41 protein-coding genes, 1 pseudogene and 1 other annotated feature are annotated in these 45,436 nt (G+C 37.3%); of the genes and pseudogenes, 32 read left to right on the forward strand and 10 right to left on the reverse strand.

The window, feature by feature from the left end; genetic code table 11:
• Positions 1-1,016 (reverse strand): transporter substrate-binding domain-containing protein (locus MRZ08_RS05455; protein WP_297380246.1); only part of this gene is annotated, 1,016 nt, incomplete at its 3' end.
• Between the two features lie 63 nt (positions 1,017-1,079).
• Positions 1,080-1,310 (reverse strand) — a binding site (T-box leader).
• 68 nt (positions 1,311-1,378) lie between these two features.
• Here MRZ08_RS05455 and MRZ08_RS05460 point away from each other — a divergent pair.
• The 7 genes and pseudogenes from MRZ08_RS05460 to MRZ08_RS05490 all read left to right on the forward strand — a co-directional run bounded on the left by MRZ08_RS05460 (position 1,379) and on the right by MRZ08_RS05490 (position 8,551).
• A complete protein-coding gene (locus MRZ08_RS05460) occupies positions 1,379-1,879 on the forward strand; it encodes a transcription repressor NadR (RefSeq protein ID WP_297380248.1) in 501 nt (166 codons plus the stop codon).
• Between the two features lie 151 nt (positions 1,880-2,030).
• Positions 2,031-2,567: pseudogene (locus MRZ08_RS05465) on the forward strand (transposase); the annotation flags it as partial.
• Between the two features lie 154 nt (positions 2,568-2,721).
• Positions 2,722-4,914 carry a hypothetical protein gene (locus tag MRZ08_RS05470; protein WP_297380251.1) on the forward strand — a complete coding sequence of 731 codons (2,193 nt, stop codon included), beginning with the start codon at positions 2,722-2,724 and terminating at the stop codon, positions 4,912-4,914.
• 324 nt (positions 4,915-5,238) lie between these two features.
• Positions 5,239-6,240: a PTS sugar transporter subunit IIC gene (locus MRZ08_RS05475; protein WP_297380254.1), complete on the forward strand. Its 1,002-nt coding sequence runs from the start codon at positions 5,239-5,241 to the stop codon at positions 6,238-6,240.
• A 140-nt stretch (positions 6,241-6,380) separates the two neighbouring features.
• Positions 6,381-7,169 (forward strand): Mrp/NBP35 family ATP-binding protein, encoded by a 789-nt coding sequence (locus MRZ08_RS05480; RefSeq protein ID WP_297380257.1) that lies wholly within the window; start codon positions 6,381-6,383, stop codon positions 7,167-7,169.
• 8 nt (positions 7,170-7,177) lie between these two features.
• Complete coding sequence (locus tag MRZ08_RS05485; RefSeq protein WP_297380259.1) at positions 7,178-8,155, forward strand: DUF1002 domain-containing protein; 978 nt, start codon at positions 7,178-7,180, stop codon at positions 8,153-8,155.
• 108 nt (positions 8,156-8,263) lie between these two features.
• On the forward strand, positions 8,264-8,551 hold the full coding sequence (locus MRZ08_RS05490) for a hypothetical protein (protein WP_297380262.1): 288 nt from the start codon (positions 8,264-8,266) through the stop codon (positions 8,549-8,551).
• Positions 8,552-8,942: 391 nt separating this feature from the next.
• Here the strand turns inward: MRZ08_RS05490 and MRZ08_RS05495 are convergent, their stop codons facing one another.
• From MRZ08_RS05495 to MRZ08_RS05520, 6 genes are all read right to left on the reverse strand, one after another.
• Positions 8,943-10,709 carry an ABC transporter ATP-binding protein gene (locus MRZ08_RS05495; protein ID WP_297380265.1) on the reverse strand — a complete coding sequence of 589 codons (1,767 nt, stop codon included), beginning with the start codon at positions 10,707-10,709 and terminating at the stop codon, positions 8,943-8,945.
• Positions 10,699-12,567, reverse strand: a complete 1,869-nt coding sequence (locus MRZ08_RS05500) for an ABC transporter ATP-binding protein (protein WP_297380268.1) — start codon at positions 12,565-12,567, stop codon at positions 10,699-10,701. The genes MRZ08_RS05495 and MRZ08_RS05500 overlap by 11 nt, the downstream gene beginning before the upstream one ends.
• On the reverse strand, positions 12,551-13,750 hold the full coding sequence (locus tag MRZ08_RS05505) for a metalloregulator ArsR/SmtB family transcription factor (RefSeq protein WP_297380271.1): 1,200 nt from the start codon (positions 13,748-13,750) through the stop codon (positions 12,551-12,553). The genes MRZ08_RS05500 and MRZ08_RS05505 overlap by 17 nt, the downstream gene beginning before the upstream one ends.
• A gap of 204 nt (positions 13,751-13,954) precedes the next feature.
• A complete protein-coding gene (locus MRZ08_RS05510; RefSeq protein ID WP_297380274.1) occupies positions 13,955-14,566 on the reverse strand; it encodes a sugar O-acetyltransferase in 612 nt (203 codons plus the stop codon).
• Between the two features lie 71 nt (positions 14,567-14,637).
• Positions 14,638-15,888, reverse strand: coding sequence for a tyrosine--tRNA ligase (tyrS, locus tag MRZ08_RS05515; RefSeq protein ID WP_297380276.1), 1,251 nt, complete (start codon positions 15,886-15,888; stop codon positions 14,638-14,640).
• Positions 15,889-16,131: 243 nt separating this feature from the next.
• Positions 16,132-17,511: a sodium:alanine symporter family protein gene (locus tag MRZ08_RS05520; protein ID WP_297380279.1), complete on the reverse strand. Its 1,380-nt coding sequence runs from the start codon at positions 17,509-17,511 to the stop codon at positions 16,132-16,134.
• Between the two features lie 182 nt (positions 17,512-17,693).
• On the opposite strand from MRZ08_RS05520, the gene metG reads away from it, so the two are divergent.
• The 5 genes from metG to MRZ08_RS05545 are packed head-to-tail and all read left to right on the forward strand — an operon-like array spanning position 17,694 to position 22,041.
• Complete coding sequence (metG, locus tag MRZ08_RS05525; RefSeq protein ID WP_297380281.1) at positions 17,694-19,649, forward strand: methionine--tRNA ligase; 1,956 nt, start codon at positions 17,694-17,696, stop codon at positions 19,647-19,649.
• The gene (locus tag MRZ08_RS05530) at positions 19,649-20,410 is read left to right on the forward strand and encodes a TatD family hydrolase (protein ID WP_297380282.1); all 762 of its coding nucleotides are present in this window, start codon (positions 19,649-19,651) and stop codon (positions 20,408-20,410) included. Before metG ends, MRZ08_RS05530 begins: the two co-directional genes overlap by 1 nt.
• Positions 20,407-20,937: a ribonuclease M5 gene (gene rnmV, locus MRZ08_RS05535; protein ID WP_297380284.1), complete on the forward strand. Its 531-nt coding sequence runs from the start codon at positions 20,407-20,409 to the stop codon at positions 20,935-20,937. The genes MRZ08_RS05530 and rnmV overlap by 4 nt, the downstream gene beginning before the upstream one ends.
• Positions 20,934-21,776 carry a 16S rRNA (adenine(1518)-N(6)/adenine(1519)-N(6))-dimethyltransferase RsmA gene (gene rsmA, locus MRZ08_RS05540; protein ID WP_297380285.1) on the forward strand — a complete coding sequence of 281 codons (843 nt, stop codon included), beginning with the start codon at positions 20,934-20,936 and terminating at the stop codon, positions 21,774-21,776. The genes rnmV and rsmA overlap by 4 nt, the downstream gene beginning before the upstream one ends.
• 34 nt (positions 21,777-21,810) lie before the next feature.
• Positions 21,811-22,041: a glutaredoxin family protein gene (locus tag MRZ08_RS05545; protein WP_297380287.1), complete on the forward strand. Its 231-nt coding sequence runs from the start codon at positions 21,811-21,813 to the stop codon at positions 22,039-22,041.
• Positions 22,042-22,084: 43 nt separating this feature from the next.
• On the opposite strand, the gene MRZ08_RS05550 is transcribed toward MRZ08_RS05545, so the two are convergent.
• Positions 22,085-22,924 carry a hypothetical protein gene (locus MRZ08_RS05550; protein WP_297380289.1) on the reverse strand — a complete coding sequence of 280 codons (840 nt, stop codon included), beginning with the start codon at positions 22,922-22,924 and terminating at the stop codon, positions 22,085-22,087.
• A 123-nt stretch (positions 22,925-23,047) separates the two neighbouring features.
• Between MRZ08_RS05550 and MRZ08_RS05555 the strand changes: the two genes are divergently transcribed.
• The 3 genes from MRZ08_RS05555 to MRZ08_RS05565 are packed head-to-tail and all read left to right on the forward strand — an operon-like array spanning position 23,048 to position 26,989.
• Entirely contained in the window at positions 23,048-24,499 is a 1,452-nt protein-coding gene (locus MRZ08_RS05555; RefSeq protein WP_297380290.1) for a UDP-N-acetylmuramoyl-L-alanyl-D-glutamate--2,6-diaminopimelate ligase, read from the forward strand.
• On the forward strand, positions 24,496-25,704 hold the full coding sequence (locus tag MRZ08_RS05560; RefSeq protein ID WP_297380292.1) for an aminoacetone oxidase family FAD-binding enzyme: 1,209 nt from the start codon (positions 24,496-24,498) through the stop codon (positions 25,702-25,704). Before MRZ08_RS05555 ends, MRZ08_RS05560 begins: the two co-directional genes overlap by 4 nt.
• On the forward strand, positions 25,697-26,989 hold the full coding sequence (locus tag MRZ08_RS05565; RefSeq protein WP_297380294.1) for an NAD(P)-binding domain-containing protein: 1,293 nt from the start codon (positions 25,697-25,699) through the stop codon (positions 26,987-26,989). Before MRZ08_RS05560 ends, MRZ08_RS05565 begins: the two co-directional genes overlap by 8 nt.
• Before the next feature lie 245 nt (positions 26,990-27,234).
• Here MRZ08_RS05565 and msrB read toward each other — a convergent pair whose 3' ends face one another.
• Positions 27,235-27,669 carry a peptide-methionine (R)-S-oxide reductase MsrB gene (msrB, locus tag MRZ08_RS05570; RefSeq protein WP_297380296.1) on the reverse strand — a complete coding sequence of 145 codons (435 nt, stop codon included), beginning with the start codon at positions 27,667-27,669 and terminating at the stop codon, positions 27,235-27,237.
• 69 nt (positions 27,670-27,738) lie between these two features.
• On the opposite strand from msrB, the gene MRZ08_RS05575 reads away from it, so the two are divergent.
• From MRZ08_RS05575 to MRZ08_RS08085, 7 genes are all read left to right on the forward strand, one after another.
• Positions 27,739-28,971, forward strand: a complete 1,233-nt coding sequence (locus MRZ08_RS05575; RefSeq protein ID WP_297380298.1) for an aminotransferase class I/II-fold pyridoxal phosphate-dependent enzyme — start codon at positions 27,739-27,741, stop codon at positions 28,969-28,971.
• A gap of 92 nt (positions 28,972-29,063) precedes the next feature.
• Positions 29,064-29,345, forward strand: coding sequence for a co-chaperone GroES (locus tag MRZ08_RS05580; RefSeq protein ID WP_297380299.1), 282 nt, complete (start codon positions 29,064-29,066; stop codon positions 29,343-29,345).
• A gap of 39 nt (positions 29,346-29,384) precedes the next feature.
• Entirely contained in the window at positions 29,385-31,007 is a 1,623-nt protein-coding gene (groL, locus tag MRZ08_RS05585; RefSeq protein WP_297380301.1) for a chaperonin GroEL, read from the forward strand.
• 174 nt (positions 31,008-31,181) lie between these two features.
• Positions 31,182-31,544, forward strand: coding sequence for a type II toxin-antitoxin system RelE/ParE family toxin (locus MRZ08_RS05590; protein ID WP_297380303.1), 363 nt, complete (start codon positions 31,182-31,184; stop codon positions 31,542-31,544).
• Positions 31,531-31,812: a helix-turn-helix transcriptional regulator gene (locus tag MRZ08_RS05595; protein WP_060928814.1), complete on the forward strand. Its 282-nt coding sequence runs from the start codon at positions 31,531-31,533 to the stop codon at positions 31,810-31,812. The genes MRZ08_RS05590 and MRZ08_RS05595 overlap by 14 nt, the downstream gene beginning before the upstream one ends.
• A 187-nt stretch (positions 31,813-31,999) precedes the next feature.
• On the forward strand, positions 32,000-32,476 hold the full coding sequence (locus tag MRZ08_RS05600; protein ID WP_297380307.1) for a hypothetical protein: 477 nt from the start codon (positions 32,000-32,002) through the stop codon (positions 32,474-32,476).
• Between the two features lie 725 nt (positions 32,477-33,201).
• Positions 33,202-33,627 (forward strand): DUF5301 domain-containing protein, encoded by a 426-nt coding sequence (locus MRZ08_RS08085; protein ID WP_366111200.1) that lies wholly within the window; start codon positions 33,202-33,204, stop codon positions 33,625-33,627.
• Between the two features lie 76 nt (positions 33,628-33,703).
• Here the strand turns inward: MRZ08_RS08085 and MRZ08_RS05605 are convergent, their stop codons facing one another.
• Positions 33,704-34,885 carry an FAD-dependent oxidoreductase gene (locus tag MRZ08_RS05605; RefSeq protein WP_297380309.1) on the reverse strand — a complete coding sequence of 394 codons (1,182 nt, stop codon included), beginning with the start codon at positions 34,883-34,885 and terminating at the stop codon, positions 33,704-33,706.
• A gap of 117 nt (positions 34,886-35,002) precedes the next feature.
• On the opposite strand from MRZ08_RS05605, the gene MRZ08_RS05610 reads away from it, so the two are divergent.
• The 10 genes from MRZ08_RS05610 to MRZ08_RS05655 all read left to right on the forward strand — a co-directional run bounded on the left by MRZ08_RS05610 (position 35,003) and on the right by MRZ08_RS05655 (position 45,216).
• On the forward strand, positions 35,003-35,509 hold the full coding sequence (locus MRZ08_RS05610) for a GNAT family N-acetyltransferase (RefSeq protein WP_297380311.1): 507 nt from the start codon (positions 35,003-35,005) through the stop codon (positions 35,507-35,509).
• Positions 35,506-38,061: an ATP-dependent DNA helicase gene (locus MRZ08_RS05615; RefSeq protein ID WP_297380313.1), complete on the forward strand. Its 2,556-nt coding sequence runs from the start codon at positions 35,506-35,508 to the stop codon at positions 38,059-38,061. The genes MRZ08_RS05610 and MRZ08_RS05615 overlap by 4 nt, the downstream gene beginning before the upstream one ends.
• Positions 38,062-38,101: 40 nt before the next feature.
• Positions 38,102-38,428 (forward strand): PadR family transcriptional regulator, encoded by a 327-nt coding sequence (locus tag MRZ08_RS05620; protein ID WP_205408062.1) that lies wholly within the window; start codon positions 38,102-38,104, stop codon positions 38,426-38,428.
• Positions 38,425-39,123 (forward strand): 16S rRNA pseudouridine(516) synthase, encoded by a 699-nt coding sequence (locus MRZ08_RS05625; RefSeq protein WP_297380315.1) that lies wholly within the window; start codon positions 38,425-38,427, stop codon positions 39,121-39,123. The genes MRZ08_RS05620 and MRZ08_RS05625 overlap by 4 nt, the downstream gene beginning before the upstream one ends.
• 39 nt (positions 39,124-39,162) lie before the next feature.
• Positions 39,163-39,765, forward strand: coding sequence for a sugar transferase (locus tag MRZ08_RS05630; protein ID WP_297380316.1), 603 nt, complete (start codon positions 39,163-39,165; stop codon positions 39,763-39,765).
• A gap of 202 nt (positions 39,766-39,967) precedes the next feature.
• Entirely contained in the window at positions 39,968-40,537 is a 570-nt protein-coding gene (locus tag MRZ08_RS05635; RefSeq protein WP_297380318.1) for a glycerol-3-phosphate responsive antiterminator, read from the forward strand.
• 11 nt (positions 40,538-40,548) lie between these two features.
• Positions 40,549-42,054, forward strand: coding sequence for a glycerol kinase GlpK (gene glpK / locus MRZ08_RS05640; protein ID WP_297380320.1), 1,506 nt, complete (start codon positions 40,549-40,551; stop codon positions 42,052-42,054).
• Positions 42,055-42,171: 117 nt separating this feature from the next.
• Positions 42,172-43,593: an NAD(P)/FAD-dependent oxidoreductase gene (locus tag MRZ08_RS05645; RefSeq protein WP_297380322.1), complete on the forward strand. Its 1,422-nt coding sequence runs from the start codon at positions 42,172-42,174 to the stop codon at positions 43,591-43,593.
• A gap of 10 nt (positions 43,594-43,603) precedes the next feature.
• Positions 43,604-44,863: an FAD-dependent oxidoreductase gene (locus tag MRZ08_RS05650; RefSeq protein ID WP_297380323.1), complete on the forward strand. Its 1,260-nt coding sequence runs from the start codon at positions 43,604-43,606 to the stop codon at positions 44,861-44,863.
• The gene (locus MRZ08_RS05655) at positions 44,860-45,216 is read left to right on the forward strand and encodes a DUF1667 domain-containing protein (protein WP_297380325.1); all 357 of its coding nucleotides are present in this window, start codon (positions 44,860-44,862) and stop codon (positions 45,214-45,216) included. The genes MRZ08_RS05650 and MRZ08_RS05655 overlap by 4 nt, the downstream gene beginning before the upstream one ends.
• Positions 45,217-45,436 lie beyond the last annotated feature (220 nt).

Here is a 45,436-nt window from a genome sequence, read left to right on the forward strand (position 1 = left end):
TTGTGGAGATAGTAGGTAAAGGCATTGTCTGTCTTTTTGACTTCCATTCCCCTAATAACTGCAACCAAAAGTCCTAAGAGGAAACCTAGGATTGTAGAAACTATGGCTATGATTAGAGTATTTACCACACCCTTTAGGAAAAGAGTAGAGTAGGTTGCCCAAATCGATTTAACTTCATCGACAAAGCCTGCACTTTCTTCCTCATCTGCAGTAAGCTTGGTCATTACTCCCATAATCTCCGCTTGTTCCTTTTCTATATCCATAGATGAAAGAACCTTGTTCACTTCTTCTGTTAGAGGAGAGTTTTTAGCAATCCCCACTCCTACTGTCGTATCCTCATCATTAGTCTCAAAGCCATTTGCTTCGTCGAATGTTACATAAGTAAGCTTTGGGTTGGCGGCTACAGCAGATTCAGCACCTGCTTCTTCTGAGATATAGCCGTCAATTGTTCCAGCATTTGCTGCAGCAATCATAGTAGGGAAGGAGTCCATGGACTCTTGCTTATTAACGCCTGCCATCTGATCGATCATAGCTACGTGGAAGGTCCCTAGTTGGGCGGTAATCTTTGCTCCTTCAAAGTCATTAATGGACTTAGCATCCTTGTACTTTGAATCCTTTTGGGTAACTACAACCATCTTGGCGTGGTAGTAAGGAACAGAGAAGTCGATTTGCTCGAGCCTTTCAGCAGTTGGGCTCATACCAGCAACTATTGCATCGATCTTGCCACTGGTTAGGGCAGGTATTAGCCCGTCCCATTCTATCTTGTAGATTTCAAGTTTCTTGCCTAGACCATCGGCGATCTTCTTGGCAAATTGGACGTCATAACCGTTGGCATATTCGCCCGGGGAGTTGGCTACAGGATAGCCTCCATTTTCATCACTTACTTCAGAGAAGTTAAAGGGAGCGTAGTTTACTTCCATGCCTACTCTGAATGTGTCTTCTTCGCTTGCATTAACCTGGCCTAGGGGCGTAATGATTAGGATAAGTGCAAGGATAATCTTTACTAGCTTTTTCATAATAATTCCTTTCTTAATAAATTTGATTGTAAAATAAAAGTCCTTACTGCTCCAAATGGAAGCAATAAGGACGAAAATTCGCGTTACCACCTTAATTTTAGCTCATCTCACGATAAGCTACTCAATAAGTACAATCATACTCTCTTGCTATAACGGGCAAGTCCCGCTGTCAGATCAAATATCCCCAACAAAACTCAAAGGCTTTTTTCACCAAAACTTAAAATCTCCATTCACACCAGCTAGGATTCTCTTTATTCTAAAATCTTTGGCTACTCCTCTTATCACTGTTGTTGCTTATATATTACACTCAAAAAAATATAATGTCAAATTTATTTTTGGGGTAAAGTGTTATAGAGGTTAATATGAATATCAAAGACAGACAATTAGAAATTATAAGAATCTTACAAGATAGGACCAGCCCCATATCTGGAGGAAGCTTAGCAGAGAAATTCGGCCTAAGTCGTCAGGTTATAGTCAAGGATATCTCTATCCTTAAGGCGAGTGGATATCAGATAAAATCAAACAACAAGGGCTACTGGCTAAGTCAGTCTTCGAAGATACAATTCATCATAAAATGCTCCCACAGGGACGAGGAAATAGGAGATGAGCTAAATATTATAGTAGATAGGGGAGGAGAGATCCTAGATGTTTTCATCAACCACAAGACCTATGGACTTATCAAGAAAGAATTAAATATCAAATCAAGGAAGGGCGTAGATGTCTTTATCAAATCAATAGACGAATCAACTCCTCTAAAAAATCTAACAGAAAATATCCACTATCACACCATAAGGGTGGATAATGACTTCGCCAAAGAAAGTATAGAGGCTAAGCTTAGGGAAAAAGGGATACTAATAGACTAGGACCTATAAGAAAATCTTATTAGTAAAAAGCCTAAGCCCTATTTATCTTCTTTAAATACCTATGTAAAATAACTATTATTTAAAAATATATTAAATTGAATTTAATTTAGATAGTGTTCGTATAATTGTGTAAAAAGAAAAAGGAAATAGAGAAATCATAGGCTTAGATTTAAGTGCTAGTGAAAGTGAGTACTCATGGTCAAATTTCTTTGAATATCTAAAAGCTAGAGGACCATCTGGACTTAAAATGATAATATCAAATTCCCACAAAGGTCTAGTAAAAGCAATAAAAGAAACATTCGTAAATGTAATATGGCAAATATGCCAGGTTCATTTCTTAAGAAATATCCTATCAAAAACACCAAAGAAAAACACCGAAGAATTTAGAAAAGACATCAAAGCACTATTTAAAATCTAAGACATAAACATAGCAAGAAAAATGAAAGATGAGATATTCTTAAAATTCGAAAGCGAAAAGAAATTTCAAAACTTGTTAAATACCTTAAATTAAGGATTTGAAGATACTTTTGTCTATTTAGATAATGATGTAATTCAGGGCAGATTAAGATCAACTAATTGCTCAGAAAGACTAAATGAGGAAGTTAGAAGGTGTGAAGAAGTAATCAGGATATTTCCCAATGAAGATTCAGCTATAAGATTAATATCTAGCCCGTCGGTTTTTGGATAACATCTTCTAAATTATATATTAGAATGAAATTTGTGAATATTGTGCTAGTAAATTTACACAATATTATGGATTTGAGTGTTTAGGTGGAGTAATTATTGAAAAAACAATATTTACATATATAGTTTTAATAATTAAGTGAGGAATTTAATACGATATGGATAATAATTTAGATATAGAATATAAACTCATACCTTATGATGAGAAGGACAAAATAGAAGAGTTTGACCTTGATGAGATTATTTTTGACTTAGATAGTGAACTTGATTTATTAGGGAGTAAGGCTGATAAGTTAGATTATTTAATAGCTATATCAAGCGGTATTGTTTGTGGGATGCTTGATATCCTTTGGGTTAAAGATTTTGATCTGGCTAGAGGACGTGATATTGCTAGTGATAAGGTAGATGATTTTGTAAAAAAGACTGCAGAGGTAGTGGAAGGAAAAAAGTTTGAAAATCTGAGTGATGCAGTTAGGGCTTTAGAGAAAAAATTTCCTATACCATCTGACGGTGCCATTGCAGATTTTGGCGGAGCTCTTCAGCACCATTTGAGGGATTTTGCCCACCATCCAACCCTTGTAGGTCTGGCTTTTTCTATGTTGACTCAGTTTACAGGGAAATCCTATGGAACTAATACACAAGGTAAGTTCATTATTGTTGATGTTGCTGAAAATAGTAAGGCTTTTATTGGAGAAAACCTTGGGGACAAATTAATAAAAGGGACAATTATCTGGTTTTTTCACCTTGTAAGTGATATGGCTGGATCAAGTATGACTGCAGGATTAAGTGGTGGCACAGGTATTCCTGGACCAATCCTTAGCTTGGCAAAAGAGATTTCCGTCCTACCATTTTTTAATAAAATAAATATACAAGATGACATGTCTCTTTCAGTTTTTTTATCAAAACTATTTAATGGTACACTCTTGATGAAAAGAGATGAAAAGGGACAAATAATCAAGGATTCTGTATATAAGTTTGACTTGCGTGGTGAGTTTGGTATTGCCTTAGAACTTGGAAAACAAGCCATTCCTGTCCTTGCTAATGAATGTATAGTTAGAGGATTTTATTTTATAAGACACTTAGCCCTTGCTATGAAAGAAGTCAAAGTTTCGTCATTTAAAGATATGAGAAAAATTGATTGGGACCTAGTAAAACCTGTAGATAATCCGACAATTTCTCGAATGTTGGCAATTTCTACAGGAGTTTTTACTAGCCTCGACCTAGGAGAAGCAATTTTAACTCAGAAATACTGGCTATCAATTAATTATGTTGGGGTAGGTAGGTTTGCTCTAGCTATTTCAACTGATTTGAGCTATGGCTTAAAAAAGAGGAATCTTAAGAAAATAAGGACTGCCTATGAAAGAATCCAAAGGCAAATTCCTATAAACCCTAGCAACCAAGAAATGGGAATAAAGCTAAGTGGTGATATGAATAAGCTTTGTTTAAGCCTTGAACAAGCTGAAATTTTATTTAATATTGAATATTTAATAGTCTTAAATGATATAGAAAATACCGATAATTTTATGGCCAGGGGTAAGGCTTTTGATTTGAAAATTAAATGGCTAGCTGAGTGGAAACAAATTATAACAAAAAAATTCGAAACTTTTACTCAAGTACCTGGAGCAGTGATGAATTGGTATTCTCAGGACGAATTAGAAGAAAAAATCATCAAACAAAATCCTACTAAAGCTTGGTTTAGGTTAGTTCTATTAGAATCAATGCTTTTTGAACCATATTATCCCTTAAAAGCTGTAAAGAATAAAAAAGATAAGTACGCCTTGTCAAAACGCTACAATTCATTGAATAAGCCTATAAATAGATTTAATAAAGAAAAAGCAAGTCTGTTTTTAAATGAACAATTTACGGGGATGTATTGCGAAGAGGGTTATGTAGACCGACTTAGAAAATCATATAATAAACAAATAAGAAATCTTAACCTGTTTTTTAAGCTAGATATTAATAACTTACCTGTAACATATGGTATTGTGGCAATAAGATTTCTAGGTTTTGGATTTACTGGAGCTATCGCTGCAGTGGTAGTTCAGGGGAAGAAAAGTGCTATTATCGAAGCAGCAAAATTACTAACTTCTCTTAGAGAAATATTCTTAGTTGATGATAAGGCTTTTGAATTTTCTATTAAAGTATTAGAAAAATATACTGAAAGTATTACAGAGATTGAAAAGAATCTAGTAGATTTAAGATTAAAAAGGGAGAGTTTGGAAAGTAAAGAGAAAAGCGACAATGAAAAACATATAAAAAATCTCGAAGAAAATGTAGAGGTAATGAAAATAGCAAGAAAAATTATGATAAAAATGAACAATGATTTTAAATACTTGGATAGTAAAAATTAAGCTATACACTTTTAAGTGAACTAAAAAGCCATTTATGATACACTTAAATTACACGAAAAAACTTTAAGGAGTATCAGAATGGCTTACAGTGATCTTACCATAAAAGAGTTAATTTAGATAGAGCAATACTTTACCTTGGTACTTGAATTAATATAGGATAAACAAAAACAATATGATTTAGCTTATTATACTTAACTTATATGCTAATAATTACAAATTAGTAAGAGTCTAAAAATAATACAAAACTCTAAAATATTTGCCACTGTATATACAATGGAATAAATTTGTGTTACAATATTATTTGAAAATATTTTGGAGGATTTTATGGAATTTTTAAGAAAAAAGGGGATAAATTTATCCTGGAGAACTTATTTTATTGATGCTTTGGGAGCTATGGCCTTTGGTTTGTTTGCTTCCCTCTTAGTTGGAACTATCCTAAATAGCCTAGGACAAAGCTTACATATTAGATACCTATCAGAAAGGCTATGGCCTTTGGCAAACTCTGCCAGTGGAGCAGCCATTGCAGTTGCTATTGCCGCAAGTCTTAATGCGCCCAAGCTTGTCCTTTTTGCTTCTACTATTGTAGGACTCGGGGCCTATGAGCTGGGAGGTCCTGTGGGAGTTTTCATTGCGACGATTTTTGGAGTTGAATTTGGTAAGCTTGTCTCAAAATCTACCAAGCTTGATATAATCATCACTCCCAGCATTACGATTATTGTGGGACTCTTGGTGGGTGATTTTATAGGGCCTTATGTAGCTAGCTTTATGAAGGCTATCGGCTTATTTATCATGAAGGCGACCGAGCTTAGACCATTTTTTATGGGAATTGTTGTAGCGGTTACTATCGGTATGGCCCTTACTCTACCGATTTCATCTGCGGCGATTTGTATGATGCTTAGTCTAGAAGGCCTTGCAGGAGGAGCGGCTACAGTCGGTTGTTGTGCTCAAATGATAGGATTTGCTGTAATTTCCTACAAGGATAATGGCTTGGAAGGACTTCTCGCCCAAGGGCTTGGGACCAGTATGTTCCAAGTGCCAAATATAATCAAGAACCCTTGGATTTGGCTTCCACCAACCCTTGCAAGCGCCATAATTGCTCCAATCGGAACTTTAGTTTTTAAGATGAAAAACACTCCCCTAGGCTCAGGAATGGGTACAAGTGGTCTGGTAGGACAAATCGGAACGATTAATGCCATGGGAATTAGTGCGATATTTAAGGTGATTCTCCTTCACATAATCCTTCCAGCCATCCTTTCTTATACAATTTATAGGCTAATGAAGAATAAGGGGCTGATCAAGGACGGAGATATGAAGATTGATTTTTAATTAATATTTTCCTTATGAACTTTAGTTCAAGTATGGCTTTGATTAATAATAGTGAATTTATTTAACTTAACATATGATAATTTAAAAGTATAATAATCCTACATCTGAGGAAATATCAGATGCTAAGAAAAGGAGATTATATGCAAAAGAAAAATATAAATTTAGATAAATTCAAAATCAAGCTTCACGAGGGCTCTTCTGTAAAGAAGGTCATAGCTGTAATGAGTGGTAAGGGAGGAGTTGGCAAGTCTTCAGTTTCATCCCTTCTTGCCTCAAGCCTTAACAAGAAAGGCTACAAAGTAGCAGTATTTGATGCTGATATTACAGGTCCTTCTATGGCAGAAGCCTTTGGTATAGATGAGCCAGTTAGGGGAACCAAGGAAGGACTAATGTATCCAGCTATCACTCGTGATGGTATCAAGCTAATTTCAGTAAATATGATTTTACGCGAGAAGACTGACCCAGTTGTTTGGAGATCATCAATCGTAACCAACGTCCTAAAACAATTCTATACAGATGTGGATTGGGGCGAGATTGATTACATGATAGTGGATATGCCTCCAGGAACTGCTGACGTACCACTCACAGTCTTCCAATCCCTACCAATAGACGGAGTAGTTGCAGTAGCGACTCCACAAGGCTTGGTAGAGATGGTAGTAGAAAAATCTATCAAGATGGCCAAGATGATGGGCAAGAAAGTCATAGGTATGGTTGAAAATATGTCCTACTTCGAATGTCCTGATTGTGGAAGTAAGCACGAGATATTTGGAAAGAGTAGGCTAGGAGAAGTGGCAGAAAAATACGACATAGACACCCTTGCCAAGCTTCCAATTGACCCACAAATAGCAGAGAAAATCGACTCAGGTCTTGCTGAAGATATAGATATGAAAGAGTTAAGTCCAATTATAGAAAAGATTGAAAATCTATAGGTAATAATATGTTTAAGAAAATTCTAGCAGGGATGATGTCCCTTATAATCCTTCTCCCACATCTTGCTATGGCAAGTGACTTTGATCCCAACAAGGATGATGTAATCTACGGAGTAGCCCTTACAGAAGATGAGAAGGCTACAGTAAATAAGTCTATGGGAGTTAAGGAAGATTCTAATATTTCCTATGTCGATGGAAGTGATCTTGAAAAATATCTAGGATATTCAACAGCAGATTCTAATATGATATCTTCAGTCCTAGTCAAAAGATCTACCAAGGATAAGGGAATCTCTGTTAAGATTAAGACACCAGCTAACATTACAGAGATCACAGAAGGTCAATATACTAATGCTGCCATAACAGCAGGCATAAGCGATGCAGACATTGTAGTAGCAAGCCCAAGACCTGTTACTGGCGAGTCAGCCTTAGTTGGAGTCTATAAGTCTGAAGAAATGCGAGGAGTCGACCTTGATACTCAAAGGACTCAAACTGCCCAAGAAGAACTTGAGACAGTAAGCGAAGTTGCTAAAGAAAACCAAGGAAAAGAAAACTTCGATACAGACAAGCTCGATACTGTTGTGATTGAAGTAAAACAAAAACTTAGCGACTACAAGAAAGAAAATGGGGAAAATGCATCCGCAGATCAGATAGCAATTTACATCAAGGATGCCCTAAATAATGTAAATATGGACAATGTATTGTCAAATAATAATATCCAAATCCTAGTAAATTATTTTGAAAACTACCAAACAACTTCCGCCATAGATAGTGCCGAAGTTAGGGAGAATCTCACAAAACTTGCAGGAGATATTACAAGTAAGGCCGGCAAGTTCTACGAAGACAATAAGGATAATATAGACAAGGTAGCCACAGACGTAAAAGACAGCGGCCTATGGGATTCCATAGTAGAATTCTTTAGATCGGTATTTGAATCTATAACAAATGCCTTTAATGGCTCAAATGAAGATGGATCTAGTGAAAATTAAATAAAACTTAGGGAGCGGTCACAGATCGCTCCTTTCGAATCTAGGAGTATTAGAATTTAACTTGCTCGAATTTAAAATTGTTAATAAATATGTTTTTAAGGAGAATTTATGAAAGTTAAAAAAATAAGCATAAAATGGATATACTTTTATAATTTAATTGAATTTTTAGCCTTCGCTCTAGCAATTAAGTTTATGAGTTCAAGTCTTAAAATTCGGTATATATTCTTAGTTTTACTTGTACAAAGTACTTTTGAAACTATATTCTATTACAAAACAAATGATAAATCCTTTGAACCAATCTCCTATGATAAGGCTATACCAATATTTTTATTAGCTACTGCTTCAACAATAGTTTTAGTAGGAAGTATTTTGTTTATATTATATATTTTAGGATAGAAAATTATTTTTAACTTAATATAAGTACCCTCTAGCTTGTGATTTCTAGAGGGTATTTTTGATATTTGTCAAATCGTTTAGTTTTATAAATATCCCCGTTCTAAAATTAAAAAAATTCCTGTATAAAAAGCTACCCTCTTTAAATCCTTAATAAATATGAATAATCATCGTACCATCGTTAGAGACAAGCCCGTCGGCTCATTGAGACTCTCTTAGGAAATTTACCTCTCATAGCCGGTAGGTCAAGGAATGCCTGCCGGCTGATTGAGGCTGCCTGCCGGCTGATGGAGGCTATTAGCACTTCGGCTTATCGAGACTTTCCTTTTAGCTTCTTTTAACTATAATAGTACGATTTATTCATTCTGCAACAGCCTCTATTGCTTGTGGTTTTTTATTGGTAGTATTTAGCCTGGGATTTAAATAGTTTGGAGTAGGTGTTGTCGTATTGCATTAGATTTTCGTGGGTGTCGTAGGCTGCTATTTTTCCTTCGTCTAGGAGGAGGATTTTGTCGGTGAATCTTGACGAGCTCATCCTGTGGGAGATGAATATTACAGTCTTACCCTTAGTCATATCGTTAAATTCCTCGTAGATTTTAGCTTCTGCTAAGGGATCAAGGCTTGCTGTCGGCTCATCTAGGATGATTAGGTCGGGATCTTGGTAAAGGCACCTAGCTATGGCAAGCTTTTGCTTTTGACCTAGGGATAGGTCAGTTGCTTTTTCGTAGATGTCCTTATTCATATAGGTATCAAGGCCATATTCTAAATCAGCTATCTTTCTATCGAGACCTAGCTCTTTTAGAATTTCGTCTGTTTTTTCCTTCTTGTAAGCCTTATTTCCTATTATATTTTCCTTGATTGTAAAAGGCATGATGGAAAAATCCTGAAAAACGGCAGACACTTTTCTATAGAGAGACTTCTTATCGATATCTTTGATATTTTCTCCATTGTAGAGGATCTCTCCCTTATTTATTTCATAAAATCTTGTTATTAACTTTACTAGGGTAGTCTTTCCGGCGTTATTTACTCCAACTATGGAGATTTTCTCGCCCTTTTTTATCGTAAATGAAATATCATCGAGGATTTGCCTGTCACTTCCTGGATAGGCAAAGCTTACATTTCTAAACTCAAGGCTTTCGAAATCCCCTGCCTTTTTATTTTTTATTTCACTAGAGCCTTCTAGATTTATAAAATCATAAAGGGGGATGAGGTTGGCAAGGCTTAGGATAAAGTCGCCTGTTTCGGTAAACATGTCCTGGAAGGCCTTCATAAAGTTTTCGTTAGCTGAAATTATTAGTGAAAACTCGCCGAAAGTAATCTGTGGACCATAGGATGCTGATAGGGTCCTCATTGCCACATAGGTGTAGGAGATAAATCTTAGGATAGTTTCTAAAAATATTTTGATAGCACTCATGTTTGCCTCATAGGCATATCTCTTGTTAAATTCATTAAGCATCTTTCTAAGGTAGCCTGTGACCTTTGAGTTTATCAAGTCTCCTAGGTCATAGACTCTTATTTCTTTTTGATAATGAGGTCCACCCATAAGGGAGAAATAGTAGGAGAATCTCCTATTTATATCTACAATTTCTAAGTCAAATTTTCTGGTATAGGCAGATTCTTTGAAGCTCGTTACAATTATCAGTAAAGAAATTCCTATAGAAAAAGCAACTAGGTAAGGGGAGAAATTTATTATAATTATTGCTGTAGCAAGCATGGTTGAAATACTTGTTATTATTTCTCTAAGACACCACAAGAGATTATGTATTGATCCCATATTGATGGCTGCATTGGCCTTTTCCTTTAGGTCTAGGGTGTGAGGATTTTCTATATTTTCGTAAGATAGGTCCATGGCTTTTTTGGCAAGCTCAAAGGTTAGGTAGTCATTTATTCCCTGGCGTCTTACAAATTCTTCCCTGCTAGATACCCTGGCAACTATCTCTAGGAGGATTTTTCCTAGAACTAAGAAGCTTACAAGCCTTGCAAAATCTGGGATAGGTCTGGGATTGGTGATTTGATTGATAAAAATCATTGGCACAAAGATATCTACCAGGCTCTTTGCCGAATTAATTAGGGCGTTGAGGAGGATAATTATTAGATAGATGGGATCATTTCTCCCAATGATTTTGGCAAATAGCCATAGGGCTTTAAATTTATTTTTCATTAGCTTCCTCCTTGTAGTATTTTCTTTGAGATTCGTACATTTCTTTATAGAGTCCGTTTTTAGCTAAGAGCTCTTCATGACTGCCGATTTCTCTTATCTTTCCGCCATCGAGAAGCATAATTTTATCGCAGAATCTGGTTGAAGCTAGCCTGTGGGAGATAAAAATCAGGGTCTTTCCCTCGCTTATCTTTTCTAAGTCCCTGTAGATTTTCTCCTCGGCTAGTGCATCGAGGGCAGCTGTTGGCTCATCCATGATAAGGGCTTTGGCATCTGTCCTATAAATAGAACGGGCTATGGCAAGCTTTTGGTTTTCTCCTCCAGAAAATAGTGTTCCATCCTCGTGGATATTTCTAGTCATTTCGGTGTCTATGCCCTTAGGAAGCTGGTCGAGCTTGTAGGAAAGGCCCGCCTTATTTATCGCTTCTATTACTTTTTTCCTATCGATATTCTTATCAGTCCCTGCCACATTTTCTGCAATAGATACGGAAAGAGGCTCTACATTTTGAAGGACTGTGGCGAAGGCTTTAAATCTTTCCTTAAGGTCAAGCTCATCGGCATTTATCCCATTTATTAAAATCTCACCTTCAGTCGGCTTATATAGACCCAGGATTAGGGAAACTATGGTAGACTTGCCAGCTCCATTTACCCCAACTATGGCGACTTTCTCTTTTTCTTTAATGCTAAAGGAGAGATCATCTAGGACCTTTTTACTAGAAAGAGGGTAAGAAAAGGACACATTTCTAAATTCTATTGCCAAAGGACCTCTAAGCTTCTTATCTCCACAAGTTGACTCTAAGTCATCTCTTATCATATCAAAGCCGTCTCCTACATACATGAGATTGGCCCTGGTTTGGGCTAGATTTGTCACAAGGGCAAGGGATACCTTGCTTAGAATTGCCACGGAAGTAATCATTAGGGTAAGATCCTTGAGACTTATCTCATGAGAGATGATTTTTCCAGTCAAGAAATAATAACAAATTGCCTCTATCCCAACCATGGCTATGGCAAGGATAGGAGATAAGAGTATCTCAGGTTTGATGAAAACTCTAGAAATTCTTACTACATCAGCTACTAGGGGATTAAATCCTTCGATAAATCTTTCCTTGAAGGAGAAAATCCTAATATCCTTGGCAAAGCGAAAGTCGCTAGCTTCACTATAAAAAGAAGAAGTCTTTCTCCTTACCTTGTTAAGCTCTCCTGTATGCTCGTGCCTATATTTATCAGTATAGTTTCTAACTACAAGTTGGACTAGGATAGAAACTAGGGCAAAGACACAGATTAGGGGATTAAGCCTTGCCATAATTACTGAAATTACGACAAAGGAAACTATGCTTGAAAGGAGGGGATACATATCGTGATAAATCCCCTCAAGACCCTGGCTGTTGTTAGAAAAGGGCTCAAAGCCTCTAGTAAATTCTCCCATAAAAAGGGAATTTTCCCCAAGACCATAGTCCATTTTCATTATAGTTCCGGTAGCCTCTACAAAGAAATTAAGCCTAGTATCCATATAGGTTGGATAAGTTTTACGTTCGATTTGCATAGAAATCAAAGAAAAGGCGAAAATTACAAGGCTATAGGCTGTGATTGTAAGAATCATAGTCCTAAGATTGCTACCTTTATTTATAAGATCTACCAAATAATACATTATAAAGGCTTGTAAGATAGGTATCAGTCCATTTACAAAAGGATAGATCAGTAAGGAAAGTTTAATCTTTAAGTTATCCTTGAAGGGGGCATAGGCTATGCGTAAAAGTTTGAAATTAGATAACTTGTTTCTCCTCAAATAGGCCTTTATCCTCTCTTCTGAATTTAAGTTTTGGGCGAGATTTTCTCTTAGATTTTCATTCCTTGCTGTCATGATTTTCCTCCCTTATATTTTTACAAAAATCATTAAGGTCATCTATAATTTTCTTAAAGCCAGGCTTTCTCAAATAGTAATAAGTCCTCCTACCCTCTATATAAGCACCTACAAAGCCACAAACATGGAGCTGACTTAGGTGGTAGGAGAGGGTGGCAGGGGTAATGAAAAGCCTATCGGAAAGCTCCTTGGAATAATAGGACTTTTCCATAAGTAAATCGAGGATATCAATCCTGGTAGGATCTCCCAAAACCTTTAGATACTGGCTTAAAAGTTTTAGCTTCCCTACGTTTTTCTTCTCCTTATCTGCAAAGATACCAAACTTTATGAAGGCAAAGTCGTTATCTTCTGACATATATTGAATCATTTCCATATTAGGAGCTATGATAAGACTATAAACATTAAGGTGAGACTCTATTTTATTTAGAAGAGGATTTATACCTACTTGATCACTGAGATCTCTTAAAATCTTGAAGTTATCTTCTTCCAGATGGTCAAAATGCTCATTGAGGTCGCCCTCAATCAAGGGGAGATTTTTCTTTATTATCTCGCAAAGCTTATTAAGCAGAGGCACGAGCCTATCGTAGATGGATCTAGTATTTGTAGAAGATCTTACAAGTTCCATAGAAAGCTCATCCCTATAGGGAAGCTTAGACAAAAGATATGGAAAATCTCTTTTAAGAAGCTTCTTTTTAGAATCGATTAGACTCTTTAAATCCTTATGATTCTCATCGCTTATCTCAACTCCCATACATTTTAGGAAGCAAAAATCATAAACTTCCTTAAAACGTTCATAGGTCAATTCTTCTAGGTCAAAAATATTGAGATTTTGGAAGATCCCTGCAAAAAAGGGCAGATAATTCTCGTCATTTTCGGTAAAGATATAAAAAAGATTTAGTATATCTGAATTTTGTCCAGTGAAGAAGTCTTCTAAGTAGGGAAAGGCCTCAGTCTTAACCTTCTTTATAAAATCAACATAAGCCTTTTCGGAAGAAAAGACATCCTCGATAGAGATAAGCATCCAATCTTTTGAGAAAGTAAAGCCGGGATAGGCGACATCAAAGCTGTATTGGCCTTTGTTTGAGGCGGCTAGCCAATTTGTATAGTAATAGATGACAAGACCTGCCTCATTTACGAGAAGGGGCTTTCTTATTAGCTTAAATTTCTTTGAAGTATCTTTCATGCTGACTCCTTTATTAGATTTATATCTAAGTATAATAAATAGATTAGAAATATATTTGATTAATTTAATTATAGATCAATTACTATCTAATATCAATAGGTTAATGTTCGATATTAATCTAATAAAAAAGAGCAGCCTAAGCTACTCTTATCTTCCATCAGATGTCGATATAATTATGATTCTATTTTAATTTTCTTTTGAAAATTATACTTCTAAGCCAGGATTTTCCTTATATTCCCATAGATTTTCCCTATCTTTCTCTGTAATTTTCCTAACTACTTTACAAGGATTGCCGAAGGCGAGAGAGCCATCTGGTATGTCTTTGTTTACAAGGCTTCCTGCTCCTATAACCACATTTGAGCCAATCTTAACTCCAGGAAGGACTGTGACATTAGCCCCAAACCAGACATCATCGCCAACCGTGATAGGATGGGCGTATTCGAGCCCTTCATTTCTCCTTTCCTTATCGATAGGATGGCCTGCTGTCGAAAAGGTGCAAGATGTAGCGATAAAGACATTGTCGCCAAATGTCACCTTGTTACCGTCGAGTATTATTAGATTGTGATTGGCGTAGAAATTCTCTCCAACAGATATATTGTAGCCATAGTCACAATAAAAGGGAGGGGTAAGGTAGAAATTTCCCTTAGTTTTGATCTTAAGTTCACCGATAATTTTTCTTAATTTATCCTCATCTGAGGGAAGGGTCGTATTGTATTTAAAGCAAAGGTCCTTGGCCTTTAATCTTTCTGCCGCAAGCTTTCTGTTATAATTTGCGTCATAGAGCTTGCCTTTAAGCATTTTTTCTTTTTCTGTCATTTTTATCCTTTATTTATAAAATATTTCAGTTCTTATCTTATTAAAAAAGCAGACCTAAGGCCTGCTCTTATCTAGGCAAGTTCAACTTTGTGGAAGTTTTTCTTACCCTTTTTGATTATTATTCTTCCGTCCTCGAAGAGATCTTCTGTGACTTCTATACTTGGATCTGTTACTTTCTCATCATTGATGGAAACACCACCTTGCTTGATGATTCTTCTTGCTTCACCATTTGACTTGGTTAGGCCTGTTTCAGTCATTAGGATTAGAAGTCCCTTTGGTAGGTCAGATTTTGCAATTTGTGTTGTTGGCATTGCACTTTCGTCGCCTTTTCCGGTAAAGAGGGCCTTAGCTGCAGCGATTGCCTCGTCTGCTTTTTCCTTGCCATGAACGAGTTTTACTACCTCGTAGGCTAGAATTTCTTTGGCCTTGTTGATATCAGCTGCGTCTTTCGCAGATCCAAGCCTTCTGCATTCTTCGGTTGGAAGGAAGGTAAGTTGGAGGAGGAATTTCTCTACGTCCCTATCATCCACATTTCTCATGTATTGGTACATTTCGTATGGGCTGGTCTTCTTTTCATCAAGCCATACAGCTCCCTTTTGAGATTTGCCCATCTTCACTCCATCTGCAGTTGTAAGGAGGGAGAAGGTCATACCGTAAGCTTGGCCGTCTTCGTGCTTTTTGATTAGGTCAACTCCACCTATGATGTTGGACCATTGGTCAGATCCTCCCATTTCAAGCTTGACCCCATCTTCCCTGTACATCTTAAGGAAGTCGTAAGATTGGAGTAGCATGTAGGAGAATTCGAAAAATGTAAGACCACCTGCTGCCATTCTGTTCTTGTAGGCATCCTTTTTGATCATTTCATTAACCAAGAACTCGCTTCCTACATCTCTTAGAAAATCCACGAAGTTTAGGTCAAGGAGCCAGTCTTTGTTGTTTAACATAGTAGCTCCACCATCGGAGAAGTCTAAGAATCTTTGGAATTGACTGTAGAAGCATTCTGCATTGTGATCGATCATCTCTTCTGTCATGACCTTTCTCATATCGCTTCTTCCTGAAGGGTCTCCTATTAGGGTAGTTCCTCCACCAAGAAGGGCAACAGGTCTGTGGCCGTAGTTTTGCATACGCATCATTACCATAATTTGGATAAGGTGGCCCACGGTTAGGGAATCTGCTGTAGCGTCAAATCCACAGTAGAATTTAACTGATTCTTCCTTTAGTAGTTTCTTAAGTTCTTCCTCGTTGGTTGCTTGTTCGTAGTAGCCACGATCTACAAGCTCATCGAAAACATTGTCGTATTCTTTTTCGTAAGTAAATTTCATTTATTTTCCTTTCTATTTTAAAATTAGGTACAAAAAAAGAGCATAAAAGCGCAACGAATGCGGTACCAGCTTTTTTTATACTCAGGGCCTAGGATAGACTCTAGGCAGGTCTTAAACAAAATGAAGTGTAATTCGCTATCCCTAAGGATAACTACTGGGTTTCATTGTAAGTTTTATTCTTTATACAGTATACACGGTCTTAAACTTAAAAGCAAGCCCCAGATAGCTAGGGCCTGCCTCAGTTTATAAGTGATATTCTTTATCTCTTTTCCAAACTGGATTTTCTTTTCCTTCTTTAAGTTGCTTTTGGTAGTCCTCTAATATTCCTTTTACATCTTTAAATAGGAAGACTAGGCTTATAACGTTGATAAAGACTACTATTCCTACAAAGACATCGATAAAGCCCCATACGAGCTCTAGGTCCATTTGAGTTGCTACTAAAAACATGATAAAGGCAATTATCCTATAAATCCAAAGAGGGATTTTGTATTTTTCTTTAAATATTAATCTTACATTGCTCTCACCATAGAAGAGATCTGCTATTAGTGTTGTAAAGCCAAACATTAGCATGGCGAAAAACACTAGCCATCTGCCAGGAACTCCCAGGATGCTTTGGAAGGCGTCTTGGACTAGATTGATTCCTACACCACTATCAGGATTGCCTACAACTCCTGTTAGAAGTAGGGCGAAGGCTGATAGGGAGCAGATTATGATTGTTGTAACAAAGGTACCAAACATTCCAAGAAATCCTTGTTCTGCTGGGTGGTCTACGTCTGCTGCCGCGTGCATTATACCTGCTATACCATTTCCAGCATCGTTTGAGAAAAGTCCTCTAGCAACACCTTGTCTAAAGGCACCCATTACTGTGTGGCCTACCATTCCACCGAGGGCTGCCTGAGGCTTAAAGGCACTTGTAAAAATCATTCCTATAACAGCTGGAAATTTGCTGATATGAGTAATGATAATTACTAAAACTACAATTATATAAGCAAGGGCCATTACTGGAACGACCTTTGATGAAAAGTCAGTAAGTCTTTTAACTCCACCGATGGTGATGATAAAGGCAGCTATGGTAACGGCAATTCCAGGAATAATTGGGTTTAGGTTAACAACTCCTGTAAAGGCCTGGCTAATTGAGTTTGATTGCATAAAGGCTATACAAAGACCAACTCCCAATATGTAAAAGAAAGCTGTGATTATTCCCATAAACCTAGATTTAAGACCGAATTGCACATAATAGCTTGGTCCTCCCCTGTAGGAACCGTCTTCTATCTTTACCCTGTAGATTTGTCCTAGGACAGTTTCTGCAAATGTGATTACCATACCCAAAAGTGCTGTAATCCACATCCAAAATACAGCTCCAGGTCCACCCAAGCTTATGGCTGTAGCCACTCCTACAAGTGAGCCTGTTCCAACCTGTCCTCCGACTGCTGTTGCAAGGGCTGCAAATCCACTTACTCCGTCACTTGTCTTAAGATTCTTCTTGATAACTTTTTTGATTAAGCGTGCATGTCTAAATTGTGGAAAGCCTAGTCTTATGGAATAGTAGAGTCCTACTGCCAAAAGCACATATCCTATAACGTTTGCCCACATAAAGTCAGCTGCTCGTAATATAAAATCCATTTTTCCTCCTTTTGTATTATGTAAATATAAACATATTTTCTATTAAATACGACATTGTCGTATTATACCAGATAATTATGTATTTGATAAGTTTTTTACAATATTAATTCCTAAAAATGATTTTTGGCATGATTTGAAGTATCATAAAGCTAGTATAATCGAAAGATTAAGAAAGGACTATTATGACAGAGAAGAAAGCTTATTACATTACAACACCGATATACTATCCAAATTCTAACTTGCATATCGGAAATACCTACACATCAGTCATAGCAGATGTGCTCAAAAGATATAAAAACTTAAAGGGCTTTGATGCCTACCTAACTACAGGAACAGACGAACACGGACAAAAGATCATGAGGACAGCCCTAGATGCTGGAACAAGTCCTCAAAAGTTTGTCGATATCATAGCAGAAGAGACAAAAGAGCTTTGGAAAAAGCTTGAAATCGACTACGATACCTTCATCAGATCTACCGAAGACCAACACGAAAAGGATGTCGCTGAAATTTTCACCAAACTTTACGAGAAAGGGGACATCTACAAGGGAGAATACAAGGGATATTACTGTACACCTTGCGAGACCTTCTGGACAGAGTCCCAACTAGAAGATGGCCACTGCCCAGATTGCGGTAGGGAAGTAGAATATCAAGAAGAAGAAACCTATTTCTTTAGACTTTCCAAATATACAGACAGATTGAAAGCACTTTTTAAAGAACATCCAGAATTCTTGGAGCCACAATTTAGGCAAAAAGAAATGCTTAACAACTTCATCGACAAGGGACTTTCTGACCTATCTGTTACGAGAAATTCCTTTGATTGGGGAGTTGATGTGCCTTTTGATAATGAGCATGTTGTCTATGTGTGGATTGACGCCCTATCATGCTACTTATCTGCTATAGGCTACGGAGATGACAAGGCTAAATTTGAAAGATACTGGCCTGCTGGAGTTCACCTAATCGGAAAAGATATTGTAAGATTTCATACAATAATCTGGCCAGCCCTACTAATGGCCCTAGATCTTCCACTACCAGAGAAGGTCTTTGCCCACGGTTGGATTCTCTTCGACAATGACAAGATGAGTAAGTCTAAGGGAAATATCATGTATCCAGAACCACTCGTAGACCTTTATGGAGTAGATGCCCTCAAATTCTACATGCTCCGTGAGTTTAACTTCGGCTCTGACGGCAACTTCTCAGCTAGAAAATACATGGAAAGATATAACTCCGACCTAGTAAATGACCTAGGTAACCTAGTATCAAGAACTACATCAATGATCGATAAATATAACGAAGGAGTTGTAAGAAAGGGAACAGTTTCAGATAGCTTTGATGAGGAGCTTATAGCCCTTGCCGAAGAAACTTACACTAAGTTTAACAAGCTAATGGATGAGTTTAACTTTAACGCTGCCCTTGAAGCTGTTTGGACATTGATTCGTCGTGCCAACAAATACGTAGACGAGACCGAACCATGGATCTTAGGCCGTGACGAAGCTAATAAAGAAAGACTCGACAGAGTCTTATACAATCTTGCTGAAACTATCAGAATTGTAGCCCAACTAATCGAGCCAGTTATGAAAAACACAACTGCTGCTATCCTAGAAAAAATCGGTACAGATAATAAGGGATTTGAATCAGCAGGAGAATTTGGCCTTCTTGAAGAAGGAGCTAGGGTAAGTAAGGGAGCCAACCTCTTCGATAGACTTGATATAGACAAGGAACTAGTTAAGCTTCACGAGGCAAATGGTGCCCTTATAGAAAAAAGACTTAATAAGGGAAAGAAAGAAGATGAAAAATCTGAGGAATCTAACAAAGATTATATAGACTTCGAAGACTTCACCAAAGTCGACCTAGTAGTAGGCAAAATCCTAGAAGCTAAGGAACACCCAAATGCTGACAAGCTCTTAGTTTTTAAGGTAGATATAGGAGAAGATGAGCCAAGAACAATAATTTCTGGTATCAAGAAATGGTATAATCCAGAAGACCTAGTTGGCAAAAACGTAATCGTCGTAAGAAACTTAGCTCCAAGGAAGATGCGTGGAATCGAATCTCAAGGTATGCTTCTTGCAGCAGACAATGATTGCGACCTATCCCTTCTATCAACCCTAGAGGACTTAAAGCCAGGAGCAAAGGTAAGCTAATGGCCCTAATAGATACTCACGCCCATCTTACAGATGAGGCCTTTGATGATGACAGGCTCTTTATAATAAGAGACCTGTCAAATTTTAATGTAAAGGCAGTAATTAATCCAGGATGCAATGTCAAAGATTCTAAATTAGCAGTAAAGCTTGCGAAAGAATTTGACAACTTCTACGCCCAAGTAGGAATCCACCCTGAAGAAGTCTCTAGGATGGGCGAAAGTGACCTAGAGATAATAGAAAAGCTTGCCCAAAATCCTAAAGTTGTGGCGATAGGCGAAATTGGCCTTGATTATTACTGGAGAGATGACAATAAGGATGAGCAAAAAGAAGTCTTTATCAAGCAATTAGAAATGGCAAGAAGGCTGGACCTTCCTGTAGTAGTTCACACAAGAGATGTGGGAGAAGATGCCTACGAGATCCTAAAGGACTTTACTGACCTTAAGGTTCAAATTCATTGCTTTTCGGAAGGCCTAGACCTTTTGGATAAGTATATGGACCTTGGCTTTTATATTTCAATCGGAGGAGTCGTTACCTTTTCCAATGGAGAAAATGAGAAACTTGCCGCAAGCCATGTCGATATCAATAGGCTAATGCTTGAGACAGATAGCCCCTACCTTACTCCAGAGCCTTACAGGGGACTTAGAAATGATCCTAGAAAAATAATCGAAGTTTCCAGAGAAATAGCCAAGCTTAGGGGAATGAAACTTAAGAAACTTCAAAAGAGAACTAGCAAAAATGCAGAGGAATTTTTCGGCTTATGATAAAAGAAACTATAGTAGTAGAAGGAAAAGATGATATAGCAAATGTTAAAAGAGCGGTTGATTGTGAGATGATTGCAACCAATGGCCTTGCCTTTAGCAAGGATTTAATCGAAAGACTCAAAGAAATCGACAAAAGATGTGGGATAATCATCCTCACAGATCCTGACTATGCCGGCAAAAAGATTAGGGCAAGGATTGCAAAGCACATACCAAATGCCAAGCATGCCTATATAGATAGGAAAAAGGCCATCAAGAAAAACGACCTCGGAGTGGAAAATGCAGAGCCAGAAGTTATAATCGAAGCCCTAAGAAGGGCCAAGGCAGAGACTAAGGAGAGGGTAGAGACTTTTACCATGGCAGATTTAATAAAAAACGACCTATCTTTTGGTAAAGGCTCCAAGGAAAGAAGGGAAAAGCTCGGTGATATTTTAGGCATTGGCTATTATAATTCCAAGCAACTTCTCTCCAAGCTCAACTCCTTTGGCATAAGCCGTGAAGAATTTGAAAGGGCGGTAGACAATTTATGAAAAAATTATACTCACCCAAAGTCGTAAAAGACATAATAGACCTATATAACTTTAGATTTTCCAAATCTCTGGGCCAAAACTTCTTGATAGATAAGAATTTCGTAGAAAAAATCGTAGATGCAGCAGATGTGGAGTCTTCTAACGTCCTAGAAATCGGACCGGGTATCGGAACAATCACCTACGAGATGGCAAAAACTGCAAAGAAGGTCGTAGCTATCGAGATTGACAGCTCTCTAATTCCCATCATAGAAGAAAATATGGAAGAGTTTGATAATTTCACCCTGATTCACGAGGATATCCTAAAGGCAGATCTTGAAAGAATCATCGAGGAAGAATTTGCTGGAGAGGACTTCAAGGTAGTAAGTAATCTTCCTTACTATATAACAACTCCTATCATAGAAAAACTTATAGAAACCGACCTTCCTTGTAGGGATATGACTATTATGGTCCAAAAGGAAGTTGCAGATAGGATGCTTGCCGATGAGAAAAGTAAGGAATACTCTTCTCTTTCTGTTTTTATCAAATACTACTCAGATGCAGAAAAAATCACCAATGTGCCAAAGTCAGTCTTTATGCCTCAACCTAAAATCGACTCTACTGTCCTCAAGTTAAATCTTAGAAAATACAGGAACGATGTGGATGAAAAGAAACTTTTTGCCCTAGTCCATGCAGGTTTTAACAAGAGAAGAAAGACTATCCTAAATTCCCTATCAGATGCCTGCGAAAAGGAAAAATTAAGATTAGCCTTCGATAAATTGGGTATAAAAAATAACCTGAGGGCAGAAAACTTGTCCTTGGATGATTTTATAAATTTGACAAAAACTATTGAGACCCTATAATTAATGGGTATATATAGAGCGAACGGAGGAGAATATGGCAGATATTAAAATTTATACATCAAATACATGTGTTTTCTGTAAGGCAGCAAAACAATATTTCAATGAAAAAGGCATCGAATTTACTGAACTTAATGTCGACAAGGATAAGGACGCTGTAGACTACCTTGTAAGCAAGGGCTACAGAGGAGTTCCTGTTATTAATATCGACGGAGAAGACATAGTTGGCTTTGACAAGGAAGCTATCGAAGCAAAACTAAATAGTTAATTTAAAAGGAGTAAGCTGGGATTTGGCTTGCTCCTTTATTTTTTTAATCAGTTTTACTAATCTCTATGGATTGGATTACTCCCTTAAGGGAGCTTAGGGTAATTTTGTATGAATCTTTTGTTTCAAGATAGTATTTCTTGCTAGGATTTTCTTTATTTCCAGGGTCTTCTTCAATTTTCCCATTGAAATTTTTCTTAACATCTTCTATGGAATCTTCAAGCTTAATCCCCATTACCTCGAAGTCCCTGTTGTTATTTATGACAGAAGCCTTTAGGTGGGTGATTGGAGTCTCTTCGCTAATATCTTTCCCTTCAAAAAAGGCTTCTAAGAGATAAAATTCCTTGAAGGCGTCTTTGACTTCTCCGTCCGTAAACCAGGTCGGTTTTTTCTTAGTGCTTTCTCCGAGCCTTCTGATATTAGCCATTTTGCCCTCTTCATCTTCTTTTATTTTGTAGGAAAATCCCCTGTCTGTGAAGTCCTTTAGCCTTACTGGCATAGAATAGATTTCACCTTCTATGATAAAGCTAGCATCATCTCTTCCCCTGGTCCTATGGCCCTTATCGGGAGACTTATCTTCGTAGGGATTTGTAGGATGGGTAATGAAAGTCTCTGCTCCAAGTAGGATTGGGTAGGTGAAGATCATCACCACATTAAGGACAAGGAGGAGGATTATGGGATGGGCGAAGTCCTTGTTTACCCCATCAATAAGAGCGCTTATGCTACCTATTAGTCCCAAGGCCATAAGGATAAAGCTTGCAAGCTTTAGAGGCCTATCAAAGCCTAGGATATCTATGTAGGAATACCTAAAGGTAAAGGATATTACAAAAATCACAAGTCCTATGATAAGACTTGCCTTATAAATTATCGACTTATCTTTTTTCATTCTAACCTCTTTTCTATAGGAATATTTTATCAGATTATTGGTAAAAAGGAAATTCAATTTCTCAAATTCCTTCTTGATGAAAACTTGCCCCTACAAAGGTAAAATACTTACTTAGAACAAGTATTGAAAGGACAAATTATTTTGATAAGTTTTGAAGATATTATTTCACATATATCTTATATAGATTATAAAAAAGCAAATGATGAGGCTATTAGCCAAGTTACAAATGATTCGAGAAAGGTCGATAAAGGATCTATCTTTGTAGCCATCAAGGGCTCACTTAGCGATGGGCATGATTATATAGCTTCTGCCATAGAAAAGGGCGCAAGTCTTGTAATTCACACAGCAGATATAAAAAGAGAAGATGGGATTTCTTACATCAAGGTAGCTGATCCTAGAAAATCGCTCGCTCAAATTTCTAATCTCATCTACGATTTTCCATCAAAGAAAATGGATCTGGTCGCTGTTACTGGATCAAATGGTAAGACAACTACATCAAGGCTTATTTCCTTTCTCATGGGAGAAATCTTTGGAGACAGCGCAAGCATAGGGACAAACAATGCTGTGGTAGGCGATGAAATAATTCCGACATCAAACACGACTCCAGATATTACTGAGGTAAATAGGATCCTTGCTAAGTGTCTTGATAAGAACATCCACCACCTAGCCCTCGAGGCTTCAAGCCATGGACTAGATCAGAAAAGACTCTACGGACTAGATATTTCCTATGGTATCTTTACCAACCTTTCCGAAGAGCACCTAGATTATCACAAGACTATGGACAATTACTTCAAGGCCAAGATGATTTTGTTTGAAAATGCCAAGAGGACCATAGCCAATATCGACGATCCTTACGGAAAAAGAGCAAAGGACCTTTTCCCAAATACTGTAACTTTCGCTATAGATGATAAAAATGCCGATTACAGGGCAGAAGATATTAGAAAAGAAGATGGAAATATTTCCTTTAAGATTAAAGGCTGTGAATTTATCATAAGAAAAATCGCAAATTATGAAATCTACAACACCCTAGCAGCTGTGGCCTGCCTTAATCAGATGGGGGCAAGCATGGAAGAAATCGCCGCTGCCTACGAGAAATTTAAGGGAGTTAAGTCTAGGTTTGAATATATAGAAAATGACTTGGGAATAAATATAATCCTAGACTTCGCCCATACTCCTCGTGCCTACGAAGCTCTCTTCGAGTCTGTACCAGATGGGACCAAGAAAATTGCTGTATTTGGCATAAATGGAGACAGGAACGCTCATTTTAGAAGACTTATTGGAAATGCTTGTGGTAAGTTTGATACCTTCGCAGTCCTTACTACAGATGATCCCAAGTTTGATGATATAGACCATATCAACGAGGAGATTATTGTAGGACTTGATGATTATAAGCAAGCCTACGTCATAAAGAAAGATAGGACAGATGCCATGGAATACGCCTTTAGGAAGGCTAGTCCTGGTGATTTTGTTTTTCTTCTCGGAAAGGGCGAGGAGAATTTTATGAAATATCACGGAAATGAGAAGACTCCTTACAGCGAGAGAGAAACTATAAAAAAGGCCTTGGCTAGGATATGAAAGTATTTGTAATAGGGGCAGGAGTAGCAGGCCTTGCCTTTGCAAGTTTCGCCGAAGGTCTTGATGTGACGGTAATCGATTCTAATGAAGAGGCAGGAAGGAAGCTTCTTGCAACAGGAAATGGTAGATGTAACTTTACCAGTCTCAATTATTCCAAGGACTTTTACCAAGGAGAAAATCCTGACTTTCCTACTTACGCCCTAGATTATTTCAGAAATTCTGACCTTATAGAATACTTTAAAAAGCTAGGCATAGATTCTAAGTCCCTTCCAAGCGGGAGAACCTATCCTGCCACCATGTCCGCAAGGTCTGTTAGAGATATCTTGTATTTATCTGCCAAGGATAAGGCCAAATTCATCTTTAATGAGAAAATTACTGGCATAGACCTAGAAAAGAAGTTAATTGAAAGTGATAAGAATAAGTACAAGTATGATATCCTAGTCCTTGCAAGTGGAGGAATCACCCTCAAAAACTCAGGATCTGACGGGTCTGTTCTTGAAATTATTAAGGATAGGCAAAAGATAACGGACCTAACTTATGGAATCACAAATTACAAAACCAGGGAGAAGCTATCCAAAAAGGCCAAGGGGACCAGGGTCACAGCCAAGGCGAGTCTCTATCTAGGAGATAAGCTCATCAAGGAATCTACAGATGATGTGATCTTCCAATCCTATGGCCTAACGGGAACGGCTATTTTGGATTTGTCTAATGAGATGAGCATAAGCCTTAAGAAAAATCAAAAACCTATGATAAGCCTAGACCTCTTTCCATCCTACGAGAGGGAGGAGTTAAGAATAAGGATAAAGGACCTTGCTGAAACTTTTCCTCAAAGAACTATAGGAGAGATCCTCCTAGGCCTAATCAATGATAGGCTCATAGATGATATTGTAAAAAAGGCAAGGATTTCGATAGACAAATCTGCCAAGGACTTAAGCGATAAGGATATGGATATGCTGATCAAAGTCCTAAAGCAGATGAGATTTACTGTAAAAGATATCCACGATAAGACAAACGCCCAGGTGACAATCGGAGGAGTCGATACAAAATTTGTCGATGATAGGACAATGAGATCAAAAATCTACCAAGATTTGTACTTTTGTGGGGAAATCCTAGATGTATCTGGTTCCTGTGGGGGGTACAATATACAGTGGGCTTTTTCCTCAGCGAAGCTAGCCTGTGACAAGATAAGGAGTATAAATGTTTAAGATAAATAGAAAACTAAAAGAAATGAAAGATAACGGAGAAAGCATCAAGCTTGCCATAATAGGTTGCGGCAAGATGGGATCTTCCTTAATCAGCCAATTATCAAAGATGGATGCTATGGAAGTTAAGCTTGTAGTAGATAGGACTCCACAAAAAGCTATCAAGGCCCTAGTAAATGCAGGAATCTCTGAAGATAAAATAATATTTACAGATGACTATAATGAAGGATACGAAGTTTTGGAAAAAGGCTTTATCTGTGTATCTACTAACTACAGATTAGCCTATAAGCTCATGCAAATAAATGCGGTAGTTGACTGTACAGGTAACCCTCCTTTTGGAGCAGTTATAGCAAGAAAAACTATCCAATACCACAAACACATGATTACCTTCAATGTAGAATGTGATGCTGTAGTTGGCCCTGTCCTTCACGATATGGCCAAGAAGGCAGGAGTAGTTTACACAGGAATCCTTGGCGATGAGCCAGGAGCTATAATCGACCTTGTAGAATATGCTTATGGTATGGGACTTGAAGTCTTGGTTGCAGCCAAGGGTAAGAATAACCCTCTAGATAGAGACGCGACACCAGAAAGCTTGGCAGAGAAGGCCAAAGAAAAGGGACTTTCAGCAAAGATGCTCACAAGCTTTGTCGATGGAACAAATACCATGCTAGAGCTTAACTCTGTAGCCAACGCCCTAGGTTTCTTGCCAGATGTCTTTGGTTGTCATGGAATCGACACAAGTCCAGAGACTGCTGTAGAAGATTTTAAGCTTAAGGCAGACGGAGGTAAGCTATCAAGATACGGAGTTGTAGAATTCTCCCGTGGCATGGCTCCAGGAGTATTTATCATAGTAACAAGCGATCAAGAAGACGTAAGAGACTTAATGAAGTTCTTAGGCTTTGGAGATGGTCCAAACTACTTGATGTACAGACCATACCACCTAACAAGTCTTGAAACTCCAATTACAATCTACAAGGCTGTAGTAGAAAACGAAGCGACAATAGTCCCTCTTCACGGCCAAGTAGCCGACACTGTAACTATTGCCAAAAGAGATATCAAGGCTGGAGAAAGACTCGAAGGAGTTGGATCAAAGACAGTTTACGGTAAACTTACTAGCCACGACAGAAGTCTTGCCGAAGACCTCTTACCAATAGCCCTAATTACAGATAAGACTAAGGCAGTAAAGGATATAGAAAAAGGCACAGTAATAGATATGTCTATGGTAGAGCTTGACGAAAAGGCAACTATCACAAGACTAAGAAGAAGACAAAACTCTATGAAATTGTAAACGGGAGACCGATCGTCCTAGGATAATCGGTCTTTTCTATGCTTATTAAAATATGATCTGGACTAATACAAAAATAAAAATGGTAACTAGCCAAATAAAAAAAGACAGGAGTGTGTTGGTTTCTCCTGTCTTTTTTGCGTCCAAAATGGAACTACTTTCCTTCTAGTCACGTATATTATACAGCATATTGGTTGAAAGTGCAATAGAATTATTTTTACAATACCGATGTCAAGTAAATCAAATTATTAATTAAACAATTTTAGATACTCTCCGTAGCCTTCTTCTTCCATTTTCTCCTTGGGTATAAATCTAAGGCTTGCTCCATTTATACAGAATCTGAGACCTCCCTTATCCTTGGGACCGTCAGGAAAGACATGGCCTAGGTGGCTGTCTGCGGACTTACTCCTTACCTCTCTTCGTACCATGCCGTGGCTTAGGTCGACTTCTTCCTTGATTTCGCCTTCGTCGATCGCCTTAGTAAAAGAAGGCCAACCGCAACCTGCATCGTACTTATCAAGTGATGAGAAAAGGGCCTTGCCACTAACTATATCTACATAGATTCCCTCTTCGTAGAAGTCGTCATAGGGACTTGAGAAGGGTCTTTCTGTGGCATTTTCTTGGGTTACCCTGTAGGAAATGTCGCTTAATTTATTTTTTAAATCTTTCTTGTTGTAATTCATAGTTACTCCTTTTTATCACTATACGATTCTTTCATATGATAGTATAATGAAGATTATTAGGAGGAAATTATGCCAATGACAATTAAAAGGGCGACCTGGAACAATGGACCTGACCTCGCCTTTGATATAAACAACAAGGCAAACGCCGCTATAGAAAAATACGGGAGAGAGGCTGTGATTAATGCAGCTTTGGGAACTCTTTTAGATGATAAGGGAAAAATAATAGCCCTTCCTTCGGTTTACGATAGGCTTGATGAGATGGATAGAAGTCACATCGCATCCTATGCCCCAATCGAAGGAGAGAAGGACTATAGGAAAATCGTAATCGATACTCTCTTCGGTCCCTACAAACCAGAAGGATATATTTCTGCAATAGCAACTCCGGGAGGAACAGGAGCCATTAGGTCTGCCATATTTTCCTATCTAGATGAGGGAGATCCTTTAATCTGCCACGATTATTATTGGGCTCCTTATAGGAAGATTTGCGAGGAATTTGGCAGAGACTTTAGGACCTTTGAGTTTTTCACAGATAATTTTGCCTTCAATATAGACGCCTACAAAAAAGCTATTGATGAAGGGCTAAGGGATTCGGATAGGATAGCTTCTCTTATCAACTCTCCAGGCAATAACCCAACAGGGTATTCTCTATCAGATGAGGAGTGGGATGAGGTCATCACTTTCCTTAAGGAGAAGGCCCAGGATAAGGATAAGAAAATCACCCTTATAGTAGATGTGGCCTATCTTGAATTTGCAGGAGATGGAGATGAGCAGAGGAAGTTTTTTGAGAAGTTTTCTAATCTTCCAGCAAATATCTTCGTAGTAGTGGCATTTTCTATGAGTAAGTCTCACACAGCCTACGGCCTAAGAAGTGGTGCTGCTGTTGGTATATCTCAAAGAGCGGAAATCATAGAAGAGTTTGAGGCAAGTCTTGCTCACTCTGCAAGATGTAACTGGTCAAACGGAACCCACGCTGCTCAAAATATCCTAATCGATTTAGAAAAAGATGAAAACAAAAAAATCTACGAGCAGGAACTAGTAGACTTAAGGGCTATGCTAAAGAGACGAGCAGACGTTTTTGTGGAAGCTGCGAGTGTAAATAAGCTTACAATGATTCCTTACTTCGGAGGATTTTTTACCTTTATTCCAACTGATAGGGCCTTCGATATTGTAAAGGACCTAGAAAAAGAAAATATCTTTACCATTCCTTCAGCCAAGGGAATAAGAGTTGCAATCTGCGGAGTAGGAGAAGAAAAAATCCCAAAACTTGTCCAAAGACTTGCCTTTTATGTAAATAAAAAATAAAACTTGCAAAAATTTTAGCTCTTAGTATATTAATATTGTGAGTTAGCACTTAAGACGTGTGAGTGCTAAATGTAAAAATAAAGGAGATTAAAATGATGCTAAAACCAATCGGTGATAGAGTAGTTATAAAAAAAGCAGAAGCTGAGAAGACAACAGCATCTGGAATTGTTCTTCCAGAAAGCGCTCAAGAAAAACCACAATATGCAGAAATCGTAGCAATATCTGCCGATATTGAAAACGACGAGAAGAAAAAGAACTCTCTTAAAGTAGGAGATAAGGTAATCTATTCCCAATACGCTGGAACAGATGTAAAACTTGATGATGAAGAGTTCATCGTAGTTAAATATAACGATATACTAGCAGTTGTACAATAATATATACTAGAAATAAACTAGAAAGAGAAAGGATATACTATGGCTAAAGATATTAAATTTTCATCTGATGCAAGAAAGGGACTTGAAGCAGGAATTGATAAATTAGCAAATGCTGTAAAAGTTACTCTTGGACCAAAGGGACGTAACGTAGTTCTTGATAAGGCATATGGAGCACCAACCATCACAAACGACGGTGTAACCATCGCCCAAGACATAGAACTTGAAGATAGATTTGAAAACATGGGAGCTCAACTTGTAAAGGAAGTTGCTACAAAGACAAATGACGTAGCAGGAGACGGAACTACAACAGCAACAGTTCTAGCTCACGCTATCATCAAAGAAGGCCTTAAAAACCTTGCAGCTGGAGCAAACCCAGTAGTACTTCAAAAGGGTCTAAAGAAAGCAACTGACGAAGTAGTTGACTATATCAAGGAAAACTCTAGAGAAGTAGAAGACAAACAAGCTATAGAAAACGTAGGAACAATCTCATCAGCTGACCCTGAAATCGGTAAATTTATAGCAGATGCTATGGAAAAGGTTGGAAATGATGGAGTAATCACAGTAGAAGAATCCAAAACAACAGACACCTACCTAGACGTTGTAGAAGGAATGCAATTTGACAGGGGCTACCTATCCCCATACATGGCAACAGACAATGAAAAAATGATAGCTGACCTTGACGATCCATACATCCTTCTAACAGACAAGAAGATTTCAAACATCCAAGAAATCCTCCCACTTCTAGAAGAAGTTGTTCAAGCTTCCAAACCACTTCTAATCATAGCAGATGACGTAGACGGCGAAGCTCTTACAACACTTATCCTAAACAAACTAAGAGGAACCTTCAATGTAGTAGCAGTAAAGGCGCCAGGCTATGGTGATAGAAGAAAGGCTATGCTTGAAGACATAGCAATCTTAACAGGAGCTACAGTAGTAAGCGAAGAGCTAGGCATGGACCTTAAAGATACAGCTATGGACATGCTAGGATCTGCTAAGAAAGTTAAAGTAGACAAAGACAACACAACCATAGTAGAAGGAAAAGGCGACAAGGCTTCCCTTGAAGAAAGAGTTGAAACAATCCGCAAACAAATCGATAAAGAAGATAGCGAATACGAAAAAGAAAAACTTCAAGAAAGAGTTGCTAAACTTGCAGGCGGAGTTGCAGTAATCAACGTTGGAGCTGCAACAGAGACTGAAATGCAAGAGAAAAAATACAGAATCGAAGATGCCCTATCAGCAACAAGAGCCGCAGTTGAAGAAGGTATAGTTGCAGGTGGTGGAGTTGTCCTAATCGGAGCAATCGAAAAAGTAGCTAAATTAGAAGAAAGCTTAAAGGCAGATGAAAAGACAGGTGCTCTAATCATCAAAAAAGCCCTAGAAGCTCCACTAAGACAAATCGTAGAAAATGCAGGTATGGACGGATCTGTAATAGTAGAAAAAGTTAAAAATTCTGCTAAGGATGAAGGATACGATGCCTACAACGACGAGTTCGTAAACATGTTTGAAAAAGGAATCGTAGAACCAACCAAGGTAACAAGATCTGCTCTACAAAACGCAGTTTCAGTTGCTGGAATGATCCTAACAACAGAAGCAGCAGTAGCAGACATCCCAAAAGAAGAACCAGCACCACAAATGCCAGCTGGCATGCCAGGAATGTATTAGAATAAAACTAGGACAGAAGAGTGTGAAAACTCTTCTGTTTTTTAGTATTAACTATAAAAACTAAGTTAAATTTTATCTAACAATTCTTATTCCTAATATTATAAAATCCTTAAAAAGAAATTATTTTATTGACAATATGGTATATATAACATAAAATAAAATTAAGGAGATATAATGGATAATTTCGAAGTTTTATTTTATGAGACTGAAAATGGAAAAACACCAGTAGAAGAATTTTTAAATAGCTTACCAAAGAAGTCTAGGGCTAAGCTCGTGGGTATAATTTCTTTACTCCAAGATTATGGAAATGAACTTAGAGCGCCCTATAGCAAACATATTGACGATGGGATTTTTGAACTAAGAGGCAAAGTTGGGAGTGATATAACAAGAGTTCTATATTTTTTCTATTATGATAAGAAAATAATCTTAACTAATGGATTTATAAAAAAGACCCAAAAAACTCCGAAAAATCAAATAGAAAAAGCAAAAATGTATAGGAAAAGATTTATTGAGAGGGAACAATATGAAAACATTTGATAAATACTTGGAAGAACAATTAAAAGATGAGGAATTCAAAGAAGAATACAAAAAGATAAGTCCAGAGCTTGATATAATTAAGGCTATGCTAGATGCTAGAAAATTACAAAATTTGACTCAAGAAGAATTAGCGAAAAAAACAGGAATAGATCAAGCTGATATTAGTAAATTGGAAAATGGTACTAGAAATCCTACCATCAATCTACTTAAAAGATTAGCCGAAGGTCTAGGAATGGATTTAAAAATAGAATTTGTTCCGAAAATATAATAAAGTTTATTCTTGAGAATTAGATTTTTTCTATCATATAAGTATTAGAAATTTAATATAACAATTATATATTAAGCTATTAGCTACATTTAGTAAAATACTTAAGATAAATTTTGCATTAATTGTATTGGTGTAGGGAATCGTATTAATCTAAGCTATAAAGCTATTGATTAAGGGGAAGTATGTAATGAAGAAAAATAAATTTATTATGATAGATCTTATTATGCTTTTATTAATTTTTGGCATAATTGAATTTTACAAAGAATATATATTTGACACTTTGAAAAATAATGGAAATTCAATTTACTTGGTTTTTGCTTTTTCTGCTCTACTTTTAACTGTTTATATTGTTAGGTTTTTTGTTAGACCTCCATATGAGCTTGTGAAAAAACTATATGGAAGTTCTTGGAAGATTTCGGGATATTATTCAAGAATAGCTCTTAGAAGTGAAAAGAATTATGTAGATTCTTATGATTTTTGGGTGAAGATTAATTTAAAGCTACTAATAATTTTTTTTATAATTAATTTTTTTGTTGCATTGTTAAACAAATTCATATTCACTACACCTATGTTTTTAGTTGATTTAATAGCTGGATTTTCTTTATCTGTAATAGGATGGATAATTACATGGTTAAGAGAATATAAAAATGATAAGAAAATTTAAATCAAACATACTTTAGACAATTATATACATTTATCGTATAAGCCCTTTGTATGTAAACTTAACAATTATTACTGAAGTGATTAATTCGTTATATATTCAATATTATTATTAAAAATATTGTTGAATCGATAGAGTCCGTATAATTGTGTAAAAAGAAAAGGTCATTTGAAACCAAAACTAGTATAACGTTTTTACCACAAAGACCAACTATAAGGAATAAATGACCCGCTTATATTTCAAATTAAACGCAAAAGATATTTAAAATTTAATCAGTACTTAGGTCAAAAAATATATGGTAAAAACTATTCTAATTAAAGTATTTATAGAGGTTATGGAAAGGGAAAGAAGAAACATACATAAAATACGAAAATGAAAAGAAATTTCAAAACTATTTAAACACTTTAGATGAAGGATTTGAAGATTTCTTTGTATATTTAGCTATAGCCAATATGATACAGAAAAAGTTACAGAGTAAGAATATAACAAACTTAAAGACTTATATATTAAGCTATATGATGGTTGGGAAAAAATAGATTCAGAAAATACAAAATATAATGGTAAAAAGTGGTATTAGAATAATTTTAAATCATGTAACTATTAAGAAATTTAAATTTATTTTGTTTGATGTTATAATGTCTATATGAAAGGAGTAAATAAACTTATGAAAATAAATAAAAAAATATGTTTTATAATTATTCCTCTTTTTATTCTTTTTTGGTTTAAATATAAAAAATAAATATGATGAAAAAAATGTAAAGATTCCAAGAGTAGATAACATTAGCAACATAACTCTTATAAATGTTGTTAATGATAAAGGAGTCGAAAAAATTACTATTTATAAAAAGAAGGATATAAATAGATTTCTACATTTATTAAAAAATTCAAAAAGAACAAATAAAGAAAGTATTTCATCTTTTCCTAATAAAGATAAATTTATTGTAATTGCTTTTAAAACGTCAGATGGAGGATATATTAAGCATTCAATTTATGAAGAAAATAATCATATTTATTATGAAGAGCCATTCTATGGGATTTTTGAATTAAATTCTAATAATAAAAATTTAATTGATTTATTAGACATGTTTATAGAAAATTACAATAAAAAAGATATATCAATAGATATGGAAAACATTGAACAAAATAATTTTTAAATAATAAAAGGTGGTGTTGCAGAATAGATTTACCTATTCTGCAACACCACCTTTTGCTTACTTAATTTTCCTAAATCTATTTTCCAAATATCTCTGTGCCTAGTTTAGTTTCTTCGATGTTTGCTCCGTTAAATACTATGTTTTTTACATCGTTTTGGTATTTGATATCTCCCCAGAGGATGCCGCCTACGTAGGAATCTTCTTTTTTGAAGAGTTTGTAGATTTTGCCGTCTATTTCTTTCTTTTCTTCTGTAATTCCTTCCCCTGAGTTCATGCCTGCTGAAAATAGTTTGATATCTCCAAGCATGAGTGTTGAGAATGGTTTTGGTTGTTTGTAAGATTGGCTATCGCCTGTCATGTTGTGGCCTGCGATCTTGCCCATCTCTTGGCTTGAAGTCCAGAGTCCTATAGTAAATTGGCCGATTTGTGCACAGTCTCCTGCTGCAAAGATTCCTTCATACTCTGTTTCTAGGTGGTCGTTTACCATAACTCCTCTGTCAGTTTCAAGTCCTGATTCTTGAGCCATTTTGATGTTTGATCTTATGCCTGCTTGAACCATTATTGCATCTGCAGGAATTTCTGTTCCATCAGCAAGCTTCACTCCGCAAACTGCCCCGTCTTTTGTGAGGATCTCTTGGGTGTTTTTACCTGTGTAGGTCTTTATTCCCATAGCATTTAAGTTTTCTTCAAGCTTTTCTGAAAGCTCACGGTCGAGTTGTCTTGCAAGTAGGTAGTCGAAGCTTTCTATCACTGTGATGTTTAGTCCGAGTTTTTGGGCAGAGAAAGCAGCTTCTAGTCCTAGGATTCCTCCTCCTATAACTACGACTTCCTTCTTGCCGGCTACATATTCCTTGAAGCTTCTAAGGTCATCAACAGTTCTTATGGCGAATACTCCCTTGGAGTCTACGTTTGTGATTGGTGGAACGAAGGCTCTTGCCCCTGTTGCGATAAGGGCCTTGCCAAATTCGATTTCTTCTCCGTCTGCTAGATATGCGATTCTTTTTTCTGGATCTATCTTTTCTACCTTTATAGAAAGTCTTTCTTCTATGTGTCTTTCGCTATACCATGGTTCGTTTTTAACGAAAATTTCGGCATCTTCGAAGTCCTTGCAGATTAGCTCAGATAGTCTAGTCCTCCAATAGGTGGATGGTTTTTCTTCTGAAACAATTAGAATTGATGCGTCTGAATCCTTTTTTCTTATTTCTTCGGTTGCTGATAGGCCAGCAATTCCGTTTCCTATAATTAGATAATCGTACATAATATTCCTTTCCTGTCTTTATTATTTATATCTATATTATACAGTTTGTTAAATTATCTGACAAACTAAACAAAGTCCTAAATGATAAGGGTATAGTAGAAGGAAAAAGGAGGAGCTATGATATTTAGAAAAGCAAGCTTAGAAGACATAGAATCGATCGGACATCTTATAGAAATGGCGAGAAAATCTCTTCGTGATGATGGGATTGACCAATGGCAGAAGACCAATCCCAATGAGGATATTATAAGAGAGCAAATCGAAAAGGACGATGCTTATGTATTTGATAAGGAGGGCAAGGTCCTAGCCTATGCCTATGTTTTCGACGGAGTCGACCCTTGCTATAATATTCATGAGGGTAAGTTTAAGTCTGATAGTTACCTAGTAATCCACACCTTGATGGTTGATAATAGGGGAGTTGTGCCAAAGCTTGGGACGAAGTTTATGGAGGCTTTAGTAGACTTTACAGAAAAGTCTGGCAAAAAAGCTATTAGAATCGACACCCACGAGGATAATTTTAGGATGAGGGGGCTCCTCCATAAGTTTTCCTTCGAGGAAATTGGCATTGTACAAATTGACGAGGACGGCGTTCCTAAAGATAGGATTTGCTATGAGAAAGTCCTATGAGAAACCCTGGTCAAGAAGAAATAATTAAAAATGCCAAGCTTCCAGCTGTGGTAATAGCAGGTCCTGGTACAGGCAAGACCCACACTATAGTAGGCTTTGTGGCAGAAGCCATCAAGGAAGGTAAATTTTCCGCAAACAAAATCCTAATCACGACCTTCACCAAAAAGGCTGCCCGTGAGCTTAATACAAGAATTATCACAAGACTTAGAAAAGAAGGTATCGACACAGACCTTGAGGATATGAAGATAGGTAATTTCCACTCCCTTGCCATATCCTTTATCACAAAATACAGGAGGCTCGATGATAATTTCTTCAATCTTAAGATAATCGACTCCAACATGGAGGAATTTATAGTAGAAGAAAATCTAGAGATTTTCACGAGCCTCCCTCACTTTGAGGACTTTATAGTAAAAGATTATGCTACGGCGACCATTCTTGATATCTTCCAAACCCTTATCAATCAAATGATAGACCCCTTATCTCTTAGGGATTCAGCTTCTCCTCAAGACAAGCTCGCCTACGAAATATTTACGACCTATGAAAAGCTTCTAGATTCCTTAGGCCTAATTAATTTCCAGCTTATCTTAAAACGCTTTTTGGACTTGCTTAAAGACCCTATAATAGGGGAGAAAATAAGAGAAGAGATCGACCTTGTTGTAATTGATGAATACCAGGATACCAACCTAATCCAGGAAGAAATCGCCATTAATCTTACGAAAAATGGCAATATCATAGTCTTTGGAGATGACGATCAGGCCCTTTATTCCTTTAGGGGAGCGGATGCGAGAAACCTAACCCACTTTGACGAGAAATTCTACGCTAGGACTGGCATTAGGGCGAGTAAATATTTTCTAAATATTAATTATAGGTCCAATCAAGTTATAATCGATAAGGCGAGAGCCTTTATGGGAGAGGTTAAGGGTTCTAGCAAAAAAGACCTTAAGTCGAACAAGGCAGAGGAAAACCCCAATACTATCGTAAGGGCTAGGGCAGATGAGATGGACAATCTAGTAATGATAGTAAAGCTCTTATCAAAGAAAATAAAACTCGGCCAAATTGCCTTTCTCTTCCCGAGCTTTAACAATTCCTATCCTTCAATCCTCCAGAAGAAATTCGAAAGGGCGGGGATAAGGGTAATCAATAGGAAAAGCGACGGCTATTTTAGAAGGGAAGAAATTCGCCTAATAATCTATATTCTCCTAAAACTTGCAAAGACTGGACCGATCAATACCGACTTTAGGGGAGGGAAGATGACCTATGGGCAAAGGCAGAAACTTGACTATAGAAACTTCCTTAAAGAAATCTATGAGGACGATCACTTTAATAGTAACAGGGAAATTAGGGCCTTTATAGAAAAGGCATCAGAATCTTCTCCTATATCAAATATTATTTACCAGATTATGGGCCTTCAGACCTTTAAGGATATTCTAAATGATAAGGATAAGGAGAGGAAAGATCTAATCTTTAAAAACATCAGCAAATTCATTAATCTTGCTGTCGAATACGACGAGATTTTCGAGGGAGTTAGTGACTACAATAAGAAGTTCATATTCTCCTATATCTTTATATATTTTAAGAAAAACGCCATAGGGGAATTTGACGAGGATGATGTTTACGATGATGCCATAAACTTTATGACTATCCACCAATCCAAGGGCTTGGAGTTTGAGGCGGTATTTGTATCTAGTCTTGGAGATTATCCAAGGAGGGATTATGATAAGTTCACCGATAGGTTTGTTGAAAAGGATAGCCTAGAGAAAAAGGAATTGGATTTCTATAGGAAATACTACACAGCCTTTACTAGGTCCAAAAACCTCCTGGTACTTTTGGATAATTCGACAGATAGAAGGATTAAAGACTTCGCAAACTCCCTCGATTCTTCATCCAAGCTAAGCTCCATAGACTTTAAGATGGAAGAGAGAAAAGATGATAAGAAAATCCTAGCCTTTACTACAGACATCGATGTCTATATGACCTGCCCCCTAAAGTATAAATTTGTAAGGAGACTTTCCTTTAAGACTAAAAAGACAGGAAGTCTGATCTTTGGTTCCAAGGTCCACAATCTCGCCCAATATATCTACTCTCCTTCCTTTGACAAGAAAGATATGACTAGGTTTTTGTGGGAGAATAAGGGCTACATTGAGCCAGTTTCAAACCTATTAAACAGGGGCTTTGATGTGAAGCTAAGCGAGGCGAACTACAAGGCGGACAGAGATTTCTATATCCTTCAAGGAAATATCGACCTTATCTTAGAAGATTCCTCAATCATGGACCTAAAGACTGGGGCTTTTGATGAGAAAAGTCTCGCCAAATACAAAAAGCAACTTCTAACCTATAGACAGCTCCTTCTAGCTAATGGCAAGAAAGTTAATAAGCTCTACCTCTATTTTATAGAAAAAGATGAGCTAATCGAAGTAAGAGATGAGGGATTTGACATGGCTGCTATAGATGATGTGGCGAGTGAGATTGTAAGAGAAAATTTCGAGCTCAAGACCGAAGATAGGCAAGTTTGCAAGTTCTGTCCTATGAAGCACTTCTGCGGGAGAGCTTGAAATCCCTCTACTATGTTATACAATATAGATAGGTGATAAAATGATTGAATCTCAAATGCTAAAGGGAGTAATAGAAGGCGTTATACTCCATATCATAAAAAACAACGAAACTTATGGCTATGAAATCGTAGAAGAGCTCAAAAATTCTGGCTTTTACGCTATGACTGAAGGAACGGTCTACCCAATCCTACAGAGACTTTCCAAGAAGGGATTTATTTTTGGAGCCTACAAGAAATCTACGATTGGGCCAAAGAGAAAATATTACTATATAAGTCCAAAGGGAAGAGACTATCTCGATAGCTTCTACAAGTCCTTTGACGAGTTAAGTTATGCTACGGGAAATGTATTAAGTAAGGGGATAAAATGAGACTAGATAAGATGATAGGAAATTCTGGCCTAGATACCAGAAAAAACATCAAAAAAAATGCAAAGAAGGGAGCTGTCCTTGTAAATGGCGAAGTAGTAAGGGATACAGCAACCCAAGTCGATCCAGAAGTCGATGAAGTATACTATATGGGTCATTTCGTAGACTATTTCGAAAATATTTATGTCATGATGAATAAGCCAGCTGGCTTTCTTTCAGCGACAGAAGACAGGGATCCAACTGTAATAGATCTCTTGGATGATTTCTATAAGGTGATTGACTTATCTATAGGAGGAAGGCTCGATAAGGATACCACAGGGCTCCTCCTTCTTTCTACAGATGGCAAGTTCATCCACAAGGTAACAAGTCCAAATTCAAATATAGAAAAGACCTATCTTGTAGAAACGAGAGATAAGATAGATGAAAGCCTCATAGACTTATTCAAAGAAGGAGTCTATATCAAAGAAGATGACTACACAGCAAGAAGTGCCAAGCTTGAGATATTAGAAGATAAAAAGGCCGTTGTCAAAGTTACTGAAGGCAAGTTCCATCTTGTAAAAAGACTCTTTTCAAATTGCGATAACAAGGTAGAAGAGCTTAAAAGAATTGCCATAGGAGACTTATCCCTAGACGAACACTTGGCAGAAGGCGAGTATAGGGAGTTAAGTGATGATGAAATATCCATACTTATGGAGTAAAATAAGGATAATATAAGTAAGGATTAGACGGAGAAAACTATGTATGAAAATTACGTAAAGAATATATTGGATAGGATTTTGGCTCTTTTGGGTCTTATAATCCTCTCTCCAATATTTTTGCTTACAGCCCTCGCCATCAAAATCGAAGAGCCCAAGGGAAAAGTCTTCTTCATCCAGGATAGGTCTGGTAAGGAAGGTAAGGCTTTTTCCTGTATCAAATTTAGGTCGATGTCGACAGAGGCTCCAAACAATGCCGCAACTTGGGAGCTTGACAATGCGGATAGCTACATAACAAAAGTGGGCCGTTTCATTAGAAAGACATCCATAGACGAACTTCCCCAGCTTATAAATATAATAAGGGGAGATATGAGTATAGTTGGCCCAAGGCCGGTTATCCTTAAGGAGGAAGAGCTAATTAACTTAAGGAGACAGTTCGGTGCCTTGAGTGTAAGGCCAGGAATTACAGGACTTAGTCAAATTTCAGGCAGGGACAATCTCCCTCCCAAGAAGAAGGCCGAGACAGACGGAGAGTATGCAGCAAATGTAACTTTCTTAAATGATTTGAAGATAATATTAAAAACAATCCCTCAAGTCCTATCGGGAGAAGGGGTTAGCGAAGGAAAGAAGGAAGATTTTAGGTAAAACTAAACATTTTCCTTATTTTTCTGAAAAATATTCATCTTGAATGATTTAAACTGCGGACTCTTGTCTACTTCTATAAAAATATTTATGAAAATGATTGCAAGATTAATTTATTTATGGTAAACTACTAGTAAGAGAATATATTAGAGAAGACGAGCTGTATTTATTTTACACGCTCGTTTTCTGTGTTCATGGAGGTTGTATGACTCACGAAGAGATTTTCGATATAATTTATGAAAATCCTATAATCATGGCTATCAAAAATAACAAAGATTTAAGAGACTCTTTGGATAGTGAAAACAAAATAGTGTTCGTGCTTTTTGGTACTGTAGAAAGCATCCCACACATAGTTAAAAAACTTAAAAAACATGGCAAGATAGTTATGGTTCATGAGGATTTGATTGAAGGCTTATCAAGCTCTCAACTGTCTTCGGCTTTCATAAAAAATTATACTGACGCTGATGGAATTATTACTACGAGGCCGCAAAATGCCGCTTACGCTAGGCAGATTGGCTTATTTGCTATTTTAAGATTTTTCGTCCTAGATTCTCTATCATATGAAAATGTGAAAGAGACTGTAAAGAAGGCAAATTGCGACCTTATAGAGATACTTCCGGGGATTATGCCAAAGATATTGGATGATATATCAAAGAGGACTAGGATTCCTTTGGTGGCAGGCGGGCTAATTAAGGAGAAATCGGATGTAATCGATGCCCTAAATGCCAACGCTATTGCGATATCGTCATCTAATACCGATGTATGGAAAATGTAAAAGGAGATATTATGGGAAAATATATCATGGCACTTGATGCTGGAACAACAAGTAACAGAGCAATCATCTTTAACAAAAAGGGCGAGATTATGTCAGTGGCTCAAAAAGAGTTCACTCAATTCTTCCCACATCCTGGCTGGGTTGAACATGACGCAACAGAAATCTGGTCAACTCAATTAGGAGTTTGTACAGAAGCTATAGCAAAACTTGGCGTAAGTGCTGATGACATCGAGGCAATCGGTATTACCAACCAAAGAGAGACAACCATAGTTTGGGAAAAAGATACAGGTAAACCTGTCTATAATGCAATCGTTTGGCAATGTCGTCGTACAGCAGATATGGCAGACAAACTAGTAGAAGATGGCTACAAGAAGACAATCCAAGACAAGACTGGTCTTGTAGTAGACCCATACTTCTCAGGAACCAAAATCCGCTGGATCCTAGATCATATCGAAAACGGTCAAGAGAGAGCAGAAAACGGCGAACTCCTCTTTGGTACAGTAGATACTTGGTTAATCTATAACCTAACTCGTGGTAAGGTTCACGTAACAGACTACTCAAACGCATCAAGAACAATGATCTTTAACATCCACACCCTAGAATGGGATGATGAATTATGTGGTATACTAAATATTCCAAAATGTATGCTTCCAGAAGTTAAACCATCTTCACACATCTACGGAAATACATTCCCAGGATACTTCGATGGTGAAATTCCAATAGCAGGTATAGCAGGTGACCAACAAGCTGCCCTATTCGGACAAACTTGCTTCGACGAAGGAGATGCCAAAAACACCTATGGTACAGGTGCCTTCCTACTAATGAATACAGGTGAGACAGCAGTTAAGTCAGATAATGGTCTAGTAACAACCATAGCTTGGGGACTTGGAGATGGCAAGGTAAACTACGCACTTGAAGGTTCAATCTTCGTTGCAGGATCTGCTATCCAATGGTTAAGAGACCAACTAAGAATCGTAGACGCTGCTGATGATACAGAATATATGGCAACAAAAGTCGATGATACAAACGGCTGCTATGTAGTTCCAGCCTTTACTGGACTTGGTGCTCCATACTGGGATGCTTACGCAAGAGGATCAATCGTTGGTATCACAAGAGGAACAAGCAAATACCATATAGTTAGAGCAACCCTTGAATCTCTAGCTTATCTAACAAATGACGTACTTCAAGCTATGAGTAAGGACAGTGGTAGAGAACTTCACGAGCTTAAGGTAGACGGTGGAGCTAGTGCAAACAACTTCCTAATGCAATTCCAATCTGATATGATCCAAACCAAGGTAGAAAGGCCTAAGACATTAGAGACAACAGCTCTAGGTGCTTCTTACTTAGCAGGACTTGCTGTAGGTTACTACAAAGACCTAGAAGAAATCAAAGCATATCGTTTAGTTGACCGTGAGTTTACTCCAGAAATCTCTAAAGAAGAAAGAGATAAGAAGGACAGAAACTGGCAAAGAGCAGTTGACAGATCATTTTCTTGGGCAAAAACTTACGAAGAATAATTAGCAAATTTGAAAAAAATGTGATATAATATAAACAGAATATGAATTAGAGAAGGCGAGCTAAAGTATTACCCTACTTTAGCTCGCCATTTTTCTGTTAGAAAAAGGGAGGAATATATGTATGATGCTATAATTATAGGCGGTGGAGTCACAGGAACATCTATAGCCTACCAATTGTCAAAGAAAAAAGGAAAATTCCTATTATTAGAAAAAAACGAAGATGTATGTACAGAAACATCTAAGGCAAATTCAGGAATCTGCCACGGTGGATACGACGCAATTCCAGGAACAATGAAAGCTAAGATGAATGTCAAAGGAAATCATATGATGGCTGATGAGGCTAAGAAACTATCTTTTCCTTACAAACAAATCGGAACTTTGGTTTTATGCCATGATGAAAAAGATTATCCTAAATTAAAAGAGCTTTACGATCAAGGTATAGCAAATGGCGTAGGTGGTATGGAAATCCTTAATGGAGACCAAGTTCGTGAAATGGAACCAAATGTCTCAGATGATGTATGCTACGCCCTATATTGTAAAGAAGCCGGAATAGTAGATCCATTTTTAATGAATGTTGCTTTTGCTGAAGTATCTAACATAAATGGAGTTGATTATAAATTTAATGAAAAAGTAACAGAAACAAATCCAAAAGACGGATATTGGGAAGTTGTTACAGAAAATGCTACATACGAAACTAAGGCAGTTATTAATGCAGCAGGACTTTACTCAGACGAGATCCACAACAGGGTTAGCGATGAGAAGTTTGAAATAAAAGCTAGACGTGGTGAATATCTCTTACTAGATAAGGATACCAAAGGCTTTGTAAACCATGTTATGTTCAACCTACCTACAGAAAAAGGCAAGGGAATCTTAGTTTCACCAACAATTGACGAAAATACTCTAGTAGGCCCAACATCAGACTTTGTAGATGATAAGGGAGACTTAAGATCAACTAGAGAACACCTAGAAGAAGTTATCGAAAAATCAAATGATACAGTTAAAAATGTACCTGTAAGAATGGTAATCACATCATTTTCAGGAAACAGAGCTCACGAAAAGGGCGGAGACTTTATCCTTAAGGAAAGTTTAGATGGATTCTTCGATTGTATAGGAATAGAATCACCAGGACTAACATCAGCACCAGCTATAGGTGAATACATGGCAAATCTTGTAAGCGAAAAATTAAACTTAGAAGATAACAAGGACTTTGTCTATGATAGAAAACCTACACCAAAGACAAGTGAACTAAGCCTAGAAGAACACGATAAGCTAATCAAGGAAGATCCAAGATACGGTAAGATCATCTGTAGATGCGAAAAAGTAACTGAAGGTGAAATAGTAGATGCCATCAACAGACCTCTAGGAGCTAAAACAGTTGACGGAGTTAAAAGAAGAGTAAGAGCTACAGCAGGAAGATGCCAAGGAGGCTTCTGTCTACCAAGAGTTATGGAAATACTCGCTAGAGAGCTTGATGAAAATTACGATGATATAGTCAAAAACCACAAGGATTCTTACTATATCAAAGGTCATGTAAAGTAAGGAGGGCACAATGAAAAATTATGATTTAGTAGTAGTAGGTGGAGGTCCTGCAGGTCTTGCTGCAGCTGCCAAGGCCTATGATTTGGGTGTAAAAAACATCCTTGTAGTAGAAAGAGACGAAATGCTCGGAGGAATCCTTAACCAATGTATCCACAACGGTTTCGGCCTACACAGATTCAAAGAAGAGCTAACAGGACCAGAATATGCCCAAAGATTTGCTGACCTAGTAGAAGAAAGAGACATAGATGTTCTCCTAAACACAATAGTAATGGACTTTGCAAATGACAAGACCCTTACATTAATGAACGAAGAAAACGGAATGTTTACCCTAAAACCAAAGGCAGTAATCCTCGCCATGGGTTGTAGGGAAAGACCAAGAGGAGCCCTAAACATTCCAGGAAGTAGACCAGCCGGAGTATATTCAGCAGGAACTGCTCAAAGAATGATCAACCTCGAAGGCTACATGCCAGGAAAGAAAGTCGTAATCCTAGGATCAGGAGATATAGGACTTATCATGGCAAGAAGAATGACCCTAGAGGGTGCCGAAGTCCAATGCGTTGCAGAAATCATGCCATATTCTGGTGGACTAAAGAGAAACATAGTTCAATGTCTAGATGACTTTGATATACCACTATACTTTAACACAACAATCTCAGGCATCGAAGGAAAAGACAGAGTAGAAGGCTGTACCCTTTCCCAAGTTGATGAGAACATGAAGGTAATACCAGGCACAGAAAAACACTATGACTGCGATACTATCCTACTTTCAGTAGGACTCCTACCAGAAAACGAATTAACCAAAGAAGCAGGAATCGAAATAGATCCAAAGACTAAGGGAGCTATCGTATCAGATAGATTAATGACAAATATCCCAGGAGTATTCGCTTGCGGTAACGTCCTACACGTTCACGACCTAGTAGATTACGTAACAGATGAAAGTGAGCTAGCAGCAGAAAATGCAGCCCACTATATCGAAGGCAAATTTGAAGAGTCCAAGGCAGAACCAATCTACCTAACAGCAGGTGAAGGCATATCTTACACCTTGCCACAATACATCAACCCAGACACAATGGCAGATTCTGCAATCGTAAGATTTAGAGTAAATAACGTATACCAAAACAGAATCCTAAAGATGTTCGTTGATGGCAAAGAAGTAGCAAAGAAGAGAAAATTAGTCTACGCTCCAGGAGAAATGGAAGATCTAATCCTAAAGAAAGAAGACCTCCCAGAAGGAGCTAAGGAAATAGAAATTAAATTGGAGGAAATATGAAAAAGGAATTAACATGTATCAATTGTCCTCTAGGCTGTTCTGTAACAGTAACCATGGAGGATGACGGAACAATAACAGACATCACTGGAAATACCTGCAAAAGAGGTGAAGTTTACGCAAGAAACGAAGTGAAAAACCCGGTAAGAACCATAACATCAACTGTCAAAGTTGAGGGCGGATCTGCTTACTCTGTGCCAGTGAAGACTTCAGATGCAATACCAAAGGAAAAAATGAAAGAAGCGATGGTTGAAATTAACGAAGCCCTTGCCAAGGCTCCTATCAAAGTAGGGGATGTGATAATAGAATCAATAGCAGATACAGGCATAAGCCTTGTAGCTACCGCCAATAGATAAAATAAACAAAATCTTCTCTAAAATATATATATTTACAAAAACGCGGGGCAAAACTCGCGTTTTTACTTTAATAAGTAAATATTATATTTAAAATATATGGTCTTATTTAGCAAACTATGTTATAATAATAGTAAAAAGAAAGCTTTTGTTAGAAATATTTAAGGTTGTAATATATTATTATAAATTCTTACACAAAATCTATAAGCTTAAGAAGAAAAAA

The sequence above is a fragment of the Anaerococcus sp. genome, assembly GCF_022770135.1.
Lineage (GTDB): Bacteria > Bacillota > Clostridia > Tissierellales > Peptoniphilaceae > Anaerococcus.

What these genes read in the sequence shown, in the direction of transcription:
- MRZ08_RS05500 (WP_297380268.1), bottom strand. Translation starts at nt 12,567, where the DNA reads ATGACAGCAAGGAATGAAAATCTAAGAGAAAATCTCGCCCAAAACTTA.
- MRZ08_RS05495 (WP_297380265.1), bottom strand. Translation starts at nt 10,709, where the DNA reads ATGAAAAATAAATTTAAAGCCCTATGGCTATTTGCCAAAATCATTGGG.
- MRZ08_RS05505 (WP_297380271.1), bottom strand. Translation starts at nt 13,750, where the DNA reads ATGAAAGATACTTCAAAGAAATTTAAGCTAATAAGAAAGCCCCTTCTC.
- MRZ08_RS05520 (WP_297380279.1), bottom strand. Translation starts at nt 17,511, where the DNA reads ATGGATTTTATATTACGAGCAGCTGACTTTATGTGGGCAAACGTTATA.
- MRZ08_RS05595 (WP_060928814.1), top strand. Translation starts at nt 31,531, where the DNA reads ATGAAAACATTTGATAAATACTTGGAAGAACAATTAAAAGATGAGGAA.
- MRZ08_RS05480 (WP_297380257.1), top strand. Translation starts at nt 6,381, where the DNA reads ATGCAAAAGAAAAATATAAATTTAGATAAATTCAAAATCAAGCTTCAC.
- MRZ08_RS05610 (WP_297380311.1), top strand. Translation starts at nt 35,003, where the DNA reads ATGATATTTAGAAAAGCAAGCTTAGAAGACATAGAATCGATCGGACAT.
- MRZ08_RS05545 (WP_297380287.1), top strand. Translation starts at nt 21,811, where the DNA reads ATGGCAGATATTAAAATTTATACATCAAATACATGTGTTTTCTGTAAG.
- MRZ08_RS05630 (WP_297380316.1), top strand. Translation starts at nt 39,163, where the DNA reads ATGTATGAAAATTACGTAAAGAATATATTGGATAGGATTTTGGCTCTT.
- MRZ08_RS05550 (WP_297380289.1), bottom strand. Translation starts at nt 22,924, where the DNA reads ATGAAAAAAGATAAGTCGATAATTTATAAGGCAAGTCTTATCATAGGA.
- msrB (WP_297380296.1), bottom strand. Translation starts at nt 27,669, where the DNA reads ATGAATTACAACAAGAAAGATTTAAAAAATAAATTAAGCGACATTTCC.
- rnmV (WP_297380284.1), top strand. Translation starts at nt 20,407, where the DNA reads ATGATAAAAGAAACTATAGTAGTAGAAGGAAAAGATGATATAGCAAAT.
- MRZ08_RS05485 (WP_297380259.1), top strand. Translation starts at nt 7,178, where the DNA reads ATGTTTAAGAAAATTCTAGCAGGGATGATGTCCCTTATAATCCTTCTC.
- MRZ08_RS05655 (WP_297380325.1), top strand. Translation starts at nt 44,860, where the DNA reads ATGAAAAAGGAATTAACATGTATCAATTGTCCTCTAGGCTGTTCTGTA.
- metG (WP_297380281.1), top strand. Translation starts at nt 17,694, where the DNA reads ATGACAGAGAAGAAAGCTTATTACATTACAACACCGATATACTATCCA.
- MRZ08_RS05645 (WP_297380322.1), top strand. Translation starts at nt 42,172, where the DNA reads ATGTATGATGCTATAATTATAGGCGGTGGAGTCACAGGAACATCTATA.
- MRZ08_RS05580 (WP_297380299.1), top strand. Translation starts at nt 29,064, where the DNA reads ATGATGCTAAAACCAATCGGTGATAGAGTAGTTATAAAAAAAGCAGAA.
- MRZ08_RS05565 (WP_297380294.1), top strand. Translation starts at nt 25,697, where the DNA reads ATGTTTAAGATAAATAGAAAACTAAAAGAAATGAAAGATAACGGAGAA.
- MRZ08_RS05615 (WP_297380313.1), top strand. Translation starts at nt 35,506, where the DNA reads ATGAGAAACCCTGGTCAAGAAGAAATAATTAAAAATGCCAAGCTTCCA.
- MRZ08_RS05600 (WP_297380307.1), top strand. Translation starts at nt 32,000, where the DNA reads ATGAAGAAAAATAAATTTATTATGATAGATCTTATTATGCTTTTATTA.
- MRZ08_RS05575 (WP_297380298.1), top strand. Translation starts at nt 27,739, where the DNA reads ATGCCAATGACAATTAAAAGGGCGACCTGGAACAATGGACCTGACCTC.
- MRZ08_RS05470 (WP_297380251.1), top strand. Translation starts at nt 2,722, where the DNA reads ATGGATAATAATTTAGATATAGAATATAAACTCATACCTTATGATGAG.
- MRZ08_RS05605 (WP_297380309.1), bottom strand. Translation starts at nt 34,885, where the DNA reads ATGTACGATTATCTAATTATAGGAAACGGAATTGCTGGCCTATCAGCA.
- MRZ08_RS05490 (WP_297380262.1), top strand. Translation starts at nt 8,264, where the DNA reads ATGAAAGTTAAAAAAATAAGCATAAAATGGATATACTTTTATAATTTA.
- MRZ08_RS05620 (WP_205408062.1), top strand. Translation starts at nt 38,102, where the DNA reads ATGATTGAATCTCAAATGCTAAAGGGAGTAATAGAAGGCGTTATACTC.
- rsmA (WP_297380285.1), top strand. Translation starts at nt 20,934, where the DNA reads ATGAAAAAATTATACTCACCCAAAGTCGTAAAAGACATAATAGACCTA.
- MRZ08_RS05625 (WP_297380315.1), top strand. Translation starts at nt 38,425, where the DNA reads ATGAGACTAGATAAGATGATAGGAAATTCTGGCCTAGATACCAGAAAA.
- groL (WP_297380301.1), top strand. Translation starts at nt 29,385, where the DNA reads ATGGCTAAAGATATTAAATTTTCATCTGATGCAAGAAAGGGACTTGAA.
- glpK (WP_297380320.1), top strand. Translation starts at nt 40,549, where the DNA reads ATGGGAAAATATATCATGGCACTTGATGCTGGAACAACAAGTAACAGA.
- MRZ08_RS05650 (WP_297380323.1), top strand. Translation starts at nt 43,604, where the DNA reads ATGAAAAATTATGATTTAGTAGTAGTAGGTGGAGGTCCTGCAGGTCTT.
- MRZ08_RS05510 (WP_297380274.1), bottom strand. Translation starts at nt 14,566, where the DNA reads ATGACAGAAAAAGAAAAAATGCTTAAAGGCAAGCTCTATGACGCAAAT.
- tyrS (WP_297380276.1), bottom strand. Translation starts at nt 15,888, where the DNA reads ATGAAATTTACTTACGAAAAAGAATACGACAATGTTTTCGATGAGCTT.
- MRZ08_RS05475 (WP_297380254.1), top strand. Translation starts at nt 5,239, where the DNA reads ATGGAATTTTTAAGAAAAAAGGGGATAAATTTATCCTGGAGAACTTAT.
- MRZ08_RS05590 (WP_297380303.1), top strand. Translation starts at nt 31,182, where the DNA reads ATGGATAATTTCGAAGTTTTATTTTATGAGACTGAAAATGGAAAAACA.
- MRZ08_RS05460 (WP_297380248.1), top strand. Translation starts at nt 1,379, where the DNA reads ATGAATATCAAAGACAGACAATTAGAAATTATAAGAATCTTACAAGAT.
- MRZ08_RS05635 (WP_297380318.1), top strand. Translation starts at nt 39,968, where the DNA reads ATGACTCACGAAGAGATTTTCGATATAATTTATGAAAATCCTATAATC.
- MRZ08_RS05530 (WP_297380282.1), top strand. Translation starts at nt 19,649, where the DNA reads ATGGCCCTAATAGATACTCACGCCCATCTTACAGATGAGGCCTTTGAT.
- MRZ08_RS05560 (WP_297380292.1), top strand. Translation starts at nt 24,496, where the DNA reads ATGAAAGTATTTGTAATAGGGGCAGGAGTAGCAGGCCTTGCCTTTGCA.